At 60.5% G+C, this 57,671-nt stretch carries 49 protein-coding genes and 1 riboswitch (1 of these 50 running past the window's edge); of the genes, 17 read left to right on the forward strand and 32 right to left on the reverse strand.

From position 1 onward, the window contains the following. Positions 1 to 49: 49 nt before the first annotated feature. A complete protein-coding gene (locus ACQUSW_RS08635; RefSeq protein ID WP_428931896.1) occupies positions 50 to 2,950 on the reverse strand; it encodes a UPF0182 family membrane protein in 2,901 nt (966 codons plus the stop codon). Positions 2,951 to 3,012: 62 nt separating this feature from the next. Then, positions 3,013 to 4,092, reverse strand: a complete 1,080-nt coding sequence (locus ACQUSW_RS08640) for a YlbL family protein (protein WP_428931897.1) — start codon at positions 4,090 to 4,092, stop codon at positions 3,013 to 3,015. Positions 4,093 to 4,246: 154 nt separating this feature from the next. On the opposite strand from ACQUSW_RS08640, the gene ACQUSW_RS08645 reads away from it, so the two are divergent. Next, positions 4,247 to 5,677: a zinc-dependent metalloprotease gene (locus ACQUSW_RS08645; protein WP_428931898.1), complete on the forward strand. Its 1,431-nt coding sequence runs from the start codon at positions 4,247 to 4,249 to the stop codon at positions 5,675 to 5,677. Positions 5,678 to 6,480: 803 nt separating this feature from the next. On the opposite strand, the gene ACQUSW_RS08650 is transcribed toward ACQUSW_RS08645, so the two are convergent. Together ACQUSW_RS08650 and nudC are read right to left on the reverse strand one after the other, a co-directional pair. Further along, positions 6,481 to 8,187 carry an ATP-dependent helicase gene (locus ACQUSW_RS08650; RefSeq protein WP_428931899.1) on the reverse strand — a complete coding sequence of 569 codons (1,707 nt, stop codon included), beginning with the start codon at positions 8,185 to 8,187 and terminating at the stop codon, positions 6,481 to 6,483. Further along, the gene (gene nudC, locus ACQUSW_RS08655; RefSeq protein WP_428931900.1) at positions 8,184 to 9,134 is read right to left on the reverse strand and encodes an NAD(+) diphosphatase; all 951 of its coding nucleotides are present in this window, start codon (positions 9,132 to 9,134) and stop codon (positions 8,184 to 8,186) included. Before nudC ends, ACQUSW_RS08650 begins: the two co-directional genes overlap by 4 nt. 108 nt (positions 9,135 to 9,242) lie before the next feature. Between nudC and ACQUSW_RS08660 the strand changes: the two genes are divergently transcribed. Continuing rightward, positions 9,243 to 10,550 carry a phosphotransferase gene (locus ACQUSW_RS08660; protein WP_428931901.1) on the forward strand — a complete coding sequence of 436 codons (1,308 nt, stop codon included), beginning with the start codon at positions 9,243 to 9,245 and terminating at the stop codon, positions 10,548 to 10,550. On the opposite strand, the gene ACQUSW_RS08665 is transcribed toward ACQUSW_RS08660, so the two are convergent. Together ACQUSW_RS08665 and ACQUSW_RS08670 are read right to left on the reverse strand one after the other, a co-directional pair. Continuing rightward, complete coding sequence (locus ACQUSW_RS08665) at positions 10,496 to 13,930, reverse strand: ATP-dependent helicase (protein ID WP_428931902.1); 3,435 nt, start codon at positions 13,928 to 13,930, stop codon at positions 10,496 to 10,498. The two genes, ACQUSW_RS08660 and ACQUSW_RS08665, sit on opposite strands and share 55 nt — an antisense overlap. Further along, positions 13,927 to 17,226, reverse strand: coding sequence for an ATP-dependent helicase (locus tag ACQUSW_RS08670; RefSeq protein WP_428931903.1), 3,300 nt, complete (start codon positions 17,224 to 17,226; stop codon positions 13,927 to 13,929). Before ACQUSW_RS08670 ends, ACQUSW_RS08665 begins: the two co-directional genes overlap by 4 nt. A 76-nt stretch (positions 17,227 to 17,302) precedes the next feature. Here ACQUSW_RS08670 and ACQUSW_RS08675 point away from each other — a divergent pair, with 76 nt between their 5' ends. Together ACQUSW_RS08675 and ACQUSW_RS08680 are read left to right on the forward strand one after the other, a co-directional pair. Next, on the forward strand, positions 17,303 to 17,527 hold the full coding sequence (locus ACQUSW_RS08675; protein ID WP_428931904.1) for a DUF3107 domain-containing protein: 225 nt from the start codon (positions 17,303 to 17,305) through the stop codon (positions 17,525 to 17,527). Between the two features lie 13 nt (positions 17,528 to 17,540). Further along, entirely contained in the window at positions 17,541 to 17,828 is a 288-nt protein-coding gene (locus tag ACQUSW_RS08680; protein ID WP_428931905.1) for a hypothetical protein, read from the forward strand. Here ACQUSW_RS08680 and ACQUSW_RS08685 read toward each other — a convergent pair. Then, positions 17,825 to 18,538, reverse strand: coding sequence for a ferritin-like fold-containing protein (locus ACQUSW_RS08685; protein ID WP_428931906.1), 714 nt, complete (start codon positions 18,536 to 18,538; stop codon positions 17,825 to 17,827). The two genes, ACQUSW_RS08680 and ACQUSW_RS08685, sit on opposite strands and share 4 nt — an antisense overlap. A gap of 198 nt (positions 18,539 to 18,736) precedes the next feature. On the opposite strand from ACQUSW_RS08685, the gene ACQUSW_RS08690 reads away from it, so the two are divergent. Further along, on the forward strand, positions 18,737 to 20,251 hold the full coding sequence (locus tag ACQUSW_RS08690) for a DEAD/DEAH box helicase (RefSeq protein WP_428932257.1): 1,515 nt from the start codon (positions 18,737 to 18,739) through the stop codon (positions 20,249 to 20,251). On the opposite strand, the gene ACQUSW_RS08695 is transcribed toward ACQUSW_RS08690, so the two are convergent. Further along, positions 20,248 to 21,138, reverse strand: a complete 891-nt coding sequence (locus ACQUSW_RS08695; RefSeq protein WP_428931907.1) for a PHP domain-containing protein — start codon at positions 21,136 to 21,138, stop codon at positions 20,248 to 20,250. The two genes, ACQUSW_RS08690 and ACQUSW_RS08695, sit on opposite strands and share 4 nt — an antisense overlap. Before the next feature lie 73 nt (positions 21,139 to 21,211). On the opposite strand from ACQUSW_RS08695, the gene ACQUSW_RS08700 reads away from it, so the two are divergent. Continuing rightward, entirely contained in the window at positions 21,212 to 22,243 is a 1,032-nt protein-coding gene (locus ACQUSW_RS08700; RefSeq protein ID WP_428931908.1) for an endonuclease/exonuclease/phosphatase family protein, read from the forward strand. A 68-nt stretch (positions 22,244 to 22,311) separates the two neighbouring features. Beyond that, complete coding sequence (locus tag ACQUSW_RS08705; RefSeq protein WP_428931909.1) at positions 22,312 to 23,727, forward strand: aminopeptidase P family protein; 1,416 nt, start codon at positions 22,312 to 22,314, stop codon at positions 23,725 to 23,727. Positions 23,728 to 23,770: 43 nt separating this feature from the next. On the opposite strand, the gene ACQUSW_RS08710 is transcribed toward ACQUSW_RS08705, so the two are convergent. Further along, entirely contained in the window at positions 23,771 to 24,490 is a 720-nt protein-coding gene (locus ACQUSW_RS08710; protein WP_428931910.1) for a YflT domain-containing protein, read from the reverse strand. Between the two features lie 190 nt (positions 24,491 to 24,680). On the opposite strand from ACQUSW_RS08710, the gene ACQUSW_RS08715 reads away from it, so the two are divergent. Continuing rightward, a complete protein-coding gene (locus tag ACQUSW_RS08715) occupies positions 24,681 to 25,844 on the forward strand; it encodes an Mrp/NBP35 family ATP-binding protein (protein WP_428931911.1) in 1,164 nt (387 codons plus the stop codon). A 36-nt stretch (positions 25,845 to 25,880) separates the two neighbouring features. Here the strand turns inward: ACQUSW_RS08715 and ACQUSW_RS08720 are convergent, their stop codons facing one another. After that, entirely contained in the window at positions 25,881 to 26,315 is a 435-nt protein-coding gene (locus ACQUSW_RS08720) for a twin-arginine translocase TatA/TatE family subunit (protein WP_428931912.1), read from the reverse strand. Between the two features lie 99 nt (positions 26,316 to 26,414). Here ACQUSW_RS08720 and ACQUSW_RS08725 point away from each other — a divergent pair, with 99 nt between their 5' ends. After that, positions 26,415 to 27,053, forward strand: a complete 639-nt coding sequence (locus tag ACQUSW_RS08725; protein ID WP_428931913.1) for an O-methyltransferase — start codon at positions 26,415 to 26,417, stop codon at positions 27,051 to 27,053. An 85-nt stretch (positions 27,054 to 27,138) separates the two neighbouring features. On the opposite strand, the gene ACQUSW_RS08730 is transcribed toward ACQUSW_RS08725, so the two are convergent. From ACQUSW_RS08730 to typA, 8 genes are all read right to left on the reverse strand, one after another. Then, positions 27,139 to 27,312, reverse strand: coding sequence for a DUF3117 domain-containing protein (locus ACQUSW_RS08730; protein WP_179430231.1), 174 nt, complete (start codon positions 27,310 to 27,312; stop codon positions 27,139 to 27,141). A gap of 154 nt (positions 27,313 to 27,466) precedes the next feature. Beyond that, on the reverse strand, positions 27,467 to 28,663 hold the full coding sequence (locus ACQUSW_RS08735) for a hypothetical protein (RefSeq protein ID WP_428931914.1): 1,197 nt from the start codon (positions 28,661 to 28,663) through the stop codon (positions 27,467 to 27,469). 3 nt (positions 28,664 to 28,666) lie between these two features. Beyond that, positions 28,667 to 29,962, reverse strand: a complete 1,296-nt coding sequence (locus ACQUSW_RS08740; RefSeq protein WP_428931915.1) for a citrate synthase — start codon at positions 29,960 to 29,962, stop codon at positions 28,667 to 28,669. A gap of 202 nt (positions 29,963 to 30,164) precedes the next feature. Continuing rightward, the gene (gene fdxA / locus ACQUSW_RS08745) at positions 30,165 to 30,488 is read right to left on the reverse strand and encodes a ferredoxin (protein WP_428931916.1); all 324 of its coding nucleotides are present in this window, start codon (positions 30,486 to 30,488) and stop codon (positions 30,165 to 30,167) included. Between the two features lie 9 nt (positions 30,489 to 30,497). Continuing rightward, positions 30,498 to 30,887 carry a histidinol dehydrogenase gene (locus ACQUSW_RS08750; RefSeq protein ID WP_428931917.1) on the reverse strand — a complete coding sequence of 130 codons (390 nt, stop codon included), beginning with the start codon at positions 30,885 to 30,887 and terminating at the stop codon, positions 30,498 to 30,500. A 9-nt stretch (positions 30,888 to 30,896) separates the two neighbouring features. After that, positions 30,897 to 31,211 carry an AzlD domain-containing protein gene (locus ACQUSW_RS08755; RefSeq protein ID WP_428931918.1) on the reverse strand — a complete coding sequence of 105 codons (315 nt, stop codon included), beginning with the start codon at positions 31,209 to 31,211 and terminating at the stop codon, positions 30,897 to 30,899. Beyond that, positions 31,208 to 31,936 carry an AzlC family ABC transporter permease gene (locus tag ACQUSW_RS08760; RefSeq protein WP_428931919.1) on the reverse strand — a complete coding sequence of 243 codons (729 nt, stop codon included), beginning with the start codon at positions 31,934 to 31,936 and terminating at the stop codon, positions 31,208 to 31,210. Before ACQUSW_RS08760 ends, ACQUSW_RS08755 begins: the two co-directional genes overlap by 4 nt. Before the next feature lie 63 nt (positions 31,937 to 31,999). Further along, positions 32,000 to 33,913, reverse strand: a complete 1,914-nt coding sequence (typA, locus tag ACQUSW_RS08765) for a translational GTPase TypA (RefSeq protein ID WP_428931920.1) — start codon at positions 33,911 to 33,913, stop codon at positions 32,000 to 32,002. Between the two features lie 106 nt (positions 33,914 to 34,019). Between typA and ACQUSW_RS08770 the strand changes: the two genes are divergently transcribed. After that, positions 34,020 to 34,811, forward strand: a complete 792-nt coding sequence (locus ACQUSW_RS08770) for a CPBP family intramembrane glutamic endopeptidase (RefSeq protein ID WP_428931921.1) — start codon at positions 34,020 to 34,022, stop codon at positions 34,809 to 34,811. A 17-nt stretch (positions 34,812 to 34,828) separates the two neighbouring features. On the opposite strand, the gene ACQUSW_RS08775 is transcribed toward ACQUSW_RS08770, so the two are convergent. From ACQUSW_RS08775 to ACQUSW_RS08815, 9 genes are all read right to left on the reverse strand, one after another. Continuing rightward, positions 34,829 to 35,395, reverse strand: coding sequence for a PH domain-containing protein (locus ACQUSW_RS08775; protein ID WP_428931922.1), 567 nt, complete (start codon positions 35,393 to 35,395; stop codon positions 34,829 to 34,831). A 134-nt stretch (positions 35,396 to 35,529) separates the two neighbouring features. Beyond that, on the reverse strand, positions 35,530 to 38,364 hold the full coding sequence (gcvP, locus tag ACQUSW_RS08780; protein ID WP_428932258.1) for an aminomethyl-transferring glycine dehydrogenase: 2,835 nt from the start codon (positions 38,362 to 38,364) through the stop codon (positions 35,530 to 35,532). A 71-nt stretch (positions 38,365 to 38,435) separates the two neighbouring features. Further along, positions 38,436 to 38,819 carry a glycine cleavage system protein GcvH gene (gene gcvH / locus ACQUSW_RS08785; protein WP_428931923.1) on the reverse strand — a complete coding sequence of 128 codons (384 nt, stop codon included), beginning with the start codon at positions 38,817 to 38,819 and terminating at the stop codon, positions 38,436 to 38,438. Continuing rightward, the gene (gene gcvT / locus ACQUSW_RS08790; RefSeq protein ID WP_428931924.1) at positions 38,816 to 39,922 is read right to left on the reverse strand and encodes a glycine cleavage system aminomethyltransferase GcvT; all 1,107 of its coding nucleotides are present in this window, start codon (positions 39,920 to 39,922) and stop codon (positions 38,816 to 38,818) included. Before gcvT ends, gcvH begins: the two co-directional genes overlap by 4 nt. A 156-nt stretch (positions 39,923 to 40,078) precedes the next feature. Next, a riboswitch (glycine riboswitch) is annotated at positions 40,079 to 40,170 on the reverse strand. Between the two features lie 105 nt (positions 40,171 to 40,275). Then, positions 40,276 to 41,106, reverse strand: coding sequence for an ABC transporter ATP-binding protein (locus ACQUSW_RS08795; protein ID WP_428932259.1), 831 nt, complete (start codon positions 41,104 to 41,106; stop codon positions 40,276 to 40,278). A gap of 17 nt (positions 41,107 to 41,123) precedes the next feature. Then, the gene (locus tag ACQUSW_RS08800) at positions 41,124 to 41,993 is read right to left on the reverse strand and encodes an ABC transporter ATP-binding protein (RefSeq protein WP_428931925.1); all 870 of its coding nucleotides are present in this window, start codon (positions 41,991 to 41,993) and stop codon (positions 41,124 to 41,126) included. After that, the gene (locus ACQUSW_RS08805) at positions 41,990 to 43,057 is read right to left on the reverse strand and encodes an ABC transporter permease (protein ID WP_428931926.1); all 1,068 of its coding nucleotides are present in this window, start codon (positions 43,055 to 43,057) and stop codon (positions 41,990 to 41,992) included. The genes ACQUSW_RS08800 and ACQUSW_RS08805 overlap by 4 nt, the downstream gene beginning before the upstream one ends. Next, positions 43,050 to 44,045 (reverse strand): ABC transporter permease, encoded by a 996-nt coding sequence (locus ACQUSW_RS08810; protein ID WP_428931927.1) that lies wholly within the window; start codon positions 44,043 to 44,045, stop codon positions 43,050 to 43,052. Before ACQUSW_RS08810 ends, ACQUSW_RS08805 begins: the two co-directional genes overlap by 8 nt. Before the next feature lie 50 nt (positions 44,046 to 44,095). Then, entirely contained in the window at positions 44,096 to 45,796 is a 1,701-nt protein-coding gene (locus tag ACQUSW_RS08815; protein ID WP_428931928.1) for an ABC transporter substrate-binding protein, read from the reverse strand. Positions 45,797 to 46,083: 287 nt separating this feature from the next. Between ACQUSW_RS08815 and ACQUSW_RS08820 the strand changes: the two genes are divergently transcribed. Genes ACQUSW_RS08820 through ACQUSW_RS08835 form a run of 4 tightly spaced genes read left to right on the forward strand, consistent with a single transcriptional unit; the run spans position 46,084 to position 50,175 of the window. Then, positions 46,084 to 46,812 carry an NUDIX hydrolase gene (locus tag ACQUSW_RS08820; protein ID WP_428931929.1) on the forward strand — a complete coding sequence of 243 codons (729 nt, stop codon included), beginning with the start codon at positions 46,084 to 46,086 and terminating at the stop codon, positions 46,810 to 46,812. Beyond that, on the forward strand, positions 46,809 to 48,122 hold the full coding sequence (gene nadA / locus ACQUSW_RS08825; RefSeq protein ID WP_428931930.1) for a quinolinate synthase NadA: 1,314 nt from the start codon (positions 46,809 to 46,811) through the stop codon (positions 48,120 to 48,122). The genes ACQUSW_RS08820 and nadA overlap by 4 nt, the downstream gene beginning before the upstream one ends. Then, positions 48,122 to 48,973 carry a carboxylating nicotinate-nucleotide diphosphorylase gene (gene nadC / locus ACQUSW_RS08830; protein WP_428931931.1) on the forward strand — a complete coding sequence of 284 codons (852 nt, stop codon included), beginning with the start codon at positions 48,122 to 48,124 and terminating at the stop codon, positions 48,971 to 48,973. Before nadA ends, nadC begins: the two co-directional genes overlap by 1 nt. Next, positions 48,973 to 50,175, forward strand: a complete 1,203-nt coding sequence (locus ACQUSW_RS08835) for a cysteine desulfurase family protein (protein WP_428931932.1) — start codon at positions 48,973 to 48,975, stop codon at positions 50,173 to 50,175. The genes nadC and ACQUSW_RS08835 overlap by 1 nt, the downstream gene beginning before the upstream one ends. 42 nt (positions 50,176 to 50,217) lie before the next feature. Here the strand turns inward: ACQUSW_RS08835 and ACQUSW_RS08840 are convergent, their stop codons facing one another. Continuing rightward, a complete protein-coding gene (locus ACQUSW_RS08840) occupies positions 50,218 to 52,110 on the reverse strand; it encodes an ABC transporter ATP-binding protein (RefSeq protein ID WP_428931933.1) in 1,893 nt (630 codons plus the stop codon). Positions 52,111 to 52,341: 231 nt separating this feature from the next. Between ACQUSW_RS08840 and ACQUSW_RS08845 the strand changes: the two genes are divergently transcribed. Next, a complete protein-coding gene (locus ACQUSW_RS08845; RefSeq protein WP_428932260.1) occupies positions 52,342 to 53,733 on the forward strand; it encodes an MDR family MFS transporter in 1,392 nt (463 codons plus the stop codon). Here ACQUSW_RS08845 and ACQUSW_RS08850 read toward each other — a convergent pair whose 3' ends face one another. Next, positions 53,734 to 53,943, reverse strand: coding sequence for a hypothetical protein (locus ACQUSW_RS08850; protein WP_428931934.1), 210 nt, complete (start codon positions 53,941 to 53,943; stop codon positions 53,734 to 53,736). 250 nt (positions 53,944 to 54,193) lie between these two features. Between ACQUSW_RS08850 and ACQUSW_RS08855 the strand changes: the two genes are divergently transcribed. Beyond that, positions 54,194 to 54,487, forward strand: coding sequence for a Fe-S cluster assembly protein HesB (locus tag ACQUSW_RS08855; protein WP_428931935.1), 294 nt, complete (start codon positions 54,194 to 54,196; stop codon positions 54,485 to 54,487). On the opposite strand, the gene ACQUSW_RS08860 is transcribed toward ACQUSW_RS08855, so the two are convergent. Continuing rightward, on the reverse strand, positions 54,488 to 55,597 hold the full coding sequence (locus ACQUSW_RS08860; RefSeq protein ID WP_428931936.1) for a tellurite resistance/C4-dicarboxylate transporter family protein: 1,110 nt from the start codon (positions 55,595 to 55,597) through the stop codon (positions 54,488 to 54,490). Positions 55,598 to 55,667: 70 nt separating this feature from the next. Between ACQUSW_RS08860 and ACQUSW_RS08865 the strand changes: the two genes are divergently transcribed. Beyond that, positions 55,668 to 56,240, forward strand: coding sequence for a 1-acyl-sn-glycerol-3-phosphate acyltransferase (locus ACQUSW_RS08865; protein ID WP_428931937.1), 573 nt, complete (start codon positions 55,668 to 55,670; stop codon positions 56,238 to 56,240). A gap of 48 nt (positions 56,241 to 56,288) precedes the next feature. Here ACQUSW_RS08865 and ACQUSW_RS08870 read toward each other — a convergent pair whose 3' ends face one another. Together ACQUSW_RS08870 and ACQUSW_RS08875 are read right to left on the reverse strand one after the other, a co-directional pair. Beyond that, positions 56,289 to 56,852 (reverse strand): alpha/beta fold hydrolase, encoded by a 564-nt coding sequence (locus tag ACQUSW_RS08870; protein WP_428931938.1) that lies wholly within the window; start codon positions 56,850 to 56,852, stop codon positions 56,289 to 56,291. Positions 56,853 to 56,965: 113 nt separating this feature from the next. After that, on the reverse strand, positions 56,966 to 57,671 hold the 3' portion of the coding sequence (locus ACQUSW_RS08875) for a DUF2207 family protein (protein WP_428931939.1). 458 nt of this gene lie beyond the right edge of the window; only the last 706 of its 1,164 coding nucleotides appear in the window; its start codon lies off the right edge, out of view; it ends in the stop codon at positions 56,966 to 56,968.

Raw genomic sequence — 57,671 nt, forward strand, 5'->3', positions numbered from 1 at the left:
GAGTGAATAGTTCGCTCGGGCACCGCGCTCGTGTGCGTTATCGCAACAGCTACTCGGTGGCGGTGTCGCCCTCTTCGAGCAGCAGAAGCTTCTCGATCGCTTCTACAAGGCGCTTGTCGGCAGCGGCGAACTTGGTGAGGTCACCGGCCTTCAAAGCGGCGTCACGCTCGGCCATCGCCTCGCGAGCCGTCTCCAACAGCATCTGGGCCGTGGGGTCTACCGCAGGGGGTGCCGGCGTGTCACCGCCATCCGGGGTATCTTCCGCATCATCCGGCTGCACTTCGTCTTCATCCCCTGTTGGGGCTCCGGAGTCTCCGCCGAAGAGTGTGTCGAGGGCTTCAGAAAGCGTGTTTTCGAAGGCAAGTTGGTCACCAAAAGCCACCAGTACCTTGCGCAGCAGCGGATATGAGGTTCCGCCCGTCGACTGCACGTACACCGGCTGCACATAGAGCAGACCGCCACCCACGGGTAGCGTCAGCAGGTTGCCGAGCTTCACATCCGATGCACCGATACGCAGAACGTTCATTTCTTGCGCGATCTGTGTGTCGGAGTTAAAGGAGTTCTGCACCTGACCGGGCCCGGGCACTGTCGTGTCGGCCGAGATTTCTAGCAGACGCATCTTGCCGTAGTCGTCGCTCACCTTGCCTTTTTCTGTACCGGCATCGGAGTCGACCGACAGGTACCCCATCAGCACGTTACGAGAACCACTGTCGGGAATAAAGGTGGTGAACATTGAGAATGTGGCCTCGTCTTGGCCCGGCATCTGCATCGACAGGTAGTACGGCGACTGCAGCATCTGATCGTTCGTCGGGTCATTCGGCGTTGCCCAACCGTTGTCACGGTTGTAGAACGTACGCGCTTTATCAACGTGGTAGGTGCCGAGCACTGCACGCTGCACCTTGAACAGGTCGGTGGGGTACCGTACGTGGCTCATGAGTTCTCCCGACATCTCACTGACGGGCTTGAGCGACGTGGGGTATACGTTCTGCCAGGCCTGCAGCAGCGGGTCTTCGTCATCCCACGCATACAGTGTGACCGAGCCATCGTAGGCGTCGACGGTTGCCTTGACCGAGTTGCGAATGTAGTTGATGTCATCCGCGGGGAAGGTTGGTGCTGTCGAACCACCCGAGCTGATCGCACGGGGGAAGTTGACGGCCGTCGAATACGGGAAGGTAGCGCTCGTGGTGTAGCCGTCAATGATCCACACAATGCGGCCATCGACAATGCTCGGGTACGGGTCGCTATCCAGCGTCAGATACGGCGCCGCCTTCTGCACGCGCACGAGCGGGTGGCGATCGTACAAAATCTGCGACTCGGGGTTGAGGTCGTCGGAGAACAGAATCTGTTCCGACTGGAACTTCAGTGCGAAAAGCACGCGGTTAAAGAAGCTACCGACGCTCGGGCCACCGTCACCATCAAACGTGGTGCTGGTGAGGTTCTCGCCCTCCTGGCCTCGCGGATAGTCCAACTCCATGGGTGTTGCACCCTCAGGGGCTCCCACAATCGAGAACTGTGGCGACTTTTCACCAAAGTAAATACGAGGCTCGTAACCGCCCTCCGTAAAGACACCAGCCGTCGGCATCTCACTCTCGATAAAGACCGGTTCGCCCTCAACCGTGCGTTCGTTACCCTTGGCAACGACCATGCCGTAACCGTGCGTGTACACGAGGGTGTTGTTCACCCAGGTGCGAGCACTCGGGTCGAGGTCTTCCAGGCTCAGTTCGCGAACCGCGACCACGGCGTCTTGAATCTTGCCGTCGATCTCGTAGCGGTCCACGTCGAGGGGTTCTTGGAAGTCGTAGTAGCCACGGTACTGCTGCAGCTGCTGCACAGTGGGCGAGATAATCGCCGGGTCCATGAGGCGGATCGAGGCCGTCGTATCCGCATCGCCCCGCAGCTGACCGGCCTCGGCCTCGGTGCGTGCTTCAAACGGAACCTTTTCGACTTCAGCGATGCCGTACGCCGAGCGGGTGAGGTCAACGTTGCGCTGAATGTATTCCATTTCGAGCGCCTGCTCGTTGGGCTTGACCTGGAACGTGTTGATCGCCCACGGGTATCCCACACCGATCACGAGCGATGCCACAATCAGCAGCCCGGTTGCCACCAGCGGGTAACGCCAGCGACCGATAATCGCCGTGATAAAGAACAGCACGGCAACAGCGGCGGCAATAACAGCCAAAATCGTGTGACCGGGAATAACTGCATTGACGGCGGTGTATCCGGCACCGGTCATGCGACCATTGGGCGCAAACAGTGTGGCGTAGCGGTCGAGCCACAGGCTTCCGGCCTGCACGAGCAGGTAGAGTCCTGCGATCACAGCCAGTTGAATGCGTGCGGCCTTCGAGATACGCAGTTCGCCCTGTCCAACGCGAACCGAACCGTACAGGTACGACACCACGGCCGTCACGATCAGGCACAGCAGCAGAACAGCCGAAACGAAAGCGAAAAGCCCCGAGTAGAACGGCATATCGAACAGGTAGAAACCCACGTCGAGCCCGAACTGCGGATCGGTCTCGCCTGCCGGAACAGAGTTGAACCACAACCACACCGTCTGCCACGACCCAGCGGAGGCAAACCCGGCGAACAGTCCAAAGAAGATCGGCATACCCCACATGCCGAGACGGCGCAGCGGTTCGACTACCTCTTGGTAGCGATCCAGCTGTGAACTCAGCCGCACATAGACGGGTCGCATCCGGTACGAAAGCTGCAGTGAAACGAACAGGGGTACTGCCATTGCCACAAAGCCCACGAGGAACATCACCGCGGTGGCGAGCCAGCGCGTGGTCAACACTTCGGTGAACGACAGTTGGTCGTACCAGAGGTAGTCGGTGTACAGCGAAGCGAAAATGAAGAACGCGGCAATAACCGCTGCGATCACCACCAGGGTAATGGTGAGGATGCGGCGGGATGTGCTGGGCGTGGCCTGGGTCGGCTCGGGGGTCGTGGTCACCCCTCTATCCTAGGCACGGCTCATTGTTGCTGGCTGGGGAATTCGTAACGATCTGCGCGTTTTTACTCACATGCGGGTAGCGCGGCGATGTCTCCACCCTCGGCAATAACGGTGAGCGCGTCGATCGACTGCTGCAGAGTTTCTGTGCGCACAACCTGCAGTCCGCTGGGCACATGCCCCACGACCTCGTTGCAGTTGGCTGCGGGGGCGAGAAAGAAATCGGCCCCGGCATCGCGCGCACCGTAAAGTTTTTGCCGGATGCCGCCGATTGGCCCGACGGTGCCGGCGGCATCGATCGTTCCCGTACCGGCGATGTGGCGGCCGCCGGTGAGTTCTTCCGGCGTCAATACGTCGATAATGCCGAGGGCAAACATCATGCCTGCGCTGGGCCCACCAACGTTGTCGAGTTGCAGTGTGACGTCGACCGGAAAAGAGTAGTCGGTTGTGAGGGTAACGCCAATCACCCAGTTGCCCTGCGCTTTTTCGGGAACGATCTCGACATCACTGGTTTGTCCGTCGCGGGTGCGAGTGATTGTTACCGCGCTGCCGCCACCGTCGTTGATGACCGCGCGCAGTGTTTCCACATCGCCGATCGGCGTGCCATTGGCCGCGACTATGGTGTCGCCTGCATCGAGGCTTCCGGATGCCGGTGAGCCTTCAACAAGTTGGTGCACGGTGATGCGTGCTTGCACGTCGTACCCCAAAAATGTCAGTGCTGCAGCTGTTGCTTCGTGCTGCGAGTCGATCATGAGTGCGGCGTTGCGTTCGTCGCGCTGTTGGGTTGTGAGCCCCTGCGGAAAAACAAGATCGACAGGAATGACGGCCTTGGCGGGGCTGAGCCACGCGGCGAATGCCTCCGGCCATGAGGCGTTGTGGTCGCGGTTGCCCCGCACCTGCACGGTGGTGAGGTCGAGTGCCCCCGCTGTGGGATAAGACTCTTCGTCGTCGACCGCGATGAGTGAAATCTCGTCGCCGTCTTTGTTCTGTGCGCTCCCGAGGGTGTTGTAGACCGGCCCTGGCTGTTGGATCACAAATCCGCTGGGCAAGAAAGTGATCACCAGCAGCGCAAGCAACGCCGCGACGAGGGCACCCAGTCCCACACGCAGCCGACGTGCTTCTTTGTCGAGCGGGGTTGCTGCCACGGGTCCTCCGGTGCGGGTGTGGGGATTGTTCACGACACGGATGCGTCGGCCTCGTTCGCGACCGGCGTACACAAAGGCATCCGGAATCAAGCATGCACCAGGATGCTGCAACTAGCGTAGAACCCACGGCTAGCGAAGTGCTGAGAGGGCCACCATGACGCATGACGATTCACATTCCGATGATTTCCAGGAGTTCCTGCGCCGCATGCTCGGCGGAGGCGACCTACCCGAGGGTATGAACATTCAGGGGTTTGACCTGAGTGGGCTCATGGGTGCCGACGGTATGCAGCCGGATCCGGCTCAGCTGGCAGCCATCATGAAACAGATGCAGGCAGCATTCGGGATGGGTGGCGACCCGTGGCAGAGCACGCTACAACAGGCGTTGCACGTCGCAAATCGAGACGGTCAGGGCATAACTGCTGGTGACCGCACCAGCTTGTCTGAAGTGTTTGCGCTGGCTTCGCTCTGGCTGGGCGAGGCTACGAACCTGGGTGAACTGTCCCAGCCGCCGGTAACGATGACGCGAGGCGAATGGGTAGAAAAATCGCTGCCGGTGTGGCGCGAAGTGGCAGAACCCGTCTCCACGAGTATTGCCGAAGCTCTCACCGAAGCACTCGGTTCGCATGTGCCCGACGAGATGCAGACGGTTGTGAACGATGCCGCATCACTGATGCGGGGCCTGGGGGCTTCGGTCTTTGCTATGCAGTTTGGCCGTGTTTTGGGTGAGCTTTCTCTCGAGGTTGTCTCAGGCGGAGACGTGGGTATTCCCGTGCTGCCTGCGGGTACGGCAGCGGTCATTCCACAGAACCTCGGCGGTTTTGCGGAGGGCCTGGAAATACCCGACGATCAGCTGCAGTTGTACCTCGCGACGCGCGAAATGGCGTACGCCCGGCTGTACCGGCATGCCCGCTGGCTGCATCTGCATGTGATGTCGAAGATCACTGATTTTGCGCGCGGTGTGGAGGTCGATATCGAGGCGCTCGATGCTGTGGCCGACCGTATCGATCCCACGAATCTCGAAGAACTCAAGTCGGCGATGGATGAGGGCGCGCTGTTGCCGACGCTGTCGGACGCGCAGCGTGCCGCGCTCGAAAAACTGGAGCACCTTATTGCCACCATTGATGGCTGGGTCGATGTTGTTACCGGCACGGCTACCGCGCGGCTTCCGGATGCCGCACGGATCGGTGAGGCCGCGCGTCGCCGCCGCGCCGAAGGTGGTCCTGCAGAAGACGCCCTCGGTGCGCTGGTGGGGCTGCGTATTCGGCCTCGCCGCCTGCGCGAGGCTGCCGCGATGTGGCAGGCGATCGGTGATGCGGTCGGTATTAGCGCGCGGGATGCTCTGTGGGACTACCCCGACCTCATGCCGCAGCCGTCCGATATCGACGACCCGACGCAGCTCATTGCGCGACTGGAAGCCCGCGAGCGCGGTGAAGAGCCGCAGCAAGACGAGATGGATGAGGCGTTGACTCGTTTATTGCAGGGCGACGACTTTAGTGGCGACAGCGACAGCGACAGCGACAGTAACGGTGACGCTGGTGAGGATGCTGACGGCGACGAGCCGTCGTCGCCGGAGACTCCCGTCTAAGCACGGCTGCCGCGTTTCCTCCCCACAGTGGTGCGGGCCTGTTTTGTCCACTGTTGGCACGAGCCGGATGCTGCGTGCCACGTAATCACGCAACAATCAGGGCATGCACTCCCCCAGCTCTGTTCTTCGATTAGATCCGGCTTATCCTCTGCTGTGGCAAGACGAGAGCACGGTCCAGTTCGGTGCCGATGCGCTCGTGACGGTGGCGCTTGATGAGGAGTGGGTAGAAAAGCTATTGATGGCGCTGCGCAGCGGCATCCGGCCTGCGTCTTTTGCTGTCGTGTGCTTTGACCTGGGGGCTCCTGAAGCAGCCGCCCGTGCACTGTTACAAACGCTCGGGCCGGTCTTGCACAAAGAGCGTATGCAGTATCCGGCGATAGAACTGGTGATGCCTGAGCCGTTCCCGGTGCGGGCCGAAGCGCTCGTCACCGAGGTGTTTCGTGATGCCGAGGTTGCGGTTGGCCCGGCTGCTTCTGCCGACCGAGACGACACCGTGGCGCTGATGCTGCTGTACGGAGTGGCTCCGGCAGCACTCTGCACACCGTTTATGGCCGATGACCGCGCGCACTTGCCCGTATCGTTTGATGAGGCAGGCGTAAGTGTGGGGCCGCTTGTTCGCCCGGGAGAAACCCCGTGCCTGACGTGTCGCGATGAACACGACCGCGCGCGCAGCCCGCACTGGGCACGCATTCACGCACAGTTGCTCGGACGCGGCCCTGTGGCGATTCCCGTTCACCGGGCGGTTGCGGCGGCCCGCGCGGCACTACAACTACTGGTCGGGCAGCCAGGACGAGCCGTTCGCATTACCGATGACGGCGTGCACGTGTGGCGGACGGTGCAGTTTCACGCAGAGTGCCTGTGCCAATCTCCGTCAGAAAGCGTGAGGCCCGCCGGTCGCGTGCTCCAGCTTGTTCCGCCCATGACAGCTTCAGAGTCCGTTCAGATCGCGTAATTCCCACATATACGAGCCTTCGTTCTTCGTCAACGGCACGCATGCTCGTGGCATAAGAGATGGGCATGAGCCCCTCGGAGCATCCGATTATATAAACATGCGGCCATTCGAGACCTTTTGCGGCGTGCAGGGTCGAGAGCGTGACCGTATCAAGTGTGGGTTCATGCTGAGATTTTGCGCGCGCCATCAGTTCGTCGCTGAATTCTCGAAGGGTTGTTGTGGGAGGAGCCTCCTCGGCCAGTTGCAGCAGGGCACGACGTGCTTCCCACACTTCGCGCACGGCACCTGAAGCCTCGGGCGGGTCTTCTCGAAAACCGAGGCTGTGCAGAACATCACGCACGTCAACAATAAATTCGCGCCCACTGGGCGCAACAGCGGCGCCTCGGAGCGCCACGATTGCCTGACGAACCTCGGGAATATCAAAAAATTTGCGGCCACCCAACACTGTGGCAGAAACACCGTGCTGGGCCAGTGCTGATATCACCGCGGCCGACTGGGCGTGCGAACGGTACAGCACCGCAATATCTGACGCGGGTACGCCCGCTGCCAGCCTCGTGGCAATATCGCGTGCGACCCCAGAAGACTCTTCTTCATCGGTGCGATAGCGAGTGAGGGTGGGAACATCGGCGGTCGGTGTTGCTCGCGCAGCACTGAGCTGCAGGGCTCCGTGCTGGGTTTTCATCAGGCTGTTAGCAACAGCTAACACCTGTTCGGTCGAGCGATAATTGGTTTCCAGCCGCACTGTTGTGGCGTCGGTATACCGGTGCGTAAATTCGAGCAGGTACCGCTGGTCGGCACCGGTAAATGAATAGATGGTCTGCGCCGGGTCACCGACCACGCACAGGTCTCTGCGGTTTCCGAGCCACAGTTCGAGCAAACGGTTTTGCAGCGGCGAGACGTCTTGATATTCGTCGACGGTGAAGTGTCGGTACTGTTCGTGGACGGCTGCGGCGACGCGGGGTTCGGCTTCGAGCATGCCCGCGCACGCCAAGAGTACGTCTTCAAAGTCGAGGCGGCGACGCTCATCTTTCAACGCTTCATAGGCTCGCAGGGCGTCAGCCAACTGTGTCTTATCAACGTTAGTTACTCCCGGATGCCGCTCGACAGCGTCATCGATCGAGAGCATCGAGACTTTGCGCCATTCAATCACCGATGCCACATCACGCAGTGTTGCGGTGTCCCACCGCAGGCCGCGGTCGTGTACGGCGTGTGCGAGCAGTCGCACTTTATTGTCGATGAGTCCCGGTGCGGAAGACCCCGCGACCGTCGGCCAAAAATAGTTCAGTTGAGACAGCGCCGCCGAGTGAAAGGTGCGTGCAGCGACACCGTCAACACCGAGTTGCCGAAGACGGCCACGCATTTCTCCAGCAGCTTTGGCGGTAAAGGTGACGGCCATGACGCGCGAGGGCGTATACGCCCCCACCTCCACGCCGTGAGCAATGCGGTGCGTGATCACCCGAGTTTTTCCGGTTCCGGCACCGGCGAGAACCACCACTGGGCCTCGCAGCGTTGATGCTGCCTCACGCTGTTGGTCATCGAGAGCGTCGAGCGCGCTCACGCTACCTCCCCTTGATTTTCGCCTCCGCCACGGTGATACCAGTCTTCGATCAGAGTCCGTGCGATCGAGGCGGGCCCCGGCAAACCCACGGGGCCGTCGCCGCGCAGCGCTGACCCGATTTCGGCGCGTGTCAGCCAGCGCACGGCGATAATTTCGTCGCCATCACCGTGGGCAGCCGAGTCGTCGATCGCGACAGCGTGAAAGCCGACCATGAGCGAGTGCGGAAAAGGCCATGGCTGCGACGACAAATAGGCGACGTCAGAAAGCCGCACGCCGGCTTCTTCGGCAATTTCACGGTGCACCGTGGTTTCTAATGATTCCCCGGCCTCCACAAAACCGGCAAAGCATGAATACATTTCGCCCCGCCAGGCCGCGTTGGCGCCTAACAGCAGCTTGTCGCCGTCAGAGCTGCGGACGGCAACAATAACAGCCGGGTCGGTGCGCGGAAAAAACTCTCGGCGACAGTGGTCGCATCGTCGTGACCAACCGCTCTGTTGTGTTTCCAGTTGGCGGCCGCAGCTGCTGCAGTAGGTGTTGCGCACGAGCCAGGCCGCCAGTGAGACAGCGGTGACAAGAAGTTCGGCGTGTTCTGCCGACAGGTTCGCGCTATCACGCACGCCACCCCACTCATCGTCACCGAGATCGTGCTCACTGCTCAGCATGTGCTCTTCTGCGAGAGCCGCTAACAGCACGGGGGTTTTCGACGAGAGGTGTCCTAAAAACGCCCACTGTACGTCCTCGGCGGGTGTGCTGTCGGCAGAGCCTGTGTCACCCAGAATTCGGCGTGCTTCTTGCGCGGTAAAGAGCACCGGGCCATCACGCCACGGTGTTTTTCCGGCACGCACAATAATGACGCGGGCTTCCGGATGCTGCAGGCTGCGGGCGACCAGCTCGGTGTCGTCGCGTTCTCCAGCAACTCGATCAAAAGCCCACGGTTGCGTGCTCATCGGCATCCTCTCTTTCCTGCGCCATCAGGATTCACTCTGAGCGACCGTGTCGTAGTTCTCAGCGTGGCGATCGGCGAGCATCTGCTCCAACCGACCTACGCTGGGTGCATGGCTCGATCACCCTTCACTCTAGCCGCGGCCGTGACAGCAGCTGTGCCCGGCACCGAGGTTACTGGTGCCCGCGCTCTCACATCGCACAGCGATGGGCGTTTTGATTCTGCCGTGGTCACCCTGGCCGATGGTAGCGAGGCAGTAATCAGGGTTGCAACAGACGATGAGACGGCGGCAGAGCTGGCCAGTGAGTCTTTGGCGCTGCGCGCGCTCACAGCGGGAGCACGGTCGATGCTGCCGCTGCAAATTCCGGAGTTTCTTGGTGAAGCTCTTGTCGGTACCGACCGCTGCATTGTTGTCAGTCTCATTGATGGTTTTCAGGTTGACGCTGCCGATATTCCTCCGGGTCGTGGTGCTGCCGAGTCGGCTGGTGCTGCTTTAGCGGCCGTGCATACGCTTCCACCGTCGGTGGTTCGCAGTGCAGGTTTGCCCGAGCGTAACCCTTCCGAGGTGCGCAAGGCGGTCGCCGATCTTATTGATCGCGCAGCTGCCACCGGTCATGTTTCTGCGCGACTGATTGTGCGGTGGCGTGAAGCTGTTGAGCGCGATGACCTGTGGCAGTTTGAATCCACTGTGACACTGGGCGGTGCGCAGGCGCACACCTTCGTGTACCGTGACGACGCCGAGGCCGGCCCACAGGTGCAGGGTTTGGTCGGGTGGCATGGCCTGTCGATCGGCGATCCAGCAGTCGACCTCGCCTGGTTGTCGACGGCTCCTGAAGCCGCAGACGATGTGCACGCCGCCTATGCTGCGGCTGCGCTGCGTACTCCGGATGCCGCCCTGGCAACCCGTGCTCGTCTCGCAGCCGAACTCGATTTTGCCCGCTGGCTTATTCACGGTGTCGAGACGCGCAAGCAGGAGGTTATCGACGACGCCGCGCAGCTTCTTGATTCGCTCGCCGACGGTGTGCGTGATGATGAGTTGATTCCGCGCGCCGTGCGGTCGTCGAGTGTTGATGATGCACTGGATGCCCTTGACCGTGTGCCTGCCACACCGACACCGATGGTAGATACTTCGATGCAGACCGATGCCTATGATCCGGGTGATCTTATGCTCACGCCGTCAACGCACACGCAGCCGCTCGACGACAGCGATACCGCTGCTGTCCCACACTCCCCCAGCGACACCGGCCCTGTTGCCGAGCAGTCGGATGCCGACGAGTCTGAGGAATCCGCTGCCGACGCGGATACGCATACCGGTGCCGACAACATAGGCGCCGACGATGCAGATAATCCGGATGCTGCGGAGGCTCAGCGTGCCGCCCGCGCGGCGATCCAGCGCTGGACTAACTCGTCCTCTGAATAGTCGCGGTCGGCACGCACCGTAATGTCGTCGCCGACGTAGTACAGCACAACGTCGATGTCGTCCATAGGGATGCCGTAGCGGCGGTGGTAGGCGAGCCGGTACAGGGCTAGCTGCAGCATCCGGTCGTCTTTTTCTTCTTGTGAGCGTGGTGGCTGACCTGTCTTCCAGTCCACGATTTCGATGCGGCCGTTTCGACGGTAGACCGCGTCGAGTTTGCAAATGACAATGTGCGACTCGGTGCCGGTATGCAGCGCGAAGTTGATTTCTTCTTCGACCGAGATCGGTTGCAGGTGCGCCCACGGTGACTGTTCAAAAGTGTTCTGCAGTTGCTGAAGCTGTTCGGCGTCAGCCGCGGTGAGTGCTCCTCCGTCGGCGGTGTCGTCGTCGTGTTCCCACAGTGCATCGTCGAGCGTGGTGCTGGCACCGGTCATGCCTGAGCGATGCTCAACCCATGCGTGGAACAGGGTTCCTAGCCGGGTTTGTCGGTACGGTTTTTCGGGCATTGGTCGATAGATCGATTCGACGGTTGCGGCGTAATCGGTCACATAGTCTTTGAACCGTGATGCGGGAACACGGGTGGGTGCCGATGCCGCAGGTCGGGCACGACGCGAGTCGCGTTCGGCCAGCAATCGCCGCAGGGCCGGTGTGGGCTCGTACGATTTCTGTGGCTGCTCACTCTCTAACTGCTGGGCCTGGTATACCTGGTGTGCTGCGTCTTCTACGCTGCGTCGGCGCTGGCCCAGAGCATCAATCGGCCAGTTCAGGGTTTCGGCCGAGTGCGAGTACGGGTTGTCGGTGTTTTCGGGGCTCGCCGTGCTCTCTGGGCTCGCGGGATGATCGCTGGGCAGCCCGACAGCTACCGCTATTTCGTGGCTGTAGCTGCTGGGCGTGCGAGGTTTGCTCTGGCCTGCCCACCACGAACCGCTGAGCAGCAAATTGCTACGCGCACGGGTGATAGCCACATAGGCGAGCCGGCGTTCTTCTTCCAGGAGGTATGTTTTCATCGCCGTCTTGTACTGAGTGAGGCGGCCGCGCAAATCTTTGACTGTTGTGCTCGTATCGATGTGCAAATCAATATCCGGCAACGCCCGGTAATCGCCACGAAAACGGTGCGGTAGTCGGCCCAGACTTAGCCAACCCATGGTTGATTGAGGTTTCTGGGGGATCTCATCTTTTACCATGCGGGGTACGGCCACGGCGTCCCACTCCAAACCTTTCGAGCCGTGGACCGTGAGCAGTTGCACGACCCCGGGCTCGGGTGGTTCTGGCCGCGGAATAAGTTCATCAGCCTGTTCGGCGCGATCAAGCCACGCCAAAAGTGCGTTGAGGTTGCCGCGCGGGGATACGTCGAGGAATCCACGGACTTCATCGGCAAACGCCCTCACATGCACCAGTGCGTTCCGCGGATGACCGCGTGTTTCGTTGGCCATCAGCTCGATATCCAGCCGCAGCTCGGCTTCGACAGAGCGCAGCAACTCGGGAATACTCACCTGCATGGCAGTGCGACGAAGACGAGCAAACATTTCGCTTGCCTCGATGAGCCTCGTGTGCCCGTCTGGAGAGAAGTTCTTCAGCAGTTGATAGTGCGCAGGCAGTGACCGAAGAACATCGAGCGCGTCGATAATCGATCCCTGCTCATCGGTGCCCGCCGATGCCCGCAGTCGTGCGGCAAGGTCTTCGCCGAGTGGCTGGAGTGATTCGTCGCGCCGGGCCAGATGGCGGGCAAGGCTTTCCAGTGCGGCAAGGTCGGCAACCCCCATGGCAAAGCGGGGGCCGGCGAGTATCCGCAGGAGCGATGAGCCTTGCGTGGGGTCGTCGATGACGCGCAGAACAGCCACGATGTCGGTGACCTCCGGAGTGTGAATAAGGCCACCTAATCCCAATACTCTGTGCGGTACACCGTGTCTTTCGAGGGCTTCAGCAAAGACGGCCATGTGTTTTTTGGCTCGAAAAAGTATGGCCCCGGTGTGGGGTTTGCTGGTGCCGGATGCCGCATGTTCGGCCCGCTGTTGCTGAAACCATGCTGCTACCTCATCTGCCTCATTGTCGACGGTTTCGCTATAGACCCAGTCGATGCGGCCGCGGTCAGCGCCGGGGCGTGGTTGGAGGGGTTCGACGGTGAGGGAGCTGTGGGTTCCGGCCGGGGCGAGGAGCGCGTTTGCCGCGGTGAGAATAGCGCGATCGTTGCGCCAGCTGACGGTGAGGTCGTGGCGTGCGGCGGGTGTTTCGCGGCTAAAGGCTTCAGCAAAGGTGGCCAGGTTGTCGGCGCTGGCTCCTCGCCAGCCGTAGATGGACTGATGGGGGTCGCCCACGGCCATGACGGCGGTATCGGAGAAGAGCGTTGACAGTAGCTCTGTCTGCAGCACGGAGGTGTCTTGATATTCGTCGAGCAGCACAATGCGGTACTGGTCGCGGTACTCCGCCATGATCGATGGCCGCGCGTGGATAGCCTGTAGTGCTCCCGAGACCTGGTCGGCAAAATCAAGCACTGACAGTGCCTGCTTTGTCGCGCCATAGGTGCGCGCGAGCCGCGCAAGAAGAGCGAGCGCTTCCACTGCTGTGTGTGCACGTTCAATGTCGCCGGGCGACTGCAGGGCAGGATTGGTAAATTCTTGCAGTTGCTCAGCGGTTGTTGCCGCGAACTTTTCAATTGTTGCCAGGTCGGTGTGGTGGTCGAGCGCCTCGGAAGCGAGCGTGATTACTGCGTCGACCAGGCTCGAGAGTGCATAGTCTTTTTCTGCCAGCAATGTTTCATCGGAGTCGATCACGATTTCACGTGCGATCAGCCACGATGCAGCGCCGCTGAGCATCCCTGCTTCAGGGTCACGACCTATATAGGCTGCATTGTCGCGCACGAGAGCATCGGCAAAGGCGTTGTAGGTCGATACATGGGGGCGCACGAGCAGCGCGTCAGCAGCGACCGTCGTGGCCTTGTCGGATGTGCTGTAGCGGCGCGCGATTGCCGTGAGCTGCTGCATCCGGATACCGGTGTCATGGTGGTCGATGCTGTCGAGCTCTCCGCTGCGGGCGAGTTCAGGAAGGTGGGCGAGAAGCCCGCGCTGCGCATATTCATCGATGCGCGCCAGGCGGCGTTCGATTCTCTCTGCCAGCTCTCCCGCGGCTTTGCGGGTAAACGTGAGGCCCAGCACCTGGTCTCGACGCACGTGTCCGTTTGCGACGAGCCACACGACGCGCCCCGCCATGGTTTCGGTTTTTCCGCTACCCGCGCCGGCAACAACCAGCGTGGGTACCGGGGGCGCTTCGATCACCGCCTCCTGCTGCTGTGTGGGCTGTGGAAGGCCAAGAGCAATAGCAACATCGCTGGCGCTCAGCCCTCCGTTTCCCGACCATGCCGGGGTTGGAGTGGGCGTATTCGTCATGATGAGCTCACCGCTTTAATCGTGTGAATGGTGCAGACCGCATAGCGGTCACTCGTACAGTGCTGGTCGATATTGGCTGCGAAAATACTGCTGGCCATACCGTGTGCCACACGGGCGATGCGCTGCAGAAATTCTTCTTCGCCGCTGTCAGACATGGGCTGCTGGTGCGCAATCCGGTAGTTTGAGCCCTTCAGCGTTTTCGACAGCACAACCAGGCGTGCGCCGGCAAGTTCGGTGTCGTCGGAGGCCAGGTGCTCACCGAGCCCAGCCCGGTACGCCAGCTGGTAGGCGGCAAGTTGAGCGTGTTCAGCGATCGTGTCGGCGCCGAAACTGTTTTCGCTCCGCCCGGTTTTCAGGTCGATGACGACGGCTCGGCGCGACCCCGACCCTGCAGGGAGGTCTTCGCCATTGTGCGGACCGTAGAGTTCAACACGATCCATCGAGCCCGAGATGGTGGCGCGGGCTCGTGGTCGGCTCTCACCGTGAGTGTCATCCGTCGATGTTTCGTTCGCGCCGGGTGCGAGAGAAAGCCATGTTCCCTCGGGTGTGAGCACGCGAGATCCGCGCACTCGGGGCTTGTCTCCTTCAAGATCGACGTCGATCCGGAATCGAATCTCATGGCCCGCCACATGTACGTTTTCTCGATGTGCACGGTCAAGGTAAAAGTGCAGGCGCTGCACAAGAAGTTCGGCCCAACGTCTCTGGGACTGTTCTTGCCAGCGCGCTTCGAACTCAAGTTCTCCCCAGCGCTCGTCAAGAACCTCGGTGAGTTCTTGCAGATTGCCGGCGGGAGCCTTTTCCATGGCCGCGTGCACAATGGTTCCGATTCCGGCTGCTGACGACGACACTTCGCCACCGAGAGACCGGATCGCCCAGTCGAGTGCGCACCTTTCAAATCGTTCCAGTTGCGACGGCGATACCCTGACGCTGTCTTCGCCAAGGTCGTGCAGAGGCGTGTGCGTCGTTGTCGGCGCAAGGCCATACCACTCCGACGGGTCTGCGCCCGGCACGAGCTCACGCGCGAGCACGGCGAGCTGTTCGGCAGCATGACGGCGCTGCTGTGGATCGTTCGAGGTGGTGAGGGTGCGCCGGTGAAGCGAAACGAGACCGCGAAGTGTCAACGGATGCCCGTCGGTGCCCGAAAACTCGGCTGTCGACGGCAACGGGTCGGGTAAGAAACGAAAAAATACGCTCGCGGCGTGGTCGTCATCACTTGTGGCGGTGACGAGCAGATAGCGCCTCGCACGTGAGACGGCACGCACAAAGAGTCGCAGCTCGTCGTACATAGCAAGTCGGCGTCGGTCAACGACGTCGCTGGCGATATCGGGTTGGCTGCTGCGTGCCGCGTGTATGGCGTCGGCCAGACGCCATGATTGCAACAGCTCGCTACGCAGGCGCACGTTCGGCCACACACCATCGTTCACTCCCGCCACGACCACCGCGTCGTACTCTGTTCCGAGTGCTGTCGCTGGTGTCATCAGGGCAACGGAGCCGCCGCGTAGCGGTGCCGCAAGCGTGTCTTCGGGTACCTCGCTATCAAGAATCTGGTGGATAAATGGTTGCGGCCCCTCGTCGGGATAGCGCTCGGTAAACCTCTTGGCCGCGCCAAATAGGGCAACAAGAGCGTCCAGCGCGTGAGCTGTTTCTCGTCCCGCGGGCTGAGCGGCTTCGCGATGCCAGGTCTGCGCCAGCGATTGACCGTGCATTGTTCGGGCTTTGTTCCACACCAGCCACAGCAGCTCATGGATGGTTTCACCGTCGCGCACAGCACTGCGCAGATCGGCGAGGAGGCGGGCAAACCTTTCTGCTGCGCGCGCCTCCGGAGCATCGATCAGTGTGAGCTGTGCAGGGGCGGCCATCGCCTGTATGAGCAGTACACGCGCCGATGAACTGCCGTTGTCGCGCAGTTCGGCTTGGCGCAGCCGGGCACGCAAGCGTCGGAGCCCGACGCCATCAAGCCCGCCGAAGGGGGAACGCAGTGCTGCCTGCAGGTCGTCGACATCACGATCATTGGGTTCGGTCAGTGCTAGACGTATAACACCCAGGATGTCTTGCACAATGGGCTCACTGCCTATGGGGCTCTGCACTCCCTCGGCTCGTGTGGGCACTTCCCGCGCGGCTAGCTCGCGTTCGAGCTGAATAATTTGACGCGTATCGTGCGCTACCACCGCCATGGCATCCCAGGGAATGCCGCTGTCGAGGTGCCAGCGGCGCAGCTGCCCAGCAATCGCATCGATCTCGTCATGTGGCGAGTCGGCAATGAGCGTTGCGATACTGCCGTTCTCCGACCTTTCTGTCGGCTCATGCTCGGGCGGGCGACGATGATCAATGCGACCTGCCGCGCCAATGGTCGATGTCACTTGCCGGGTCAGAGCCATCAGCTGCGGTGTTTGCCGATGGGCATTTTCCAACACATAGGTCTCGCGAAGAATATCGGCCAGTTCAGCGAAAAGCTCAGCCGAAACACCACGAAACGCCCCGGAAGAAATATCGGGGTCTCCGAATGCCATGACAGCCACGTTTTTCTGCATCAGCGCCTCGACGACCGCGACGCCGCCGCGGGTCAGTTCTTGCGCGTCATCAACCAGCACCACCCTGATGTGGTCGAAAGGCCCGGCCGCGCCCGAGCGAAGCACGGTCGCAGCCTCCGTGAGGAGTTCGGCAGCATCGCGGTGAGCGCTGCGCAGTCGGTCAAGAACCGCGCGGTAGTCATGAGTGAAGTCAGCAACGGCACGCCATGCGTCGTTCCCTGCTGCCCGCAACTCGGTGTCGCTAACCGATAGTTCTGCGCACTGCGCCATAAATGCACGGAGCTCGGAACGAAAGTCGCGCGAGTCGCGCACGACCTTCCCCAGGTTTTCTGGCCAGCGCAGCTGACCGCGCTGCTCGTCTTCGGCGTCGCCCGCAAGCAGCTCGGCAATAATTCTGTCTTGATCTGCCCCCGTCAGAAGAGCGGGCGGTTCTTCTCCTCGGCGCGCCGCCTCAGCACGCACCACAGCAAAAGCAAAAGAGCCGAGTGACCGCGCTAACGGGCCCGGTGTGGCCGCTGCGATGCGGCTGCCGATCCGGTCGCGCAATGCCGTTGCCGCGTGCCGACTTGTGGTCAAGACAAGAACTTCGTCAACCCCCACTTCACCGGAGTCAATCAATCGCACGACACGTTCAACCAGTGCATGGGTCTTCCCCGTGCCGGGAGCACCAATCACCACCGCCGAGGCCGTGGAGGCAGCGTCAATAACGTCGCGCTGACGAGCATCTGCTTGCATAACATCAACGGTAGTGCGCAGGTCTGACATCCCGAACACCACCGCGGATCCTCCCTGCTCGCGACAGGTAGAGTTGTGGCGTATCGCCAACAAAAGGAGAGCACGCGTGGAGATCCGCATCGGCATCATCAACTCTGGCCGCGAACTGAACTTCGAAACGAGCCAGACAGCAGCAGATGTTCAAGCAAATGTTGCTGAGGCGCTAGAAAGAGGCGCGCCGCACATCACGCTGACCGACACCAAGGGTGCTACTTACATTGTGCCGACAGCACACATTGGCTTTGTCGAACTCGGCAGCGAAGAGTCGCGTCGCGTCGGCTTTGTCGCATAACCGCTGAGCCGTTATGTACATTCTGCTGGCCATCATTGCAGCGTGCTCTCTCGGCGTCGCCCTGCATTTTCTTTTGCCGGGGCGTCTGCTTCGTGGCAGGGCTGTTGCCCCGGCGCTGGCAACAGCCCTGGCTGCAGCCACGTACACCATCATGCAGTGGCTCGGGGTTGCAGAGAGCAGCGTGTGGTTGTGGCTGGCGTCGGTGGGCGGAAGCCTAGCTGTCACCGCCGGGGCCACCCTGCTTCTTACGACAGTTCGACGCCGCAGTGACGCCCAGCAGCGCCAAGCGATGGGGCTTTAGGCCGCCAGCCCCATTGCGTCCATGCGGCGTGCATGAGCAGCCATTAACTCGGTAAACACGGGTTCGACGCGCTCCTGGTCGGGCCCCGCTAATGCCGGGGTTCGTAGCGCCGTGCGCGCCACCAAAATAGTGTCGCCTACCAGACGCCGCGCCCACATAGACAGCAGGGAGCGCCACTGTTCGTCGCTGGCAATTGTGCGCTGGATAATGCTGATTATGCCCTGGCGGTCATCTGCAGCGCTGAGTATTTCGGCTACCTGCTCGCCGACCTTGCCGTAGCTTGCGGCTAGTGCAAGATAAAAGTCGTCCAGCATCCCGGCTGTTATATATACAGACAGCAGTGTCTCTTGCTGTCGCACACCGATGGTTTTTTGTCGAAAAGCATCGAGCTGCTCACGAAAGGGCAGCATGACCTCTGTTGGTTCTTCGCCCTGCTCGCGAATGAGATCAACAATGCCCCGGTGCTTGGTGTAGGCGGCGGCCGCGGCTTCTGACAGCACATCTTTTTCGTGGAGGTCAGGGGTAGCCCGGATGCCACGTGTCAGCGTTTCAAAGTATCCGAGTTGCAGGTACGCGGCCTGGCCGAGAAACGTCGACAGGTCGGGTGCCAGTTCGGCGAAGTCAACGCGGGTGGCGCCTCCGGTGTCGCCCCGGGTGCGCAACACAAGGTGTCGACGGGGCGAACGGCGCTTCTTGAACCAGGAAACCACGCGATTAGCCTACCCGTCTGTATTGTTTTCGTGCGGAGCTGCGTCGTTATTGTGCGGAGCGGCACCAGGATGCACGCATATGCCTCCGGTACGCTAGAACCGCTCCGGCGTCGGATCGGAGCCCCGCGCCTGTGTATCGAAGAGGGCGTGGATTCCATTTTCGAGGCGGCTGGCCGCCGCCGGACAGGCAGTTTTATTGTGACAACTTTCGCCGATCTGGGCATTGACCATGACATTGTGGAGGCGCTTTCTGCGCGCGGCATTGTCGATGCTTTCCCTATTCAAGAGCAGACGATTCCGCTGGGTCTTCCTGGCCAAGACATTATTGGGCAGGCAAAAACAGGTACCGGCAAAACCTTCGGTTTCGGTATTCCTGTCGTGCAGCGTCTCGGAGCAAATCCTTCTCCCGGTGTTAAAGCGCTCATCGTGGTGCCCACTCGCGAGCTTGCCGTTCAGGTGTATGAAGACATTGACATGCTCACCTCGGGTCGATCGACGAGCGTTGTTGCCATCTACGGCGGCAAAGCTTATGAGGGACAAATTGAGCAGTTGAAGGCTGGTGCCCAGATTGTGGTGGGCACACCGGGTCGACTCATTGACCTCGCCGGGCAGCGTCTGCTTGATCTGTCGCAGGCAACTGAGGTTGTTCTCGATGAGGCCGACAAAATGCTTGACCTCGGCTTCCTGGCTGATATTGAGAAGATTTTCCAGAAGGTTCCGGCTCAACGACACACACAACTTTTTTCGGCGACGATGCCGGGGCCAATTATTGCGCTCGCGCGTCGCTTCATGAATAACCCCATCCATATTCGTGCGAATGATCCTGATGAGGGATTGACACAGGCGAACATTCGACACCTGGTGTACCGGGCCCACTCGCTCGATAAAGATGAGGTTATTGCAAGAATTCTGCAGGCGCAGGACCGCGAGAAGACGGTGATCTTCACCCGAACCAAACGCGCGGCGCAGAAGCTTCTTGACGAGCTCAACGATCGTGGTTTCAACGCGGCGGCTGTGCATGGCGACATGGGGCAAGACCAGCGTGAGCGGTCGATGGCAGCGTTTAAAGCCGGTAAAAAAGACGTGCTGATCGCTACGGATGTCGCAGCGCGCGGTATCGACGTCGACGATGTCACACACGTGATCAACCACACGATTCCTGATGAAGAAAAGACGTATCTGCACCGTGCCGGACGCACCGGCCGTGCCGGACGCACCGGCATTGCGGTGACGTTTGTTGACTGGGAAGACCTCCACAAGTGGGCGCTGATTAATCGGGCTCTCGATTTTGGACAGCCCGAGCCGATCGAAACGTATTCGTCGAGCCCTCACCTGTTCTCGGATCTCAATATCCCCGAGGGAACCAAAGGCCGACTCACGACTGCACCCAAGGCAGAGCGTCCTGCGCGTCGCACTCGCCGACCTGAAAGCGCGGCAAAGGTCGCCGAGCAGCGGGAAGCAACCGGTGACACGACCAAGCGCCGCCGCCGCCGTCGTCGTGCCTCTGAAGAACGTAGTGTGGGTGCCACTTTCACGCAGCCAGAAGATTCGCACGAGTCGGCTCCTGCGTCGGCTTCAGCGCCAGCACGTCAGACATCTGCGGAGGGCGCTGGTACCCATGATGGTGGCGGCAGCGAACACAGCGATGGCACTCCCCCGCCGCAGCGCCGTCGTCGCCGCCGCCGTTCCACGGCATCGGAGACCGGCGCCTAGCCTGAGGAACCGTCTGGGTAGACCACGGAGGACCCTGTCGCGCGATCAATAATGCGCTGCACCATGGGGTTACTCGTCAGGTTCTCGCCCGGACGGTTCGGTTTTCCTGAACCGTGATAGTCGCTCGACCCGGTGACGATCAAATCGTGTTCGGCGGCGAGCGCTCGCAGCAGCTTTTTGCCCTCCGCGGTGTTTTCACGATGATCAATCTCGACACCTGCGAGGCCAGCCTCTATGAGTTGCTCGTAGTACTCAAGAGGCATCATCCGGTCGCGCCCAGCGGTCACCGGGTGTGCGATGATCGCTACACCTCCAGCATCCGAAATCAGTTGGACAGCCCTCAGTGGGTCGGGAGCATAGTGCGGTTCGTAGTATCCCTGTCGCGGATGCAGAATGCCATCGAATGCCTCGCCGCGGTTCTGCACAATTCGTCGGGCGATGAGGGCGTCAGCAATATGGGGTCGGCCAATCGTGGCGCCATCGCGCGCCTGTGCCACAACGTCATCCCAGCTGAGATCGTAGTCGTGCGAAATTCTGCCAACAATTCTCTCGGCACGACCCCAGCGGTCATCACGTATCTTGTGGCACTCCGTCGCCAGCGCGGGATCATCGGGGTCAAACAGATAGGCCAGCACGTGCACACTGCGCCATCCGTGCGCCGCCGACAGTTCCATTCCCGGAATAAATGTCATTCCCAGCTGTGACGCTTGCTCGGCAGCTTCGCGCCACCCACTCGTACGGTCGTGATCGGTCAGAGCCATCGTGCGCACGCCATAGCTATGCATCTGCTGCACAACCCGCGCCGGCGACTCGGTGCCGTCAGAGTGGTTCGAGTGCGCATGAAGGTCTGCCGGCCCTGAAAAACGCCCCACGAGATCAGTTGCCATATCGGTAGCGTATCGAGTGGGGCACGGAAACAGAGCAGGCTGCTCCCAGCCGCTTCGCCTAGGCTCGTTGTCGATGTTTCGGCTCCTCGGCGTTCTGATCTCGGTACTCTTTGCCATCGGTACCGCTGTTGTCACCTGGCCTGCGTTCTTTCGCGTCGAGCAAGTATTTCCGTTCACACAGCTGGTGGCCTCACGAGGTCTGCTCGTCGTGGTTTTTGCCGTCGTTGCTATCTTCTTTTTACTTCTCAGTGCCGCAAAACCTGTTCGCGGGTTTGCCGCATCGGTTGTCATTATTGCTCTCATTGGTGCGGGGGCCTCAGCGTTCATCATGGTCAACCGCGGTCTCGGTGCCGATGAACTCCCCGACAAAGTGGAGGGTAGCGTTCGCGTACTAGCGTGGAATACCGCGGGCGAGGCGGTTTCTGCCGACACCATCGCGCAGGTGATCGTTGACGAAGAGGTTGATATTGTCGCGCTTCCCGAAACGATTGCCGAGGTCGGCGAAGAAATCGCGGTGATGCTGCGCGAGCAGGGTCACCCCATGTGGGTGCACCATGTGCAGTTCAACCCCGATATCGATAATGGGCCGCAGTCGTGGCAGACGACGCTGCTTATTTCGCCCGATCTGGGTGACTACTCGGTCATCGAATCATCGTCGGATGGCTCGAGCAACACGCTGTCGGTACCGAGCGCCGTGGCTATGCCGGTCGATGGCAACGGCCCGACCGTTGTTGCGGTCCATACGGTGGCACCACGTATGGCTGAGATGACCCAGTGGCAGCATGATCTTGCATGGGTGGCCGACCAGTGCCCGGCGGAAACCAGTGTGATTCTTGCAGGAGATTTCAACGCCACCCTCGACCACATGCGTGGTCTGGGCATAGCGGGGGCAGACCTGGGCTACTGCACCGATGCTGCCGCTCGCACCGGTAACGGCTCGGTCGGAACCTGGCACACCGATTTTCCGGCACTGCTGGGGGCTCCGATTGATCACGTCATGACCAGCTCTCACTGGGAACCCGTGGGTTCGGTTGTCATCGACCCCGCGGCCTCGCACAGCGACCATCGCGGCATTGTCGTGCAGCTGAATCCGCACACCGACTAGTGCTATAAGTGGCATCCGGATGCCACTGTTGAGCCCATACTCGGCAGTAACATGTCACACTGGATGGTATGAATACGGGAGAGCGCGACACGATCGCCGAGGCCGATCGGGCTACATCAAACACCAATCGCAGGCAGCCTTTTCCTCAGGGCTTCCTCGACACCATTTCGCAGGGTTGGGCAGAACGCCCCGAGTCACTTCCGGATGCCCGTGCCCAAGCACCGTTTGCTGCCGCGCGGCGTGAACGGCTCTCGGCCCAGTTCCCCGGCGAACGGCTCGTTATTCCGGCGGGTTCGCTCAAGCAGCGCAGCAACGACACCGACTACCCGTTCCGGCCCCACTCTGCGTTCGCACACCTCACCGGGTGGGAAGCATACGCCGAGCCCGACTCGGTTCTCGTGTTTGAACCCACTGCCGAGGGGCATGACGTCACCCTGTACTTTCGCGAGCGTGCCGACCGCACCACGACGGAGTTTTATGGCGACGCGTCTGTCGGTGAGTTCTGGATCGGGCCGCGCCCATCGCTCGATGTCGTTGCCGCCGACCTCGCGGTGACAACCGCTCACCTGACCGACTTTTCTTCGCAGCCTGGCGAGCGCGTCGTCGACAGCGACGCCGAACTGACCCGAGCAGTGTCCGAGCTGCGCCTGGTCAAAGATGACTTTGAGGTCGAACAGATGCGACTGGCCGTCGAGGTCACAGCACGCGGCTTTGATGACATCATTCGTGAAATGCCGCGCGCCATCGCGCATCCTCGCGGCGAACGCATCGTAGAAACCGTGTTTCATCAGCGTGCCCGCAGCGACGGCAACTGGGAGGGTTACGACACCATCGCGGCATCCGGTCCTCGTGCCTGCTACCTTCACTGGACCCGTAACGATGGTGCCGTTGTACCCGGCGATCTTATTTTGATCGACGCCGGTGTAGAACTCGATTCGCTCTACACTGCAGACATCACCCGCACGTTGCCCGTAAACGGAAAGTTCACTGACGTGCAGCGCCGTGTTTACCAAGCGGTGCTCGATGCGGCCGACGCGGCATTTGCTGCCGCGCGCGTGGGTGTGCCGTTCCGCACCGTGCATGAGGCAGCGATGGAGGTCATCGCTGATCGTGTGGCACAGTGGGGGCTGCTTCCGGTTTCGGCGGAGGACGCCCTGAACGCTGACAGCGGCGGTCAGCACCGCCGCTACATGGTGCACGGCACAAGCCACCATCTCGGTATCGACGTGCACGACTGTGCGCAGGCTCGCCGTGAAATGTATTACGACGGCATTATCGAAGCCGGCATGGTCTTCACGATTGAACCGGGGCTCTACTTTCAGATCGATGATCTGACGGTTCCCCAGGAACTGCGCGGTATCGGCGTGCGTATTGAAGACGACATTCTGATGACCGATGACGGACCGATCAACCTTTCGGCCGACATCGCACGAACGGCCGATGACGTAGAAGCGTGGATGGCACGACTGTTGCCGCGTGACTAAGTAACCGGATAACCCAGCACCCGATTGCGGCGAGGGCGGAGAGCTACGGCTTTTCGCCCTCGCCGCTTTCTGCGTCCTGCGATGCCTCAGAGCCAGGCTCTACTCCTGTGGGCTCGGCTCCTACGGGCTCTGCGCCTGCGGGCGTCGTAGAGCTAGGCTCGACGGGTGGTGTCGCGGGATGTGTGGGAGGAGGCTGCGGAAAGGTCTGGTCACTGGCAGGCTGGTGCTGCGGAAGTCGTTCGCCGTACTGCGGAGGCTCATTCCAGTTGACCGGGGTCGGTGCGGGGCGTGCAGCCGCTGCCGCCGCACCCAGAGCCTGACGAGCAGAAGTCAGCGATGATGGCAAGACTTTGACCTCGTAGTGGTCGGCTGCCAACTGCGTCACACTGGCATAGTCGCGACGACGGCGAACAATGGCGTACGAAATAAGGCTGAGAATCATGCCCATGGCGATGCCGACAAACAGCACTCCGACGAACACCTGCATCTGGGCGTCGGGATTACCCAAGACAAAAATCGCGGCGAGCAAGAGACCGATGAGAATACCGTTGATAGCACCCGAGCGCGCGGCTGTAGCGTAGCCAAGCTTGCCTGTTACTCGTTCAATCGTGCGCACGCCAATACCAACGATGGTGATTTCTCGAGCAGGAACCTCATGCTCAATGAGTTGCGACACGATCTTTTGAGCAGCCTCGTACTCGCGCACCTCGGCGACGGTCTGGCCTACTTCGCCGATGCTGCCCATTCGGTTCTGCATACTCATGCTTCTATTGTCCCATGCTGGTTTGTCGATAAGGCAAAGATTCACCGCGATCACCCAGGCACAGACGCCCCAGAGTTCACACTTCTCGCGGTCGGTCGGCGCCGCGGCGATACGCTGGGTATATCGACCTGTCACGCGCTCGACGGCACACCCGCCACGCCGCGCACACTCGTCGTAGGAGGTCTGACCCATGCATGCATCCACTACACCCGGCGCAGCAGCCGTACGCACAGCAGTCGGTTCTGTCATGGATCCAGAACTGCGTCGCCCTATCGGAGAACTCGACATGGTGCATCGGGCCGATGTGTACGGCACCACGGCCCAGGTCACCGTAGCCCTGACAATTGTGGGGTGTCCGGCAGCACGCCATATTGAAGATGAGGTTCGTGCCGCGGCATCCGGAGTCATCGGTGTTACCGACGTCGAGCTAGAAATGACCGTGATGACGCCGGAACAGAGGCAGGCCCTGACCGAAAAGCTTCGCGCCGGCCGCCCCGCACGTACTCCCGCGTTCGGCCCCGACACCCTCACCCGAATTATTGCTGTGACCAGCGGAAAGGGCGGCGTCGGAAAGTCGTCGATCACGGCGAACCTGGCTGTCGCGCTGGCTGCCCGTGGTCGCCGCGTCGGGCTGATTGACGCCGATGTGCATGGCTTTTCGATACCGGCACTTCTCGGGCTGGTGGATGAGAACGGTCATGCACCGAACCCCACCCGCATTGATGACCTCATGCTTCCTCCTGTCGGATACGACGTAAAAACAATTTCCATCGGCATGTTTCTTCGCGAGGGAGACAACGTTGTCGCCTGGCGCGGCCCGATGCTGCACCGCACCCTGCAGCAGTTTCTCACCGATGTTCACTTTGGTGACCTCGATGTACTCCTGATCGATATGCCGCCGGGCACGGGAGACATTGCCATATCCATGGGTCAGCTTGTGCCCCATGCCGAGGTGCTGGTTGTCACCACTCCGCAGACGGCGGCATCCGACGTCGCCATTCGTAGCGGGCTCGTGGCCCGCCAGACAGGCCAGCGTATTCTCGGCGTCGTCGAAAACATGTCGGCCATGGTGCTGCCCGACGGCACGACCCTCGACCTCTTTGGCGAGGGAGGAGGTCACGTCGTTGCCGAACAGTTGAGCACTCCCGACAATCCCGTACCCCTCATGGCCTCGATTCCGCTCGACCCCGCGCTGCGCCAGGGTGGCGACACAGGCGTACCGCTGGTGCGTTCACACCCCGATAACCCGACAGCGGCCGCCATCATCGCCCTGGCCGCTCAGCTCGACTCGCAGGGACGCAACCTCGTTCAGCGCCATCTGCCGATTGCCGTCCATAACGGTCGCGCCGGCTAAACGCTGCTGCATGGCCCGAGCGTGATACAGCCGGCGTCAGGTCGCTTCGCTGTCGAAGGGTGGCGGCTCTTCGGCCGAAAAAATCATTGGTTCGGATGCTGCTGCCGGCGGCGCACCCAGAGTAGCGAGCCCAGCAACCCCCGCGGCACCGGCAGCACCGAGTGCCGGGGCCGATAGCCCCCCAGCCGGTGGGTTTGTTGGGCGCCGAGGTGGTGAGTCGTCGAGTAGTGCATCGCGAATGATGCGGCGCGGGTCATACTGGCGCGGATCAAGCTTGCGCCAGTCTTCTTGGTTCAGCTCAGAACCAAACTCTTCTTTCATGCGGTCTTTCGCACCACGCATGTAGTCAGCCGCACTTTTTACGAAGCGTGCAAACTTCTCTGCCACCGCGGGAAGGCGCTCAGGACCCACGATGACAGCCGCGATCACACCGATGACCAGAAGCTTTTCGAACGTGAGACCAAAGAACATGTCTCCAGGCTACCGCCGCGCCTGCCATCTGCACACATTGGGGGGCTTTACGCTAGAAGAAAGTGTCGTAACCGGCCCCGCTAGCGGAGGAGTCTCGTTGTGAGCGAGCATGATGCGAACGCACGCTATGTGCGTGAAGCGACGGTAGAGCCCGTAGCGTTTGCGCGGGCGCGCGCCCACGCAGTAGAACTGGGTGCCGCCCCCATTAGTGCGGAATTAGGGGCACACTGCTCTATTTTGGCTGCTGCCATGGATGCCCGCTCCATCGTCGAAATCGGCACAGGAGCAGGTGTCTCTGGCCTGTGGCTGTTACGGGGGGCTCCCCGAGCGATCCTGACATCAATGGATAAAGAACCCGAGCACCTTGCGGCAGCCCGCGCGGCCTTCGTCGACGCCAAGGTGGCTCCCACGCGCACGCGCTTGATTACCGGGCGCGCGACCGAAGTTTTGCCGCGCATGAACGATGCGGCGTACGACATCGTTTTCGTCGACGCCGACGCCGAGAACGTTATTGACTACGTTGGTCACGGGCTCCGGCTCGTTCGGCCCGGCGGACTCGTGCTCATCCCCCGCATACTCGCCAACGGGCGAACGGCAGACCCCGTACAGCGCGACGAAACGACCCGCGCCTATCGCTCTCTTGTGCATGAGACTCAGCAGTCTGCGGCTGTGCTCGCTTCTGTTGTTCCTGTAGGCGAAGGGCTGCTGCAGCTCATCAGCCGCACACCCACCGATTAGACGACTCTGCGGGGCCATAGAAGCCGAAAGGGCGGATGCATCAGCATCCGCCCTTCTCATAATTCGCAGTTTCTGCTACGGGAACTCAGGCTGCGTCGACGACGGCTCCGAGCACGTCGTGAAGCTCCTTCGCCTCGGCATCGTTGACGGATACGACCAGTCGGCCGCCGCCTTCAAGGGGAACCCGAACGATAATCAGTCGCCCCTCCTTCACGGCCTCCATCGGCCCGTCTCCGGTTCTCGGCTTCATCGCTGCCATCGCGGCGCTCCTTTTCCTCGGTGGTCCTGAGTCAAGTTTACCGGTACTCCAGCGATTGTGCCGCGAGCCTGCCACACAATGACATGCACTCACAGCCAGAGGCCCTTAAAAACCCCCGCGCGCGGGCGAGCAGTCGCGTCGCATTTACCTCGTATTAAGGGACTCGCCAGAAGGTGTTGCCCAGTGCATACATGTTCCAGATCCACAGCCACTGTGCGGCCACCACGATCACGAGCATCGTGATTCGCCACGTGCGTGAACGATCAACGACGACTGCGCCCCACAACGGCGTCAGAGGAAAAAGCAAGCGAAGCGTACTGGACTGTGGGTAGAACACCGCAAAAATATACAGCGCATAACTCGCACTCCACAGCCGCGTCTCCACGCCGAGAGCACGCACGCGGCGTGGAAGAAACAACAGCGCGGCCGTGCCTATGAACAGCCCTATAACAACTACCGCGCCCAGCCACGGCGGTAGCCCCCACAGGCTCAACCAGAACCGTGCAGCCATGAACCAGCCCTCAAAGGGAAAGAACGCCTGCGGCTCGGTATGGCTCCAGTTGCGTCGCCACGACAGCTCCGTGAGCAGATAAGCATCCGGGGTTCCTGTCACAACCCCGGCGATCACAGGCCAGGCAAAACCCAGCACCGTTGCCAACCCTGCCGCTGCAACCAGGTGAACGATAGTCGACCGTAAAAGTGGATCTTTGTGACGCTGAAACCAGCGCACAACGCCATACAGCCCAAGAAACAGTGCAAAAGCCAAGATCCCGGGCCGAGTAAAAGCCAGCACCGGAATAACGAGATAGAGCCACCACCATCGACGCCGCTGCACAGCCCACAGCCCCACCAGCAACAACAACAGCCCCAGAGACTCGGCATAGCCCACCTGGAACAGAGCAGCCAGTGGCCCGCTACTGACCAGCACGACCGTCCATAGCGCAGCACGAGAGCCAATCGTGGGCAGCATGAGACGGTACAGCATGAGCATCGCCGCATACCCGGCAGCAAAAGAAATCAGGAAAGCACCGGCACCCCAGCTACCAACGACCGCGCCCAGCATCTTGGCCAGCCACGCAAAGACGGGCAAAAATGCCCAGGCGTTTTCTGTCACGCGCCCATTGGGCAGAGTGGGCAGTTCCGTCGGATATCCATTCACGGCCACCCACCAGTACCACTGCGCATCCCATCCGACAATAAAGTCGGCAAGCGATGCATCCGGTCCGAAACGGGTGCCCTCGACCGCAAACACCGTCGCCGCGACCATCATCAGGGTGGTGACGATACGGGCCAACACATACACCAGACCGATACGCACAGCGATCGGCCAGTGGCCCAGCTTTGTGCTCAACGGTTAGCGCGCAGGAAACTGTCGCTCAGCGGGCCCCGTGTAGAGCTGCTGCGGACGGCCAATCTTCGTCTGCGGGTCAAGTTGCAGTTCGCGCCACTGCGCCAGCCATCCGGGAAGACGACCGATGGCAAACAAGACCGTAAACATCCGCGTGGGAAAACCCATCGCCTTGTAAATAACCCCGGTATAAAAGTCAACGTTGGGGTACAGGCGCCGCTCTTGGAAATACTCGTCGGCAAGAGCAATTTCTTCAAGCTCCTTCGCGAGATCAAGGAGCGGATCGCTCACGCCGAGAGAGGCAAGCACCTCATCGGCTGCTTCTTTCACGAGCTTGGCACGCGGGTCGTAGTTCTTATAAACCCGGTGACCAAAGCCCATCAGCTTCACGCCGTCTTCTTTGTTCTTCACGCGTTCGACAAACCGCGAAACGCTCTGCCCCGACTCACGAATCTGGCCGAGCATGGTGAGCACGGCCTCATTCGCACCGCCATGCAGGGGGCCGGACAGCGCATGAATACCCGCCGAAATCGAAGCAAACTGGTTGGCTCCTGTCGAGCCCACCAGACGTACGGTCGACGTCGACGCGTTCTGCTCATGGTCTTCGTGCAGAATAAGCAGCAGTTCCAAGGCCCGAGACATCACGGGGTTCACCTCGTACGGCTCACTTAAAACACCAAAGTTCAGCTTGAGAAAGTTATCAACAAAGCTCAGTGAGTTGTCGGGGTACAAAAATGCTTGCCCGATGCTCTTCTTGTGAGCGTAGGCGGCGATTACCGGCAGTTTGGCCAGCATGCGAATGGTATTAAGTTCTACATGCTCAGGGTTGTGCGGGTCGGACTGCTTTTCGTAGTACGTCGACAGTGCCGCAACCGCCGATGACAGCACCGACATCGGGTGAGCCGTGTGTGGCAGAGCCGAGAAGAAGTGTTTGAGGTCTTCGTGCAGCAGAGTATGACGGCGGATGCGCTCGTCAAATTCGCCCAGTTCGTCGGCGGTAGGCAGCTCACCGTAAATGAGCAACCATGCGACCTCGAGGTAACTGCAGTTCTTCGCGATCTGGTCGATGGGATAACCGCGATATCGCAAAATACCTTCGTCGCCGTCAATGAAGGTGATGTCTGACCGCGTCGATGCAGTGTTGACAAAGCCGTAGTCGAGGGCTGTGTGACCGGTCTGTCGGGTGAGCGTCGAGAAATCGATGCTGCTGCGTCCGTCAGTGCTCTCTAGCACCGGGAATTCCGCTGTCGTGTCACCGATCGTCAAGCTCGCCGTCGTGGGGCGATCTCCCGCTGCGCTCACGCATTCCTCCTGGTTGTGCTCTTGCGAGGGTATTCGTCTGTGGCGATCCGCGGCGCGGTCCCGGCCCGGGGCGGCCGAATCGCCCTTACAGCCTAGTCAACGCCACAGCCCACTGTGGAACCAGCTAAGGATAAGCGCATTTCTTTGACGAATCGCACTGATCTTGCCCGTTGTCCTCGCTGCTGCGCATTCGGCAAAAATGTCAACTGTCTCCCTGCGGAGGAAGTGCCTTGACGACATCGTGGTCCTGGTGAATAACACCGACCTTGGCCGCTCCACCAGGCGAACCGATCTCATCAAAGAACTCAACATTGGCGCGATAGTAGTCCTGCCACTCGTCGGGCAGATCATCTTCGTAATAGATCGCCTCCACCGGGCACACCGGTTCGCACGCGCCACAGTCCACACACTCATCGGGGTGGATATACAGCATCCGGTCGCCTTCATAAATGCAGTCCACCGGACACTCGTCGACGCAGGCGCGATCTTTCACATCAACGCAGGGCAAAGCGATCACGTATGTCACGCCTTCAGTCTACGCCCGGTTCGAGGTGTCGTCCTTCGTGTTCAGTCGCGACAGGTCGGGCCACGCCGCAATTGTCACAACAACCGCGGCCACAACAACCCCCCACGCGCGCCCCCACAGGGTGTCGGCGACCAGGATTGAGCCACCTGGACCTTTGCCCGAGAGCAGCACAACGGCAACAAAAATGCCCAGACCTGCCGCAACACACGCCCAGCGATCAGCCACCAGCATGCGAACAGCGAGCATAAGACCGGCCAGCGCTATTGTTCCGAGTACCATTCCGACCGGAAAAAATCCCCACAAGATACCGTGCGCCACCGTGCTGGCAACACCAAAAAACGCGCCGATAGCGGCAACAATCAGCCATGCCACCGCACGAAGCCACCATGAATCTTGCACGGTCACAGCCTACGCTGCCCACCCGGCAAGGCGCAGGACAGCAGCGATAACGGCCGCGGCAACAACAACCACGAGGAACGACTGCCGCATCCACAGCAGCACCGCGGCTACCAGCACGGCCGGCACGCGTGCATCGATGACGACCGCTTCACCCACGGCGAGTGTTTGTACCGCGACGAGTGCCGACAGCAGAGCGACCGTCAGCAAATCGGATATGCGTGCCGGGCGCGGCGCCTCCAGCACGCGCGGTGGCACAAGATAGCCCAGCCCCTTGAGAGCAAAACAAATAATGCCCGCCAGCAGCACACCGTTCCACAGCGTCATAGCTCCTGCTCCTGCTCCTGCTCCTGCATCTGCACCGCGCGCGGTGAAAACCAGTTCATCCAGCCGACGACGACCGCAACGAGCGCTGCAACGAGCACCGGCATCCCCGGCATGAGTGCCGGTGTGAGTGCAGCCGCGACCACGGCGGCCGCCACACCAACCACAATCGCTTGACGCTGACGCAGCCGTGGCCACAACAGCGCGAGAAATGCTGACGCAGCCGCCGCATCAAGGCCATAGGCCTTGGGGTCTCCCAACAGGTCACCCAGCATTGCACCGGCAAACGTCGTTATATTCCACCCCACGAATATTCCGATACCGGTGAGCCAAAATCCGATGAGCTGCGCCCGACGCTCGCGCTGGGCCAGGGCCACGGCGGTCGATTCGTCAATCGTGAAATGCGCCGCCGCAAGCCGCCGTAGCGCACCCGGACCAATCAGTGCCGACAGACGCATGCCATATGCGGCATTACGCACGCCGAGGAGAGCCGACGACGCAATCGCCGCAGGAATTGCCGCGAGCCCACCCGCACCGAGCACCCCAATAAAAGCAAATTGTGAGCCGCCCGTGAACATCAGCAGACTCAGCACGCATGCCTGCCACACATCGAGACCGGATGCCACGGCGAGCGCTCCGAACGATATTCCATAGGCGCTCGTGGCAATCACCACGGCGAGCGCCTCTTTTCGCGCTACGCGACGCTGCGCGAGGGAGTCGTCGTGCATTCCGCCGTCCTTTGACGAAACTGTGCCGGATGCTGGCGTATGACCGCCGCTGATCTGTTCAGATTAGGCGTTGGCGTCTTGCCGCTTCAAGCGAGCAGTTTCGCGTGCACGCACCGTGTGATCGAGAATTACCTTACGGATACGAATGATCTCGGGTGTAACTTCGACACATTCGTCTTCGCGTGCCCACTCCAGGCTCTCTTCGAGCGAAAGTTGGCGGGGCGGAGTCAGCTTCTCGAGTTCGTCGGCGTTGGCCGAACGCATGTTGGTGAGCTTCTTCTCTTTTGTAATGTTGACGTCCATGTCGTCGGCGCGCGAGTTTTCGCCCACGACCATGCCCTCGTAAACCTCTTCTGTCGGGTTGACAAAGAAGGTCATGCGTTCCTGCAGGGCCAGCATGGCAAAGGGGGTGACAACACCGGCGCGATCAGCAACGATTGAGCCCGATGAGCGGGCAACAATGTGCCCGGCCCAGTCGTCGTATCCGGCAGAGATTGCGTTAGCGACCCCTGTTCCGCGCGTGACTGACATGAACTCGGTGCGGAAACCGATGAGCCCGCGTGAGGGCACGACAAACTCCATGCGCACCCAGCCCGTGCCATGGTTTGTCATGGCTTCCATGCGACCTTTTCGCGCGGCCAGCAGCTGCGTAATCGACCCCAAGTATTCCTCGGGCGCGTCAATCGTGAGCTGTTCGAACGGTTCCTGCACTTTTCCGTCGTCGCTGCGGCGCGTCACCACCTGGGGTTTGCCCACGGTAAGTTCGAAGCCTTCTCGGCGCATGTTTTCGACGAGGATGGCAAGGGCTAGTTCGCCACGGCCCTGCACTTCCCATGCATCCGGGCGCCCGATATCGAGCACCTTGAGCGAGACGTTACCGATCAGTTCGCGGTCGAGGCGATCTTTCACCATGCGCGCGGTCAATTTGTGGCCCTTGACCTTACCCGCCAAGGGTGACGTGTTGGTCCCGACCGTCATCGAGATTGCGGGGTCATCCACCCGGATGGCGGGCAGCGGACGGATGTCTTCAGGGTCGGCGATAGTTTCACCAATCGTAATCTGATCAATACCGGCGATAGCAACAATGTCGCCGGGGCCCGCCGATTCTGCCGGCACGCGGTCGAGTGCCTGGGTGACGAGCAGTTCAGAAATACGGGCGTTGGCATGCGAACCATCGTGGCGCACCCACGCTACGGTCTGTCCCTTACGCAGGGTGCCGTTAAAGATACGCAGCAGCGCTAGGCGGCCCAGAAAAGGAGATGAGTCGAGGTTGGTCACCCACGCCTGCAGCGGTGCTTCATCGTCGTAGCTCGGGGCCGGCACGTGCTCAAGAATCGCGGCAAACAGCGGCTCGAGATCGGGGTTGTCGGGTAGCTGCCCGTTTTCTGGGCGATTACGCGAGGCAGCCCCATTGCGGCCCGAAGCATAGACGACGGGTACATCCAGCAGCGCATCAACATCGAGATCAGGAATGTCGGCCACAAGGTCGGAGGCGAGCCCGAGCAGCAGATCTTGTGCTTCTGATTCCACGTGCGCAATACGGGCATCCGGACGATCAGTCTTGTTGACCAGCAGAATGACCGGCAGCTTTGCCTCGAGCGCTTTGCGCAGCACGAAACGAGTCTGCGGCAACGGTCCCTCGCTGGAGTCCACCAGCAGCACAACACCGTCGACCATCGACAGCGCGCGCTCAACCTCACCACCGAAGTCGGCGTGCCCCGGAGTGTCGACGACGTTGATCGTCACCGGACCATCGCTGTGCTCACCGTTATAGGTGATGGCGGTGTTTTTCGCCAGGATGGTGATGCCCTTTTCACGTTCCAGGTCACCCGAGTCCATCGCACGGTCTTCGACGTGAGCATGCTCACCAAAAGACCCGGTCTGACGAAGCATCGCGTCAACGAGCGTAGTTTTGCCGTGATCAACGTGAGCGATGATGGCAACGTTACGAAGATCAGGACGAAGGGCGTGCGCCATAGAGGTTTCCTCATGAAGTGGGTGTAAACGCCGGGAAGCCGACATTTCAGAATAACGCACAGCATCCGGATGCTAGCTGGTAGCCGCGCAACACTACGCTGACACTATGCCCCATCAGTCTGTTTCGCCCGCCCGCACCATGTCGCGCACACGGATCGCGGCCGAAATCACGATTGTTCTGGCGCTGGGCCTGGGGCAGTCGGCAGTGTACGCGGTTGTGCAGCTGGCCTATCGAATAACGGCCGAAACGCCGCTCGGCGATCAAACAGCAGTGCTTAATCCTTCACGCAGTGATCGCGAAGTCTTCGACCTGATCTATCAGCTGCTCGGTATCGGGTTTTCTCTCGTTCCCGTAGCACTGGTGTGCTTCTTGGTGTGGAACACGGCGCGCCCGCGCCTGCAAGCGCTGGGGCTTGATGGTCGTCGCTATGGCCGTGACAGCGTGGTCGGAATCGGGCTCGTTGCTGCCATCGGTATTCCCGGGCTCGGACTGTATGTGCTGGGCCGACTGGGAGGCCTCTTTGTTGCTGTTGATCCGGGGGCAGCATCGCAACACTGGTGGAGCATTCCTGTTCTGTTGCTCTCTGCCCTGCGCGCATCGCTGCAAGAAGAGGTGGTGGTGCTCGGTTACCTGTTTTATCGTCTGCGCCAGTGCGGTTGGTCGCCCGCCCTCATCGTCATTGCCACGAGCATTCTGCGGGCCAGCTACCACCTGTACCAGGGTCCGGGTGCCTTCGTGGGAAATCTGGCGATGGGGCTACTCTTTGGCATTATCTATGCGCGCACGGGTCGGCTCATGCCGTTCTTGGTTGCTCACTTTGTGATCGATGCGATCGCTTTTGTGGGCTACCCGTGGGCAGCGCATCAGTGGCCGGCACTCTTTGGTCTTCCTGGTTAGCGGGGCCTCCGGGCGAGCTACATCGTGAGCAGTATGGCGATGCCTGCCCACACGGCGATGCCGCCGATGATCCCGAGTGCGCGGGTATCCCATCCCCGGCGCACAGGAGCATCTGCGTCGGGGCCCGACGCGTCTTCCCACAGCGCACGAATCTCACTGAATTCACGCAGTCCTGCCGGTAACGAGGGCTCTTTTGCATCTTTTGACGCGCGGGGCTGGTTCATGCGTGCCCGCATGGGCCCACCCATACACGCCACTCGCGTGTCGTCAAGAAAAACAACCTCGAGCTGCCAGTGCATGTCTAGTTCGTCGACCTGGTTCCACCCCGCAGTGGTGTACCGCAAAAAGTTGCGCACATAGATTCCCGAACGGTTAGCGCGCACGATCGATGCCGTCGTGAGTTCATAAATAATCCACAGAGCTAAGAGAACCCATGGTGCGAGCAGCAGCATGGTGCCCCAGCTATCGCGCACGACCGCATCACCGAGCAAAAAAATGGCGAGGAGCCCGGCACCAATCATGGTGACGATGCCCGAAGTGGCACGGTAGGTCACAGCTTTATCAGCAGTGGATTCATCGGCCACGGCGGCACACCTTTCACTGGGCACTTTTTACTCGATACGGGCGACGATCAGCGTAGCTGCCACGCGCGCAGACCGGATGCCCCGCAGCACACACAGTACAGCGGGGCATCCGGTTGTTTCATTATGCCAATAGCCTACGAGGCAAACGCATCGATGGGTGGGCACGCGCACATGAGGTTGCGGTCGCCGTATGCCTGGTCGATGCGGCGCACAGGGGGCCAGTATTTTGTGGCCACGAGAGAGTCGACCGGGTAGACGGCTTCTTCTCGGCTGTACGGGTGTTCCCATGTGGTGGCTGTGGCACTGGCCGCCGTGTGGGGTGCGTTGACGAGCGGGTTGTCGTCGGCAGGATATGTTCCGGATGCCACGGCCTCGGCCTCGCGCCGAATGCCGACCATTGCCTCGATAAAGCGGTCGATTTCGGCGAGGTCTTCTGACTCCGTCGGTTCTACCATGAGTGTTCCCGGTACCGGGAATGACATGGTGGGCGCATGGAAGCCGTAGTCGATAAGACGCTTGGCGACGTCATCGACCGTGATTCCTGTTTCTTCGCGCAGCGGACGCAGGTCGAGGATGCACTCGTGAGCGACCCGACCCTGCTCCCCCGTGTACAGCACGGGATAGTGTTCGCGCAGTCGCTCGGCAATATAGTTCGCCGAGAGCACGGCAGCGGCTGTCGACTGCCGCAAGCCATCTAGCCCCATCATCCGCACGTACGCCCACGAAATCGGCAGCACTCCGGCCGAGCCATACGGCGCAGCAGATACTGCTCCGCCACGGAACACGTATCCGCCTGCATGTTCAGCGCTCTGTGCTCCCGGGTGGCCGGGCAAGAACTCTGCCAGGTGCGCTTTTGCGGCTACCGGGCCCACGCCGGGGCCGCCGCCGCCGTGAGGAATCGCGAATGTTTTGTGCAGGTTGAGGTGCGAAACATCGCCACCCAACTCGCCAAATCGGGCAAAACCCATGAGCGCGTTGAGGTTTGCTCCGTCAACATACACCTGACCGCCGGCGTCGTGCACGGCCGCGGTAATTTCTACTACCTGCTCTTCGTAGACTCCGTGCGTCGACGGGTAAGTGATCATGAGCGCCGACAGTGTTTCGGCATGCTGCTCAATCTTTGCTCGCAGGTCGTCAACATCAACATTGCCCTGGTCATCACAGGCAACAACAACCACTTTCATGCCGGCCAGTACTGCTGAGGCGGCATTGGTTCCGTGTGCCGAAGACGGAATAAGACACACGGTGCGCTGCTGGTCACCGCGCGAAAGGTGGTAGCCGCGAATAGCCAGTAGCCCGGCAAGTTCTCCCTGCGAACCAGCATTGGGCTGCAGCGACACGGCGTCGTAACCGGTGATATCTGCGAGCCACGATTCCAGCTGTTTGATGAGTTCCAGTGAACCCGCCACGTCGTCGGCGGGAGCAAAAGGATGCAGCTGCGCGAACTCCGGCCAGGTGATCGCAGCCATCTCGGTGGCAGCGTTGAGTTTCATGGTGCATGAACCCAGCGGAATCATTCCACGATCGAGCGCATAGTCACGATCCGCGAGCTGCTTGAGATAGCGCATCATGGCTGTCTCGGAGTGGTAAGAGTGAAATACCGGATGCGTCAAATAGTCATCGGTACGCTCGAGCGGCTTTGGGATCGCCCGTTCGGCCCCCGCAACAAAAGCAAAAGCGTGCGCGTCGCGGTCGGTAAACAGAGCGCTCACGCTGTTGAGCTCACCGATCGTGGTGGTCTCATCGACCGAGATACCCACCGTGTCGGCGTCGACGTAGCGCAGCAGAATACCGAACTGCTCTCGCGCCTGAGCGACAATTTTTTCTGCGGCATCCGGCACTCGCACCTGCACGGTGTCAAAGTAACGATCGTGCACAACGTCTACCCCGTCGGCCCGCAGCCAGCCAGCAAAAAGCGCGGCTTTTCGCGCGATACTGTCGGCAATGTGTCGGAGCCCTTCGGGCCCGTGATAAACGGCGTACATTGCCGCCATGACGGCCAACAGCACCTGTGCCGTGCAAATATTCGACGTCGCTTTTTCGCGCCGAATATGCTGTTCGCGTGTTTGCAGTGCCAGTCGGTATGCGGGGCGGCCTTCGGCGTCAACCGAAACACCCACGAGGCGTCCCGGCAGCTGACGTTCGAGCCCCTTACGCACGGCCATGTATCCGGCGTGGGGGCCACCAAAGCCCATCGGCACACCAAAGCGCTGCGTTGTGCCAACAGCAACATCGGCGCCGAGAGAGCCGGGTGAGCGAAGCAGTGTCAGCGCCAGCAGGTCAGCGGCAACGATGGCCAGCCCGCCCATGGCATGAACCGCCTCGATAGCGGCACTCGGGTCAGTAATGCGGCCCGAGGCTCCCGGGTACTGAATAAATGCGCCAAAGGCTTCTTCGGGTAGCTCTTCTCCCCCACCCAGATCGCATTCGACAAGCTCGATATCGAGCGCGGCGGCGCGCGTGGCGAGAACAGCCTTCGTCTGGGGCAAAGCATCGCTATCTACCACGAACACGTTCGATTTCACCCGAACTGCGCGCCGGGCCAGGAGCATTGCCTCCGCCACGGCGGTGGACTCATCCAGCATCGACGCATTCGCTGTCGTGAGGCCAGTGAGGTCACTCACCATAGTCTGAAAGTTGATGAGTGCTTCGAGGCGACCCTGCGAAATTTCTGGCTGATACGGCGTGTAGGCCGTGTACCACGAGGGGTTTTCGAGCACATTGCGTTGAATCACACTCGGTGTCACGGTGCCGTAATATCCAAGCCCGATCATGGAGCGATGCACAATGTTGGCGGATGCCAGGGCACGCAGTTCATCCAGCGCTTCAGCTTCGGTGGCTGCGGCTGGAATTCTGCTTTCGGATGCGGCCTGTTCAGCATCGGTGTAGATCGAGGCGGGTACCGCCTGCCGCATGAGGGTCTCTCGCGCGTCAGCAGTCTCGGGGTCGATGCCAAGGGCCTCGAGCATGGTGCTCTGGGTTGCTGGCGTAGTGCCGATGTGGCGATCAGCGAAAGAGGAACGTGTCTGTGTCACGAACGTCACGCCTCCGTGATCGCAACGTAGGCGGCACGGTCGAGAAGTCCTTCTGTGGCCCCTGCTGCCACGCTGACCTTCATGAGCCATCCGCTCTCGAAGGGTTCTGCATTCACAAGCGAAGGGTCATCGACCACGGCATCGTTAATCTCAATGATCGTGCCGTGGACCGGAGCGTAGAGCTCGGCGACAGATTTGGTGGATTCGATTTCGCCAATAACCGTGTTCGCCGCGATTTCTGTACCCACTTCGGGCAGTTCGACAAAGACGACATCGCCGAGTTTTTCTGCAGCAAAGTCGGTGATGCCGATGGTTGCCGTGGTGCCGGCGTCATCGAGCGCGATCCATTCGTGCTCATCGCTGTAGAGGAGCGTGGTGAGGTCGGTCATTTTTTCCTCCGATAAAAGGGAAGGGTGGTGATGGTTGCGGGAATTGCTTTACCGCGGATGTCAATAAATAGCGCTGTGTCTGGTGCGGCGTGGGCCGGATCGACCATCGCCATCGCGATGGGATAACCGAGGGTGGGGCTCAGGACGCCACTGGTGATTTCACCGACGGTTGTGCCTTCGGCGTCGAGAATTGCGTAACCGGCGCGGCCGGCACGACGACCTTCTGCTGTAAGACCGACAAGTACGCGGGCTCCAGCATCCGGTGTCACCGCGTCTTTGCCAATAAACAAGTCTTTATCGGCGGCAACGGTGCGTTCAAGCCGAGCCTGCGCGGGACGAATTGTACGAGAAAGTTCGTGTCCGTACAGTGGCATACCGGCTTCAAGACGCAGAGTGTCACGTGCGGCGAGCCCGGATGCAACAAGCCCGAGCGGTGCACCCGTAGCAAGCAGTTCGCGCCAGAGAGCACGAGCACCGGCGGTGGGGATGAGCAGCTCGAAACCGTCTTCGCCGGTGTAGCCCGTGCGCGCGATGATGACATCGTGTCCCTGGAACGTGCCGCTCGACCACGCGTAGTATCGCTGTTCATTCCACGGTGTGCTGAGGTCACCTATCGACTCGGTGGCACGCATGATTTCTTCGGCGCGGGGCCCCTGAATAGCGATGAGGGCATAAGCGTCGGAGTGATCGGTGACGGTGACGTCGAAGTTCTCGGCGCGAGCGGGTAGTGCTTGTGCGACGGCGTCGTGGTTCCCGGCGTTAGAAATAATGAGGTAGCTGTTTTCGGCCATACGGTAGGCGATCACGTCGTCGATAACGCCGCCGTCTTCGGCGAGGAGGAGTGAGTATTTGGCGCGGCCGACACTCATTGTCGACAGGCGTCCGCCGAGCGCATAGTCGAGGTACTCGGATGCCTGTGGCCCTTCGACCGTGAACTCTGCCATGTGTGAGATGTCGAAGAGTCCTGCTGCTTCGCGCACCGCGTGGTGTTCGGCGAGATCGGAGGTGTAGCGCACGGGCATGAGCCAGCCACCGAAGTCGGTAAAGCTTGCTCCCAGCTCTTCATGCTCGGGATAGAGCACTGTTGTGCGTAGTTCGGTCATCGAGTTCTCCGTGTTTATCAAACGAATAACCGCGGGGTGCGGTTGTTGAGAACTCCCCCTCTGTCATGAGCCTGAGAGTTTCGCCCAGAGGGGCTTTCACCGTCGGCGGACCCGCGCGTGATGCCGTGAATGCGAAGGGTCACTTTTCAGAGTGGCCCGACCTGTACGGTGCGCTGTACCTGAGAGATTGGCGGGGAGGCTTGCTCCTTCGGTGCCCGGTTGTACCGGGGCTCTCCCGCACAGGTGTGAGGGCCCTTTGTGAACTTGTGTGCCTCAGTCTAACTGTTTGCGCAGAAAAAGGTTCCGCCCGCGCACCTCAGGGCTGGTACGCGGGCGGGGTCTGGTGCCGGATGCTACGCTCCAGCGAGTTCGTGACGCACCTGGTCGCGCAGCTGCCCCATGTTTTCTGGTTCGGGTGCTGCCTCGAGCAGGGTCTTGGTGTAGTCGTGTTGTGGGTTGAGGATCACTTCGTCGGAGGGCCCGCGCTCGACAACGTCTCCGTGATAGAGCACCATGATTTCGTCGCTGAAGTGTCGTGCGGTTGCCAGGTCGTGCGTGATGTAGAGCACGCCCAGGTTGTCTTCGCGTTGCAGGTCAGCCAACAGGTTGAGCACGCCCAGTCGGATCGATACGTCGAGCATCGATACGGGCTCGTCGGCAACGATAAAGCGGGCTCCGGGTGCGAGTGCGCGTGCAATAGCGACGCGCTGTCGCTGGCCGCCGGAAAGCTCGTGCGGGCGCCTATCGGCGAAGTTCTCGGCGGGTGTCAGCCTCACGCGCTCGAGAAGTTCCAGTGCGCGCTGGCGGACCTGTGCTTTATTGAGTTCCGGATGGTGGATGCGCAGGGGCCGTTCGAGGTGATGAAAAATGGTGTGGAACGGGTTGAGTGAGGCAAAGGGGTCTTGGAAGACCATCTGCACTTCGGAACGGTAATCGGCGAGCGCTTTCCCGCGTGTACCACTGAGGGCGCCATTGATGTGGATTTCGCCCGAAGTGGGAGTCTCCAGCTTCATGAGCATGCGCGCGATGGTGGATTTACCCGAGCCGGATTCGCCGACGAGCGCGATGGTTTTTCCGGCTTCGATCGTGAAAGAGACATCTTTCACGGCCTGCAGGGTGCTGGTTTTGAGGCCCGACCGCAGAGTGAAGTTTTTAACAAGGTTGCGTGCTTCCAGCGTGGGCACGGCAGGTGCTGTTTCGGTCATCGCACGACCTCCTGGCTCGTCTGGTTACCCACGCGAACAAAGTCGCCGCGTTCGCCTCGTAGGCTCGGGAAGCTTGACAGTAGTTTTTGTGTGTACTCGTGTTGCGGGTTGCGATAGATCTCTTCGGAGGTGCCTTCTTCGACGATGCGGCCCTGCAGCATCACGGCAATGCGGTCAGAGATTTCTATCAGCATGGGGAGGTCGTGCGTGATAAAAATCACAGCGAATCCGAGCTTTTCACGCAGTCGCATGATTTCGCGGATGATCCCGCGCTGCACGACAACATCAAGTGCCGTTGTGGGTTCGTCCATGATCATGACTTGGGGGTCAAGCGCAAGCGCCATCGCGATCATCATTCGCTGGCGCATGCCGCCGGAAAGCTCGTGAGGAAAGCTGGTGAGCCGGTTCGGGTCAACGCCGACCAGACGCAACAGGTCTTCTGCACGCTCTCGCTTTTCAACCCGGCTCATACCGGGACGGTGTGTGTCGAAGATGTCGTATATTTGTGATTTGACGCTGATAACAGGGTTAAGCGAGTTCATCGCGCCCTGGAACACCATCGAGATTTTGTCCCAGCGGAAAGCACGGAGCGATTCGTCGCTGAGCTCAACAACGTTGATGTCGGTGCCGTTGCGGTCGTGGAAGACCACTTCGCCCGAGGTCATGAGTGCCGGGGCTTTGAGCAGACGGTTGAGGCCGTATGCCAGCGTCGTTTTTCCGCATCCGGATTCTCCGGCGAGGCCCAGAATTTCGCCGCGGTTGAGCGTGAGCGTCACGTCGCGAACGGCACGAACGGGCGGATCTACCTGGTATTCGATGGAGACATTGCGTGCAGAAAGTACGGGTTCGGGTGTTGTCGCGCTCACGCCTCGACTCCCTTCGTCTTGGCAGCCTGACGTACGCGGCGTGCGGCTTCAGGAGCATTGCGCAGTTTGGGGTTAATAATCTCGTCGATGGCGAAGTTGATCAGCGCCAAACCGCAGCCGAGCATGGCGATCATGATGCCGGGGGGAACAAACCACCACCAGGCGCCGGTACCGAGTGCCTGGCCCGACTGAGCGTCGTTGAGGATCGTGCCCCAGGTGATGCCGTCTGTTGGTCCGAGACCCAGGTACGACAGGCCTGCCTCGCCGAGGATGGCGAAGATCAACGCGAAAAGGAACTGTGCTGTCAACAGTGGCAGCAGGTTAGGCATGATTTCGACGAGGATGATGCGGAAAGATTTTTCGCCAGCCACCCGCGATGCATAGACGTAGTCCCGCGTGCGAAGAGAGCGTGTTTGCAGCCGCAAAACGTATGCGGCTCCGGCCCACGAGGTAATACCTAGCACCATTGCAACAAGCAGTGCGCTTCGTGTCGACGCAAATGCCGCGATGACCATGACGAGCGGCAGTCCGGGAATCACGATCATGATGTTGGTCACAAGGGCAAGGATGTCTTCGCGGACACCGCCGAGGTAGCCGGCGAGCACACCAAAAATCAACGACAAAACAATCGCGATTCCGCCAGCGACTAGTCCCACCATGAGCGAGCCTCGCGCACCTGTCGCCAGCTGCGCGAGCACGTCGTAGCCCAGTTTGGTAGTGCCGAGGATGTGGTCGCTGCTGGGCGGGAGGAGGGGTGCGTTACCCGAGAAGCGCGGGTTCTGAGTAAAGAACGGTGCGATGATCGCGAACAGTACGGTGGCACCGACGAGGATGAGACCGACAAGAAACTTGCCGTTCAACGTTGGCAGTAGGGCGCGGATTCCGCCTCGAGACTTCGCTTTCGACGTCGCCAACACTGTGGTGTTGGGCGCTTCGGCCGAGGGCGCATCTTTGGCAATGAGGTTTGTGGCAGTCGTGGTGGGCTGACTCACGTCAGCCGCTTCACGCGGGGTACTTTCGACGTTCTCTGTCGACGGTTCGGTGATGTTCTCGGTATTAGACATTCTGACGCGCCCTCGGGTCGACGAATCCATAGATCAGGTCCATGAAGAAGTTAGCGGCAAGCACGGCGAGTGTAATCACGAGGAAGACGCCCTGCATCAGTGCGTAGTCATTGCTCAGCACTGCTTGATACATCAGTTTGCCGAGCCCCGGATAGGTGAATACCTGTTCCATCACAATCGAGCCGGCAACCACAAAACCTAGTGTGATCGAGAAGCCCGCTATCGAAGGAATTGCAGCGTTACGGGCAGCATAGGTGGTCGCGATTCGGCGGGGGCGCAGACCCTTAGCCTCGGCCGTGAGGATGTAGTCCTCAGCCAGAGTCGAGACCATCATGTTGCGCATGCCGAATAGCCAGCCACCGACCGAGCTCAAGACAATTGTGATTGCCGGCAGGATGGCGTGCCGAATCGCATCGGAAACGAACTTCCAGCTGGGTTCTGGCCCTCGCGGGAAGTCAAAGACGTTGTAGCCGCCGAAGATGGGGAACCATCCAAAACCGACCGCGAAGATGGCAACAAGAATGAGAGCGAGCCAGAAGTAGGGAATGGACTGGAGAACGGTCGTGGCCGGGATGATGTGGTCAACCCACGTACCACGCTTCCAGCCGGCCCATGCTCCAAGAACAACACCGAGAATAAACGAGATCACGGTTGCCGTTCCCACAAGAATGATGGTCCACGGCATAGCTGCGCCGATGAGATCGGCAACCGGGGTGGGGAACTTGGTAACGGAGACGCCCAGGTCACCCTGGAACATGCGCCCCCAGTATCCGAAGTACTGCTCCCAGAGAGGAGCATCATCGTCACCAAGAAGTAGCTTGATGTTGCGGATGGTGGTTTCTGATACTTCACCGCCCGCACGCTGCATCTTGGCAATCATGATGTCAGCCGGATTCCCCGGCATAAGCCGGGGAAGCAGGAAGTTAAGAGAGATCGTCGCCCATAGCGTGACCGCGTAGAACGTGATCCTTCGTAGATAAAACTTCATGTCAACGAATCCTGATCTTCCTGCTTCCCCGACTGGATATGGTTATGCGATTAGTTCGCAGGCTTCAGCTGAGTAAGGATGTAACCTGCCGAACCCGAACCCCATGACGGCGGGAAGGCGTACAGGTCATCCTCGGTCGGCCAGCCCGTGAAGTCCTTCGCATTGTAGAACGTCTGGGTTGCGTTGATCACCAGCGGGATGTACGGAAGGTCACGAACGATTTCGCTCTGGATGGTGCCGTAGAGCTCTTTCTTGGTTGCTTCGTCGTCTGTTGCCGAAGCAGCCAGGATCGCATCGTCAACAACGGGGTTGCTGTAACGGCTGAAGTTCCAGCGACCTGCGGGAACCTCTTCGCCCACCTTGGCGGTCGACTGAACCTTTTCGCCACCGATCCAGTCACGGTAGATCTGGAAGGGGTCAGCAACCGAAGTACCGACAACGCCGCCCATGATGAGTTCGTACTCACCGGTCTGGCGGCCGTCAGAGAACTCGTTCCACTGAACGGTCGAAGCGTTGACCTTGATACCGGCCTCCGCGGCCTGCTCAGCGATCAGCTTGCCGGCGTCGTTGTAGTCGGTCCAACCATCGACCGAAACCATGTCGAGCTCAAGCGTCTTGCCGTCTTTCGCGTAGAAGCCGTCGCTGCCCTTGGCATAGCCTGCTTCTTCAAGAATCTTGCCAGCGGCAGCTGCATCAGCTGACTGCGGGCTGATCTTGTTTGCTTCGTCGGCAACCCAGCGCTCGTCACGAGGAATCAGCGCAAATGTCGGCGAGATTTCACCGGTCAGGCCAACGAATGCCTTCTCGTTGATCGTGGCGCGGTCAATCGCAACGTTCAGTGCCTGGCGCACAGCAACATCGGTCTGTGCACCAACACAGCCGAGGTCTGCGTTCGAGCAGGTGTAAAGAACGGTCGGGTCTTGCGGCGTGTTCAACCACTCGATCTTGCCGTTACCGGTCACTGACTCGGGGTTCGGAATGAACATACCGGCCCAGTCGAGTTCACCGGCTGCCAGCAGGTCTTGCGCGGTCTGGTTGTTGTCGACAGCAATGTACTGAACGGTCTTAACACCGAGCGAGTCAGCATCGCGGAAGTTTTCGTTGGCGACCAGTGTGTACGACTCGCTCGTAACGTTATCGACGACGTACGCACCCGAGCCGACAGGTTCTTCGTTGGCGATCTCGGTGAAGTTGTCGATGTCTTTCCAGACGTGCTCGGGAAGAACCCACGTGGCACCCAAACGCTGGAAGGCGTTGGTGAACTGCGGGGTTTCGTAGGTGAGCACAACGGTCGTGTCGTCGGTAGCCTCAGCCGAAACAAGACCCTGACCCTCGGGGTTGTTGCCCTCGTACTGGAAGGTAAAGGCAACGTCGGCCGCGGTGAGTGGCTCGCCGTCCGACCACTTCTGGTCACCCTTGATCTTCACGGTGATGACGGTGCCGTCTTCGTTGAACTCGTAGGAGTCGCCGACGAGGCCGACGGGATCGGTGTCTGCCGTCTTGTTGAAGACGAACAGCGTCTCGTAGATGGGCCCGAGCGCACCGTGAAGAACGGTGGGTGCGTAGGGGTTGAAGTTGGCGGTGATCGGTGTCTGGCTACCGGCCCACACGCGCAGTGCACGTGAGTCGTCGCCACCCTTGTCGTCGCCAGAAGGCGAGTTATCGCCCGTTGCACAACCGGTCAGGCCCAGAGCGAGGATGCTCGCTCCAGCTGCTGCGGTCAGCGCGATGCGCTTGACGTTACGCGTCATTTCTTGGTTTTCCTCTCGGTGCTGCATTGCAGGAGGGGGAATCTCCCCGTTGAGGCAGACCCCGGATGGGGTTTGTTAGGACAGCAACCTAACAAACTCCTAGGCCGCGAACAAGTCGCACACAGTAACGGTGGATAACAATTCGGAATCGGTGCGGAAACACGCGGAATATTCGCTCCACAACCGCTCACTGTCAACAGTAAGTCACCACGTTTCAACTCACCGAAACACCCCGATGTGCACATCGGGTAGAGATGACACTAAGATCGACTCGGGAGGTTAAAGTCATGCAGACACAAACTGAGAATGCCGACGATATTCGCGTTGCTGTCTCGACCGTCATTCTGACGGTGCAACGCACGACTTCCTCCTCCGCGCCCGTTTTGTCACTACCCCTCGTGCGCCGCACACGCGAACCTTTTTACGACCAGTGGGCGCTCCCCGGTGGGTGGCTGAACGCACATGAAAACCTCGAAGATGCGGCTGCTCGTACACTACGAGAAACCACGGGCCTTGCCCCCAGCTATCTCGAACAGCTCTATGCCTTCGGAGCAGTACGCCGCTCCCCCACGCGCGTCATTTCCGTCGTGTACTGGGCACTCGTGCAGGCCGACGCCGTTGCCGAAACGACGGCTACGCTCCATCATCAGCACGATCAAGAAAACGTCGCGTGGTTTTCCGCCGCACAGCTACCAGCACTTGCGTTCGACCACGCCGACATCATCGACTACGCGCTATGGCGCCTACGCAACAAGGTCGGGTATAGTCGCGTGGCTCACGGCTTTTTGCCGCCAGAATTTACGCTCGCCGACCTGCGTGAAACCTATGAATCGATTTTGGGTAAACACCTGGATCCTGCCAATTTTCGACGCCAGGTAGAGGCATCCGGCTCACTCATTCCCACCGATAAGTTTCGCACCGGCGCCCACCGTCCCGCCCGCCTGTACCGCCATAACTCGACCGTTGAACTCGCCGATAAAGGCCCGCTCACCCCCGAGGAGACAAAAACCCCATGACCGCGCACAAACTTGCCGATCCTGTTGTTCGTGAAGCCTCTGTTGACCGCATTATTCAAGCGATCCAGCAGGGTGCAGAAGGCTCGACCTGCGACTCAGATCTAGCGGAATCACCCTGGAATTTTGATTCCACACCGGGTTACGGACCCGGAGCATCCATCGGCGATGTTATTCCCACGGGCGCACCGCGCCAGGGAGAACTGCCCCGCGAATACCGCGACGCCTCAGAAGAAGAGCTGCACGAGCGCATCACGGCAGCACGCAGCACGCTGGGTGACCGTCTGGTGATTCTTGGGCACTTTTATCAGCGCGACGAGGTCGTGCGTCACGCCGACTATGTGGGCGATTCGTTTCAGCTTGCTCAGGCTGCCAAGCAGCATCCGGATGCCGAAGCCATTGTTTTTTGTGGTGTGCACTTTATGGCAGAAACCGCCGACCTGCTTTCGCAGCCCGAACAAAAAGTAATTCTGCCGAACCTGGCTGCCGGCTGTTCGATGGCCGATATGGCATCGATTGATCAGGTCGAAGAGTGTTGGGAACAGCTAGAAGAAATCTATGGCGATCTGAGCGCCCCGGATGCCGCCGGAAAAGTGCCTGTTGTGCCTGTGACGTATATGAACTCCTCAGCAGCCATTAAGGGATTCGTCGGTCGCCACGGAGGCATCGTGTGCACCTCGTCGAACGCTCACACCGTGCTGGAATGGGCGCTGGAACGCGGGCACCGCGTGCTATTTTTTCCTGATCAACACCTGGGCCGCAACACTGCCAAGGCCATGGGCATCAGCGTCGATCACATGCCGCTGTGGAACCCCATGCTGCCGCTGGGAGGAACAACGGCCGAAGCACTCGAGACTGCGCGCGTGATTCTGTGGCACGGTTTCTGCTCGGTACACCGCCGCTTCAGTGTGAAACAGATTGAGCAGGCACGGGCTGAACACGACAACGTGCGTGTCATTGTGCATCCGGAATGTCCCGCCGATGTTGTTGACGCCGCCGACGAATCAGGGTCGACCTCCTATATCCGTCGTGCAATCGAAGAAGCCACCGAGCCGACAACCTTTGCTATCGGAACCGAAATTAACCTCGTGCGCCGCCTCGCCGCACACAACCCGCAGCACACAATTTTTTGCCTCGACCCCGTGGTGTGCCCGTGCTCGACGATGTATCGCATTCACCCCGGCTATCTGGCATGGGTGCTCGAAGAGCTTATTGCTGGCCGCACCGTCAACCGCATTGAGGTACCGGATGCTGTTGCAGACCCCGCCCGCCTCGCGCTCGAGCGCATGCTTGCTGCACGCCCGACAGTCTGATGCTCACCGCTCGCACCGTGCAGCGCGTTGTTGCTGCAGCTCTCGAAGAAGACGCCCCGTGGGGCGACCTCACCAGCACCGCGTTTCTCCCCCAAGAAACACAGGGTACGGCACAGTTGATTGCTCGCGAAGCCGGGACCCTGGCAGGCACCGACATTGTTGATGCGGCATTTTTACAAACGGATGGCCGTATTCGCGTGCAGTGGCATGCGCATGACGGCGACCGTTTTACGGTGCAGCAGACTCTTGCGACCATCAGTGGGCCAGCCCGCGGCATTGTCACGGCCGAAAGGGTGGCGCTGAACTTTTTACAAAGAATGAGCGGCGTTGCCACCCTGACCTCAGCGTTCGTGGATGCCGTGGCGGGAACAGGCGTGCGCATTGCCGACAGCCGCAAAACAACACCGGGGCTGCGAGCGCTCGATCGCCACGCCGTGCGATGCGGGGGCGGCCATAACCACCGCTACTCGCTTTCAGATGCAGTGATGGTAAAAGACAATCATCTGGCTCTCGCCATGAGGGCGGGCCTCAGTGTCTCGGCTGCGCTGCGAGCGGCGCGCGAAAGGCTACCGCATACGACGCACGTGGTGGTCGAGGTTGATCGTATCGATCAGATCGACGAGGTTCTTGCCGGCGGCGCCGACACTATCTTGCTCGATAACTTTTCGCCCGAGCAGCTGCGTGAGGCCGTGGCTGCTATTAACGGGCGGGCCGTGTGTGAGGCATCCGGTGGTGTAACGCTCGATACCGTGGCCGATATTTCTCGTACGGGAGTCTCGGTGATCTCGGTCGGGGCGCTGACACATTCGGCGCGTGCTCTCGACATTGGCCTTGATGTGGTCGTGGAATAGTGCTGTATCTCGATCACGCTGCGACGTCTCCTGTTCGACCCGAGGTTCTCGAAGCTATGACCCCGTATTTGGCCGGGGGTTTTCGTGGCGTGTTCGGCAATCCTTCGAGTCATCACACGGTGGGTGAAGCAGCAGCGCGTGCTCTCGACGATGCCCGCGCGCGCGTGGCGGCTATCGTGGGCATGCGCACGAACGATGTCGTGTTTACTTCGGGTGGTACCGAGGCCAATAACCTCGCGGTCAAGGGCGTGACACTAGCTGCCCTCGCACAGGGCCGCAATCATGTTGTTATTAGTCAGGTTGAACACGAATCGATTCACGAGGCTGCCGCGTATCTCGAGCGATTTCATGGCACACAGGTCACCCGCGTGGGCGTTGACGAGCAGGGTCGAGTGTGCCCGGATGCTGTTGCCCAGGCGTGCACTTCAGAGACGGCGCTGGTGTCGTTAGCGCACGCAAATAATGAGATCGGCACAGTGCAGCCGGTCGCCGATATTGTGCGGCTGGTGCGCGAACACCGTATTCCGGGGGACAGTAACATTCCGGGGCACAGTGACATTCCTGTGCACATCGACGCTGTGCAGTCGGCCGGATGGCTGCCGCTGGCCGGGCTCGGCGCCGATGCGGTGTCTCTGGCCGGGCACAAACTGGGTGCGCCAAAGGGTATCGGGGTGCTGGCAGTACGCGGGCGCATTCCTCTCGAACCGTTGCTCCATGGCGGCGGGCAGGAGCGTGGTAAACGTTCGGGAACAGAGAATGTTGCGGCTGCCGTGGGTTTTGCCACCGCGCTCGAGTGTGCCGAGGCGGAGCGTGCCGAGGTGGTACGACAGTCGACAGAAGCGACAGCAGCATTTATTCGCGCCGTGCTCGACCGAGTTCCGTGTGCTGCACTCACGGGGTCGGCGGCGATGGACGACCCCCAGCAGCGGTTGCCGTCGATCGCGAGTTTCACGTTTTCGGAAGTCAGTGGCGAGGCGGTGCTTCTCGAACTTGAGCGCCGCGGAATTGTCACCTCGAGCGGTTCGGCGTGCGCGGCGGGCAGTGATGACCCATCTCCAGTTTTGTTGGCGTGCGGTATCGAGCCGCGAACTGCACAAACGTCGGTACGTTTTGCGTTTGGGCGTACTCCCCTGCCCCCGGATGCCGCAGAGCAGCTTGCGCTCGTGGTGGCAGAGTCGGTCGCTGCCGTAACGCACCCCTAACGCTGCGAGACGCCTGCGATGCGACGGCCAAGCGCTGCGACGTTAGCGTTCGTGCGGTGTTGCGGCATCCGGAATATGTGAGGCAGCCAACTGTTCGGCAGCCAGTGTCGAATACAGGCCTCCGGCAGCGAGGAGTTCGCTGTGTGTGCCCGACTCCACGATGCGGCCGGCCTCGACGACGTGAATCACATCGGCACCGACCACGGTCGATAGCCGGTGCGCAATCGACAGCGTTGTGCGTCCGCGTGCAGCGGTATCGAGGGCGTCTTGCACGGTGCGCTCCGACACGGTGTCGAGCGCCGAGGTTGCTTCGTCGAGCAGCAGAACGGGCGGGTTTTTTAACAGCACGCGCGCGATCGCGATCCGCTGCTTCTCACCACCCGAGAGGCGATACCCGCGTTCACCGACGATCGTGTCGTATCCGTGCTCGAAGCTTTCGATCACGTGATGGATGTTGGCCGAACGACATGCCTGCTCAATCGCTGCGTCGTCGGCATCGGGGCGTGCATAGCGCAGATTCTCGCGAATCGTGGCGTGAAACAAATAGGTCTCTTGCGACACAATTCCTACCTGATCGATGATCGACGTGTGTTGCAGCGTGCGCACATCGGCCCCGTCGAACAGCACTTCGCCGCCCGTTGCATCGTAGAGGCGCGGCACGAGCGAGAGAATCGTCGATTTGCCCGACCCGGAAGGGCCGACAAACGCGGCGTGATGCCCCGGTTCGACCGTGAACGATACGTGATCCAGCGTCGGCGGAGTTTCGGGCGCGGCATCCGGGTAGCGAAACGTCACGTCACGAAAAGCGATACTGCCTCGTGGCCCAGGAGCTTCGTCGACCGTTGTTGCCTGCGCTGAGTCGCTAATGGCCGGAACAAGATCGAGATACTCAAAAATACGGGCGAACACTGCGCGTGACGTCTGGACGTCAAGCGCCACCCGCATGAGCCCCATCAGTGGCTGCAAAAGCCGTGCCTGCACCGTCGTAAAGGCCACGATGGCTCCCGCCGTGATGTCGCCCGTGCCCGAAGAAATAAACATCCCGGCGACCAGGTAGATCACTGCCGGCACACTCGACATAATCACGTGAACAACAGCGAAGAACCCCTGCCCGCTCATCGCCTGCCGCACCTGCAAGCGCACCTGACGCTTATTAGCATCTTGATACCGAAGTGACTCCGACGCCTGGCGGTTAAAAGCCTTCGCCAGGTGCACCCCCGACACACTCAGTGTCTCTTGTGTGATGGCCGTGAGTTCTGACAGCGACTCTTGCGTTTGGCCAGCGATGCGCGCTCGCACCTGCCCCACTCTGCGCTGCACGATCACCAGCACCGGCATAATGACAACCGCGATGAGCGTCAGCCGCACATCGATAAGAATCATTGCCACCAAAGAAGCAATGACCGTGACCGTATTACCCAGAATGCTCGTGACCGTATTGGTGAGTACCCCCGCCACCGCTCCGACATCGTTTTGCAGACGCGACTGAATAACACCGGTTTTTGTCCGCGTAAAAAAGCCCAGATCCATGGCTTGCAGATGATCAAACAGGCGCACACGCAGGTCTCCGGTCACACTGTTACCCACCGTCGACGTCAGCCAGGTCTGCACAACCCCCAAGCCGGCCGACAACAAAAATAGGCCCAGCATGACCATTACCAGCGTCACAAGCAGCGACATGTTCGGCGGCCCGCCAGGAAAAAGTGCGTCGTCAAAAACTTTCTCGACCAGCAGGGGAGGAATAACCGCCACCGCGGCCCCGACGACGACCAGCAGTGCGGTGAAAAGAATGCGCGCCTTATACGGCATAAAAAGGCTAACGATCCGGCCGCCCAACCGCTCAATCGTTGGTGCCTGCGCGTTGATTTCGCGCTGTGCTTGCGCATCGACCCCGCGAAAACCGCCCCGGCCACCGCCGCCGCCATGCATACTCATATTCGACAGCGTAAAGCAGACCGGTGACACCCGAGCCATCGGCATCCGGATGCTACGGCCAGCGCAGCACGCGCTAGACTGTAATGCTTATCGCTCTCAACGCCTTTCTGCCCGCGTTTCTTCTGCGATATCTCTTTCTTTTCTTCCGGAGGACCCGTGTCTGCTCTTAACACCGGCTCAACACCCACTGTGCACCCGGCCGGTGCAGGCGAGGCCACACCCGTTGTGACCATGCCTGCATCAGACATGCGTGTTATTTGGGTGCTGCTCGTTGCCGCATTTGTGGCGATTTTGAACGAGACAACCATGAGCATGGCTATCCCCCACCTCATGGATGACCTGGCGATCACAGCGCTGGGTGCGCAGTGGATCACGAGCGCGTTTATGCTCACGATGGCCGTGGTTATTCCCACCACCGGTTTCTTGCTGAAGCGACTCACAACGCGCCAGGTTTTTCTCACGGCGCTCACGCTGTTTTCTTCAGGCACTCTTCTTGCTGCCGTGGCACCCGGATTCACTGTGCTTTTAGGTGCGCGCGTTATTCAGGCATCCGGCACAGCCATGATGATGCCTCTGCTCATGACAACCATGATGAACCTTGTGCCGCCGCCGCTGCGGGGCCGCATGATGGGCCGGGTCAGCATCGTCATGTCGCTCGCCCCCGCTATCGGCCCCACCATGTCGGGTTTTCTGCTCGATCACTTTAGTTGGCGCGCGATTTTTGTTGTCGTCTTACCGATCGCTTTATCGGCACTGTTTATTGGCTGGCGCTGGCTCGAAAACGTGGGCGAACAAGTGTACGCAGCCATCGATGTACTCTCGGTTGTGCTTTCGGCCGTTGGGTTTGGCGGCGTGGTCTTTGGTCTCAGCCAGGTGGGTTCGCTCACTGAAGGCGCTGTCTCGCCCGTGCCGATGGTGATTTCACTCGTTCTCGGGAGCATCGCCGTAGCGCTCTTTCTGTGGCGCCAGCGTGTACTGCAGCGCACCGATGAAGCACTGCTAGACCTGCGCGTCTTTAGTTCACTGGGCTTTACCCTGTCTATGCTGCAAATGTTTCTGCTGTCACTGGCATTCTTTGGCAGCATCACGGTGCTACCGCTGTATCTGCAGCACGGGCTCGGACTTGCCGCACCCGAGGCGGGGCTCGTTATGCTTCCGGGCGCGCTGATCATGGGTATTCTCGGCCCACCCATTGGGCGGGTGTACGACCGCTGGGGTACCCGAATCCTGCTTGTGCCGGGAGCCATTCTCGCAGCAACCGTGCTGTGGCTTTATACCGGCGTGAGCACGCAGACGCCGGTGTGGTTCATTATTGGCGCACAGATTCTATTGTCGACCGGTTTAGCGCTGTCATTCACGCCCCTGTTTACTGCGTCTCTGGCATCGCTCAAAAAAGAGCACTACTCCTACGGCTCGGCCGTTATCGGCACGGTGCAGCAGGTGGCCGGTGCCACGGGCATCGCCGTCATGATGGCTATTTACACTGTTGTGGCAACGGGGCTTGGCGACCCGGATGCTCCTCACAGTGTGGCATCCGGCGCCCATACAGCGTTCCTCATCGGTGCCATCATCGCCACCGGAACAATTCCGGTCGCGTTTTTTATTCGCAAACCGGCCGACTAGTTACTCGCTAGGAACCGTGCATGCGCCGTCGACGCACACGCCTGCTTCTTCGGCGTCACTGAGTAGCCCTTCTGCGACGGGCGGCACAAGCAGTGTGCCCATCGCGGACGAAGCGGGTACGGGCGCGTAGGCAGCGGAAGAATCGGCTGTCGCTGTCTCGTCGGTGGCGGCACTGTCTTGCGGTGTTGATGCTGGGGCCATGTCATCCATGCTAAGTCTCTGCGCACAAGTCGGCATTCTTTTATACACAGGCAGCTGCACATGGGTGCCTGTGCCGGTGGTGCCTGTGCCGGTGGTGCCTGTACCGATGGAGCGCACACCCTATCGGCGTGACCCTCGTGAGCATGGGAATGCGCTTAGAGTCATGGCAAGGGGGTTGATCCCGGCGGCGAGGTGCGGAAACGTGGCCCGCACATCGCCCTGGCCGGGGCGTGTCCGCAACCGCAAAAAGGAGAGTGTCATGCTCACCCTCACCGACAATGCACGCGTAGTTGTCAGCGATCTCGTCACCAACCAGAGCGCGCAGCCCGACGCGGGTCTGCGTATTCACCTGGCGGATCCTACGGCCGAAACACCCCGTTTTGCCGTGACTATCGTCGACGCCCCCGAAGCGGAAGACGATGTGATTGATGCCTCGGGCGCACGCGTGTTTCTCGAGCAGAACGCCGCAGTAGCGCTCACCGACAAGGTGCTCGACGCGGGCGTGAACGAAGAGGGCGCTGTGTCGTTCTCGGTTCTTCCGCAGGCCGTGTAGTTACACCCTTCGCGGCCTCTGCCGGTGCGCCCGCCACGCATCTACCGTGACGCGGCGCACCATGGCAGCGCCCACGATCAGCCACACGGCAGCAGCAATAACGACGACCACACCGCCAATTGCCTCGAGCGAGGGAATATCGTCAGCTCGCGCGACCGAGAGCGAGGCCACCCCAAACATTCCCATGGGGAACACCATCGACCACAGTCCGGGTTCATATTCCCACCGGATGCGGCGCACCACATGGCGCCACACTCCCGCAGCAAGCAGCAGCGGTATCAGCCAGGCGCACAGTGTCCATACGATCACCACTGTTCCGGCGATCAAGCTACGTGCCGCGTCGATCACCGGATCCGCGGGCATTTCGACAATGTTCGCTCCCGCCACAACGGCTATCGCGAGTGCTCCCATCGCCACCCAGTACGGTGGCGTGAACTGCGCCGGCGTAATGCCGTGCACAATAATGCGTAGCAGCACCAGCAGAGCGACCGCAGCATAAAGCGCCATACCCACCGACCACGACAGCACGGTGAGCAAGCTCAACCAGCGTCCGCCAACATTCGCATACGGCTGCACGTGCGCAAGACCCACTGCTAACGACTGGCTCGCCACCGCCCACACAAACCACGTGCCGTCGGCCCGCGCCAGAATCGGCTGGCCGTCGCGCTGCATGAGAACCTGCCAGGGCAGCAGGTAGCCAAAAATAAACCACAGCCCCGCCGTGACAGCGATGAGCACCGAGGCGACAGCAATCAGGTTGACGCTGGCAAACCCCACGCCAACAACACCCGTGCCCGCAACCACGGTGAAGTAAGCGAACGCTGTTTGAGGGTCGCGCAGATCGCGCAGCGTAGCATCCGGGTATTTCACCGCCCGCACACCATACAGAACCCACAGCGCCACATAGGCAAACGTGGCGAGCCCTAAAAGCACGGTTGATGCAACCGGCAGGCCAATCTCGCGAAGCCCAATGGACACAATGCCGGTGGCCATCACACAAGCAAAATACCCGGGCGACAAGTGACGCAGTGATGCGGCACGGTGTGGCGTCGACGACGGTGTGGGTGGCGTGGCATCCGGATGCTGCGGGTCAGTGTCGGTCGTGGGCACGTATCTAGGGTACGTCTCTGACCTGCCCGCCATGCCGCGAAACGTATGGGGCGTCGTCTAGCGTAGAGGGATGCTTCGTCGCTTTCTCGCACGCATTTTTTGGACTCTGAGCCGCTGGAAGTTGGCGACGCACCCCGCGCCCGACCGCCCCACCGTTTTGATAGGTGCGCCGCACACCTCGAATTGGGATTTTGTGCTCATGCTCGCTATCGCATGGCGTCTGGGTATTGACGTGCGGTGGCTGGGCAAGAAGAGTCTCTTTGCGGGGTGGCGTGGGCCGATCATGCGGTCGCTCGGCGGTATTGCGGTCGACCGCGAAAACCCGGGCCGTGTTGTTGACGACGTGGTTGCCCGGGTCGCTGCAGGAGAAGTGTTTGGCCTTGTTGTCACACCCGATGGCACACGCCGCGGCCATCAGCATTGGAAATCGGGGTTTTATCGCATTGCCCGCGAAACCGGTATGCCGGTAACGCTCGGATACGTTGACCGCACCACCATGACTACCGGCCTCGGCCCCACCATGCAGCTGAGCGGAAACGTTGCTGCCGACATGGACGAAATTCGTGCCTTCTATGCCGACAAGGCCGGGTTTCACCCGCAACGCCGTGTGGAACCTCGCCTGCGCGAAGAACCCTCACACTAGATACCAAGCCGTCGCACTAAACGTTGCGTGTGGCGTGTGGCGTGACCGTTAATCCCAGTCGAGGTATTCCTCAATAATGACGGCTGTTTCTACCGGATGCGTGACGGGAAAGAAGTGGTCGGCATCGTCGACCGTTTTAATGCTCACTCTTTCGGGCGCCAGTGCTTGCAAGGCCTCAGCGTTGGCGCGGGGCGTCACGGTATCGTCGGACGCTTGAATAATAAGCACCGGAACAAGCGGAACCAGCGGAACCTCTTCTGGCTCAACGCCCAGAAGTGCCACTCCATTCACGCGGTCGGCGTGAGCTGCAGCAAAAGCACGCGCCACCGTGCCACCGGCACCATAACCGCCCACCCACGTGCGCTCGATCCCCAGGTGATCCATGAGGTCACGGGCGTCGGCGACACGCTCATCACGCGTCGCACCCGCCGCACGCTCACCGATGCGCACGATACGGAAACCGGCCTCTTCGTCGAGGTAATGCGACACCACACCGAGCCCATCTTTCTCGGGCGAGCCCGCCGAGATCAGAACCAGCACGATCGGCCCTTCGCCCTCTTCGATATACGGGACTGCACGACCTTCTGGCTCAAAAATGCTCTGCTGCGTCACGGTTGTTTTTCCTCCATAGTGAACGGACCGTCACAAGCCTAACCCGCGCGCACCAACCGCGGCGAGCACGCGGCTCGGTAACGGCAGCGGCCGTGCGCCACCGTTACACCGCATCATGCGTTGCGGAACAGCGAAAGGAACGCACCGAGCAGCCGCAGAATCTGCACGACCACAGAGAGTGCTTCGAAAACTGCGGCGGTTGTTTGCAGGGTGGTGCCCAGTGCGCGCAGGTTTTGGGCCGTTGCATCGACGGTGCCAAGGTATTCGAACTCGCGTTCCCACTCGCGTTCGCAACGAAAAAGCACGGCGTAGGGCAAGAGGCGTTCGATCAACACATACTGGTCAAGCCCTGCCTGCGCCAGCGCATGGGGTGCCGTGGGTTGCGGTTGAAGGCCCAGCGCTTGTCCCCCGGGTGTTAGTGCGCCCGCCGGGGTTCGTAGCGCCCCCTGCGGTGACTGCAAGAACTGTAGGCGGTCTTGTTCGGCCAGCCGCACATAGTCGCGCAATCCCGACAGGTGTCGGCGCAGTTCTTTACCCTGATCGGTGAATAAAAGTATGGGTGGTGGGGCGATGGTGAGCGCAAAAAACACTCCCACCATCGTCAGTACCGTAACGCCAACACCGAGCCAGTCGCCGTTCATAGCCGCACCAATAATAAAAATCAGGCCAAAAAGCGCGAGTGTAAGAAACAGCAGCGACAACACGTACAGGTGAACACTCACCGCATATTTTCGCGTGAGGCCGTCTTTTTTCATCTGCTCCCGCGCCGACTCAAAGTAGGCCGACAGCGCACGGCGCTGATATCCGCGAAAAGCTCCC

Source organism: Microbacterium luticellae (genome assembly GCF_050408645.1).
GTDB lineage: Bacteria > Actinomycetota > Actinomycetes > Actinomycetales > Microbacteriaceae > Microbacterium.

Excerpts from the sequence above, each read along its gene's own strand:
- ACQUSW_RS08645 (WP_428931898.1), top strand. The coding sequence starts at position 4,247 with ATGACGCATGACGATTCACATTCCGATGATTTCCAGGAGTTCCTGCGC.
- nudC (WP_428931900.1), bottom strand. The coding sequence starts at position 9,134 with ATGAGCACGCAACCGTGGGCTTTTGATCGAGTTGCTGGAGAACGCGAC.
- ACQUSW_RS08660 (WP_428931901.1), top strand. The coding sequence starts at position 9,243 with ATGGCTCGATCACCCTTCACTCTAGCCGCGGCCGTGACAGCAGCTGTG.
- ACQUSW_RS08665 (WP_428931902.1), bottom strand. The coding sequence starts at position 13,930 with ATGACGAATACGCCCACTCCAACCCCGGCATGGTCGGGAAACGGAGGG.
- ACQUSW_RS08670 (WP_428931903.1), bottom strand. The coding sequence starts at position 17,226 with ATGTCAGACCTGCGCACTACCGTTGATGTTATGCAAGCAGATGCTCGT.
- ACQUSW_RS08680 (WP_428931905.1), top strand. The coding sequence starts at position 17,541 with ATGTACATTCTGCTGGCCATCATTGCAGCGTGCTCTCTCGGCGTCGCC.
- ACQUSW_RS08695 (WP_428931907.1), bottom strand. The coding sequence starts at position 21,138 with ATGGCAACTGATCTCGTGGGGCGTTTTTCAGGGCCGGCAGACCTTCAT.
- ACQUSW_RS08700 (WP_428931908.1), top strand. The coding sequence starts at position 21,212 with ATGTTTCGGCTCCTCGGCGTTCTGATCTCGGTACTCTTTGCCATCGGT.
- ACQUSW_RS08705 (WP_428931909.1), top strand. The coding sequence starts at position 22,312 with ATGAATACGGGAGAGCGCGACACGATCGCCGAGGCCGATCGGGCTACA.
- ACQUSW_RS08710 (WP_428931910.1), bottom strand. The coding sequence starts at position 24,490 with ATGAGTATGCAGAACCGAATGGGCAGCATCGGCGAAGTAGGCCAGACC.
- ACQUSW_RS08715 (WP_428931911.1), top strand. The coding sequence starts at position 24,681 with ATGCATGCATCCACTACACCCGGCGCAGCAGCCGTACGCACAGCAGTC.
- ACQUSW_RS08720 (WP_428931912.1), bottom strand. The coding sequence starts at position 26,315 with ATGTTCTTTGGTCTCACGTTCGAAAAGCTTCTGGTCATCGGTGTGATC.
- ACQUSW_RS08730 (WP_179430231.1), bottom strand. The coding sequence starts at position 27,312 with ATGGCAGCGATGAAGCCGAGAACCGGAGACGGGCCGATGGAGGCCGTG.
- ACQUSW_RS08755 (WP_428931918.1), bottom strand. The coding sequence starts at position 31,211 with ATGACGCTGTGGAACGGTGTGCTGCTGGCGGGCATTATTTGTTTTGCT.
- ACQUSW_RS08760 (WP_428931919.1), bottom strand. The coding sequence starts at position 31,936 with ATGCACGACGACTCCCTCGCGCAGCGTCGCGTAGCGCGAAAAGAGGCG.
- typA (WP_428931920.1), bottom strand. The coding sequence starts at position 33,913 with ATGGCGCACGCCCTTCGTCCTGATCTTCGTAACGTTGCCATCATCGCT.
- ACQUSW_RS08770 (WP_428931921.1), top strand. The coding sequence starts at position 34,020 with ATGCCCCATCAGTCTGTTTCGCCCGCCCGCACCATGTCGCGCACACGG.
- gcvP (WP_428932258.1), bottom strand. The coding sequence starts at position 38,364 with ATGCTCGAGGCCCTTGGCATCGACCCCGAGACTGCTGACGCGCGAGAG.
- gcvH (WP_428931923.1), bottom strand. The coding sequence starts at position 38,819 with ATGACCGACCTCACCACGCTCCTCTACAGCGATGAGCACGAATGGATC.
- gcvT (WP_428931924.1), bottom strand. The coding sequence starts at position 39,922 with ATGACCGAACTACGCACAACAGTGCTCTATCCCGAGCATGAAGAGCTG.
- ACQUSW_RS08805 (WP_428931926.1), bottom strand. The coding sequence starts at position 43,057 with ATGTCTAATACCGAGAACATCACCGAACCGTCGACAGAGAACGTCGAA.
- ACQUSW_RS08810 (WP_428931927.1), bottom strand. The coding sequence starts at position 44,045 with ATGAAGTTTTATCTACGAAGGATCACGTTCTACGCGGTCACGCTATGG.
- ACQUSW_RS08815 (WP_428931928.1), bottom strand. The coding sequence starts at position 45,796 with ATGACGCGTAACGTCAAGCGCATCGCGCTGACCGCAGCAGCTGGAGCG.
- ACQUSW_RS08820 (WP_428931929.1), top strand. The coding sequence starts at position 46,084 with ATGCAGACACAAACTGAGAATGCCGACGATATTCGCGTTGCTGTCTCG.
- nadA (WP_428931930.1), top strand. The coding sequence starts at position 46,809 with ATGACCGCGCACAAACTTGCCGATCCTGTTGTTCGTGAAGCCTCTGTT.
- nadC (WP_428931931.1), top strand. The coding sequence starts at position 48,122 with ATGCTCACCGCTCGCACCGTGCAGCGCGTTGTTGCTGCAGCTCTCGAA.
- ACQUSW_RS08840 (WP_428931933.1), bottom strand. The coding sequence starts at position 52,110 with ATGAGTATGCATGGCGGCGGCGGTGGCCGGGGCGGTTTTCGCGGGGTC.
- ACQUSW_RS08845 (WP_428932260.1), top strand. The coding sequence starts at position 52,342 with ATGCCTGCATCAGACATGCGTGTTATTTGGGTGCTGCTCGTTGCCGCA.
- ACQUSW_RS08850 (WP_428931934.1), bottom strand. The coding sequence starts at position 53,943 with ATGGATGACATGGCCCCAGCATCAACACCGCAAGACAGTGCCGCCACC.
- ACQUSW_RS08855 (WP_428931935.1), top strand. The coding sequence starts at position 54,194 with ATGCTCACCCTCACCGACAATGCACGCGTAGTTGTCAGCGATCTCGTC.
- ACQUSW_RS08865 (WP_428931937.1), top strand. The coding sequence starts at position 55,668 with ATGCTTCGTCGCTTTCTCGCACGCATTTTTTGGACTCTGAGCCGCTGG.